This window comes from Lysinibacillus sp. KCTC 33748, from assembly GCF_002237755.1.
GTDB lineage: Bacteria > Bacillota > Bacilli > Bacillales_A > Planococcaceae > Lysinibacillus.
In genome coordinates this window covers 1-57,671 of the sequence record NZ_MWSJ01000006.1, presented here as the reverse complement: position 1 = coordinate 57,671, position 57,671 = coordinate 1, and the positions used below count along the sequence as shown (strand labels likewise).

The window sequence follows — 57,671 nt, the reverse complement described above, 5'->3', positions numbered from 1 at the left end:
GCTGTAAATAATCGAACGCTGTAATATCGTATCCTAATCCGTCACCTTGTGTTTGCGCAACATGCTCTACCTGTTCTCCGTATTGTTCTCCGAATACTTCTATTACTTTCTTTTTTACATATTCAAATACTTTTTGTTCTGCAATATCACCAATTTTTTTACGCTTTTTCAAGTCTTTTTGTAGCTGTTCTTGGCTTACTACTCGACCACGTTTCTTTGTACTACCCGCTCCCCTATTACTAACTCTAGACTCTCCCTGCTCGTAACTAGAAGTCGCAAACGTTTCCTCGTTAATTTCACCATCTTCTATTAGTTCTGCTTTTGCTCCAGCCTCTGGGCTATCTTCGTTCAGAAAGCTGTCAAACAAGCTAGCCCAAGCTTCAGGACATGGAAATAAGTAAGCCTGATTTCCTCGTCCATTTTCTTGAAAGGCAGCATATTTTTGCGGACGATCAGATTCCATATCTCCCCAAACATCTCTAATCATAATTGGATGTTCTAAAATTGTGAAATCTACATCCACTTTATACCCTTCGTCTGACCATAGATTTTTCTCCTGTAGTTCATGTGGTTGTTCTGCAATATAACAATCTGATGTTGCTATACCTACTGCTCGAATTGCTTGATCATAACAGCTGTAAATTTTATTACCAGTCTTAATTGTAGTCATTCGTTCGTACGCATGATTGCTATTTCCATTTTTATTTTTTTGCGGGGACCACATATATCCTCCGATAATTTCTTCCTCGTGTGTAGCATTTTGCATTACAATAAAATTACTCATAAATTCACCCTTAGCTTTAGGAAACGTTCCATTTCATTTTTAATATTATTTAAATATTGTATTTTTACTATAGTTTACGATTACTATATTGTCAAAAAAATCCATTACCAGATGAATAATATTAAATCTTTTTCAGTTTCAAGAGATTAAAGGCACTAAATTTCGCGAGAATTTAAAGCTTCTCTTAGTAGCCTTAAAGCAGACCTTTTTGAGAAAAAGTACTTTTATGTCGTTTTGAAATTCAATTTGATTAAAAATAAGTTGCAAATATAGATGTTTTATTATAATATTTCATTATTGTGCAAAAAATAATATGTTTTTCTTCTTATCAAGAGAGATGGAGGGACTGGCCCTATGAAATCTCGGCAGCGGAACTTTGTGATTAAGTTACTGTGCCAAATCCAGCAAGCAAAGGCTTGATAGATAAGAGGAGTGTTTTATAAATATAAGACCTCTTCTTGTTTTTCAAGAAGAGGTCTTTTTTTAGAGAAAAATGGACAAAGACGATCCATTTTTAATTTTTGGAGGTAGAACAATGAAGAAAGAAAATCCATGGGCGCTAATCCCATTTGTTGTTTTTTTGATTTTATTTATTGGTTCAGGGGTTATTACAGGTGATTTTTACGCCTTCCCAGTCATTGTAGCCATTGCCATTGCGGGCGCTGTGGCTCTGGCGATGAATCGAAAAGAATCATTTTCACATAAAGTTGATATTTTTTGTAAAGGCGCAGGAAATTTAAATGTCATGCTGATGGTTGTTATTTTTCTATTAGCTGGCGCCTTTTCAGAAGTAGCAAAAGGTATGGGAGCAGTGGACTCCACTGTTAACTTTGCTTTGTCGGTCATTCCGCAAAATCTCCTTGTCGTAGGCTTATTCATCATCGCCTGCTTTATCTCCCTATCAATGGGTACTTCAGTAGGAACGATTGTTGCACTGGCGCCAATTGGAGTTGGGATCAGTGAGCATACCGACTTTTCAATGGCTTTAGTAATGGCAGCTATTGTTGGAGGATCGATGTTTGGCGATAATTTATCCTTTATTTCAGATACAACCATTACTGCCGTTCGTTCACAAGGCGCACAAATGAAAGATAAATTTAAGGTGAATTTTTGGATTGTGTTGCCAGCAGCTATTGTAACGAGCATTATTTTAGGAATTATCACAATGGGTGGAACTGCGACACAAGTAGAGCATTTAAGCTATAGTTGGATAAAAATTGTTCCTTATGTATTAGTTATTATTTTTGCGCTAATTGGCATGAATGTTTTCCTTGTTCTTGCATTTGGGATTGTTCTGGCCGGGGCTGTCGGCTTAGCGGATGGCAGCTATCAGTTAATGGACCTTTTTCAAAAGATCGGCGAAGGAATGTCAGGCATGTATGAAATGGCATTTCTTGCGATCTTAATAGCTGGAATGGTGGAAATTATTAAGCTTAACGGAGGGATTGACTTCCTACTTCACCTTGCCACACGAAGAATTAAATCGAAAAAGGGTGCTGAATTCGGGATTGCCGGTCTTGTGGGGCTAACTAATTTATCTACAGCCAATAATACAATTGCTATTTTAATTGCTGGTCCGCTTGCAAAAAATATTGCTGACCAGTATGGGATTGAGCCGAGAAAGTCCGCAAGTATATTAGATATTTTCTCCTGTACAACCCAAGGTCTTCTGCCATACGGAGCCCAGTTCCTGGCAGCCGCAAGCGTTGCTGGAATATCGCCAGTGAGCATGTTGCAATACTCTTTCTATCCGATTTTGATAGGGATTTGCGGGATTATCGCTATCCTTATTGGATATCCGAAAGAAAAGAGAGCTTGAACTTTATTACATTAAAGTAACGGTTGTAGCTTTAAATAAATATTGATTTCATTGAATAACCCAATCGTTTTGAAAGATAGATAAATCAAAACGATTGGATTTTTGATTTGAGCTTCATTTTTTAAAAAAATATGGAGACGGCGGGAGGAAAGCCGCAAATTATAAAAAAAGCTGTTATATCAATGTTTAAGGGCTATTTTAATTGCTATAAAAATAGCTTTGACTACGGTTTTGACTACGGCTACTAAATTATGCTGTTGGGGCAATTTCTAAGATGCAGAACTAAATTGCATCTTTTTTTAAGGCTGTTTTCCCAAAGATTGTTGTTATTCTAAAAGCATTAGCACTTGTTTAATGTACTTCACTTTCTCTAGATCCTTTTCGATAGCAAATTGATCTTCTAGTACCTCCAACTCCGCAATGAACTCTGAAATGAAGTCCTTGAACAGGATATCGGTTATGTCTAATCATTTGTTCAATAAAATCAATTTGAGTTATTTCAATTTCCTTCTTTTCGATTACAACGGCTTTTTTGGGTGTCTCATTTCTAAACAACGCTCTCTAACACTCTCTAAATAATCTTTATGTTCCTCTGTAATCTTTGATAAAAATTCAGTAGTTGCTTTAATTGATTCTTCTCCTTCTAGCTGTGTTCCTAACTCGTTTGCCATCCGTTTTAAAACATAAGCCTCAAACTCAGCATAATCTTCAAAGCGTTCACAGTCTCCGGAAAACTCTTCACGATCACGTTTCTCATAAAGTTCGTCAATAAGTTTAATGGACTTTGCCACCAACTCTTCGCCTTCCAACAATTCAGATTCATCAACTATTCGCTTTGCAAAATACTCTTCAGAACTTTCAAATCCCACCGGAGGCTCTTTACGATTGTTTGTCATATAAATACACCCCTTTTAAGTTGTTTTAATTATATATTACTAAGCTCCATCAGACCTCATAAAATTCATTTATCAACCTTTTAACAACGTAATTCTTGCTAAAACAGCCTAAAAAAGAAAAAATAAACCCCCTAATAAGTCATTAGAAGTTTTATGAATATGCATCAAGTATAGGCTAAACTTCAAAATTCGCTACCATACTATAATCTATTTTAGACGGTATTTCTTCCATAAGCATTAAATCACGTAGCATCGTTAAACGAATAGAAACGTCCATATCGAAGTATTCATTTTCTTCAGCTTTTAATTCAGAATAGGGGACGTTTTCGACTACATATTGTTTGCCATCAATATTCCATACTACGTTTTTTGTTAAAAATGTGGTTTCCGGTTTCACAATGGCAACCTCCTTAACTAGCATCTTTAGCATTAGATCTTGTATAACATTTGCTTTTTACAAATTATTTATATTCATCATTAAGTAATCCTTGCATTACTATTATTAGATGCTCACCTAATATTATTTTCCCCTTTTTCCTCTCAATTCTAACAGTTCTTTTCTAAATGCCGCTTCTTCTTCAGGAGAAATTTTACTAGCTAGCTCTTTCATATACTTAATTGTTGCTTTAGCTAACGCTTCTCCCGATAATACTTCACCGATTGATTCACGAGTAGCATAATATTGTTCAATATCAACTTGGTTTTCTTCTTGATTCATAGTCCCCATCCCATCATCCTTTTTCTCTTTCATTTGATTCTTCCCCCCTTTATTGTACTTAAATTTCTTAAGCATTGGAGTTATTTCATTTACCATTGTCTATTCTCTAGACAACATTACTTAATAATTCTCTGTTCTTTAACTAACGGGGCAGGTTAGCTTAAGAAGAAAAGGATTAACTGGTGATTTACGAAAACAGCCTAAGATATAAATCGAGCAATATTACCTCCCAATGGAGATCACTGGGAAGTTATTTTTATTTTCGGCTGTTTTCTAAATGGTGTTCATTAATATTTAAATATTCTATAAGTAGCGAGAAAATACTTTTACACTTTTTGTTTTTTTAATCATTTTTTGTTAATATTGAGCGATGAGGAAAAAAGTAATTTAGGAGAGATGAATGTGATTAATGATGAAAATTTAAGGAAATTTAGTTTATTGGTTTTTAGTTTAATGTTGCTCCTGGTGTATGTTTTAAGCTCAGGTTTTGCATTAGATGGAATAGGCCGATATGAATTAAGGGATCTTAGGTTTTTTGCTACAATTCATATAATAATGTATTTTGCATCAATAATAGGATATATCTTTTTATTGTCTGGTTGGGTGATTTTATATTCTGTTCTCAATAATGTCTTAAAGAGTTTTTCGATTAATGAATCCAATTGGGATGGGGATGACATTGGATTTATGAAGAAAAATAAAAAGTTAGTAGGGAAGTTGAATTTGTCTCTATATTTCTTGATTATATTTTGGGCTCTAAATATACTCTATTTAATCTCAACAGCAATACGTATTTAGGTGAAAGTATGAGAAGGATTTTAATATTCAGTTTATTCTTATATTTAGTGCAAATCGAGGTTGCATTTGCAAACGAGTCTAATTTGCTAGTTACTGTAGATAAAGATGCAATTTTGGAAATGAGTTTAGAAGTGAAAAATGTTGATATAAAGAATAAAGATATCATCACCCTATTAATACCTACCGAATGTTCAAATGCAATGAATGTAGATGATAGTTTTATTGGGATGAGCGTTTCTGACGGTTTTACTTTAGCTAGTTTTTTTGCTGAGAAAAATGAAGTGAAGTTTGCTTGTAACCCCTCTGGCTTAGTAAATGAACCTTTTAATGCAGAAATTGTAAATGGATATCTTGTAGTGAGTAATGAAGATGCAACGATTGAGAAAAATTATGGATGGGTAAACAACGAGGGAATTATTTTAATTAAGGATTATTCAGAAGTTTATGCTAAATTTCCAAATGGTTATTCTGTTTATCGGTCCGGAAAACCCCAAAAAGTTAATGGTTCTGTGGTTAAGGTGGATTATATAGACAGTAGAAAGAGTTACGAAATAAAGTATATTGATAAAGAGCTGAATATAGATGTTCTTAACGTTATAACAAATCTTATTGCGATAGCTCTTACAATTGTATATGGTTTATTTCCAAATAATCTAAAAGCATCGGTTTTCATTTCTGTTGCTGTGTTGATAACCACTGGAATATCTTGGTTCTTTGTAAATGAAGTGTTAACAAGTGCTGTAATTAATACAGGCGCTGCCTTATTAGTGAGTATTTTTACCGGGGTGAAATGGTGGCAAGCATCGAAAAAGAAAGATGAGACAACAGTAGAAGGAGAAACAAAAGTAGAAGGCAAATTGAATAAAGAAACAGAAGAAAAAGTAAAGAACTAAGGAAAATGCCGTGAAGGTGAATTAATAGCTTAAGAAGTCTTTCCCTGGCAAGTGGAGTATCCCGACGGCAAAATTTGTTGGTAGCGATTTAAGTCACGTGGAATTCAGTGGCGTAAAAAAATAATTTACTTACTCAACTAACGGGTGCTTTACTTCAAGATGGGATTCCACAGAGATCCCATCTTTTTCTTCTTCAACTAACGAGGCAAGTTAGTACAACAAGGAACGATTGAAATTCAATAAATATGGAGTTTTGGGGGATAATGATACTAAACAAATTTAAGGAGAATTAGAAATGAAAAAAATGCTTTTTAGCCTTATCTTCGTTTTAGTAACTCTTCCTTCACAAACACACTCTGAAAATAAAATTGAAAAGTTGCAGCCTTGTTCTGCAATACTTGAACCAACAAAAAATTAACGGGAGCTTAATTAAAGTAGAGCATCACTGAAATCCTACACTCACATCTGCATATACTTTTATAAGCATACTGGAGGTTGCAAATAAATGAAAAATACTGATAGACTTTCTCAAGATCTAGAAGACTCAAAAGAAGATGAAGAAATAAATACTCTATACGCGCATAGAGCTGAACAATCCTCTGGTAAATGGATAACGCTAGAACCAGGACAAACAATTTTTGATTTGCACAAAATGAATAAGGAAAAAAGTAAAGCAACTTTCACTAGCTTTACTTTTTTTATAAATATCATCTTAAAATTTTGTGAAAATGACTCTGTAACTAATAAATTTAAATTTCGATCATTTTCATCGAAAATCATACCCTTTTCATCGAAAACCTTAGCAACTTTCGCTATTTTTATCCAAAGCCTTAATGTTTTTGCATCTATTAATGTTTTTATTAATACCTCAATAGATTTATAAAATGAAGTAACAATTGGTGAAAATCAATGTTTACTTACATCTCTTATCAAAAATTGCAATCCTCCATTTCACTTTTTAATGCTGTATTTCAGCTTTTCTCATCAGAACTGAAATTTTTATTACTCTTATAAGTGTGAATCATCAAGTGTACTCACTTTTCCCATTTAAAAACGGAGTGAATCATTAAGTGTACCCACTTTTCCCTCTTAAAAACGGAGTGAATCTTCAAGTGTACTCACTTTTCCCTCTTGAAAACGGAGTGAATCTTCAAGTGTACCCACTTTTCCCTCTTGAAAACGGAGTGAATCTTCAAGTGTACTCACTTTTCCCTCTTGAAAAACGGGGTGAATCTTCAAGTGTACTCACTTTTCCCTCTTGAAAACGGAGTGAATCTTCAAGTGTACCCACTTTTCCCTCTTAAAAAACGGAGTGAATCTTCAAGTGTACTCACTTTTCCCACTTAAAAAACGGAGTGAATCATTAAGTGTACCCACTTTTCCCTCTTGAAAACGGAGTGAATCTTCAAGTGTACCCACTTTTCCCTCTTAAAAACGGAGTGAATCTTCAAGTGTACTCACTTTTCCCTCTTGAAAACGGAGTGAATCTTCAAGTGTACCCACTTTTCCCACTTAAATAACGGAGTGAATCTTCAAGTGTACCCACTTTCCCCACTTAAAAACGGAGTGAATCTTCAAGTGTACTCACTTTTCCCTCTTAAAAAATGGAGTGAATCTTCAAGTGTACTCACTTTTCCCTCTTAAAAAACGGAGTGAATCTTCAAGTGTACTCACTTTTCCCTCTTGAAAACGAAGTGAATCTTCAAGTGTACCCACTTTTCCCTCTTGAAAACGGAGTGAATCTTCAAGTGTACTCACTTTTCCCACTTAAAAAACGGAGTGAATCTTCAAGTGTACCCACTTTTCCCTCTTGAAAACGGAGTGAATCTTCAAGTGTACTCACTTTTCCCACTTAAAAACAGAGTGAATCTTCAAGTGTACTCACTTTTCCCTCTTGAAAACAGCGTGAATTTTCAAGTGTACTTACTTTTCCCACTTGAAATGGAATGATTATACTGCGAAGGGCATTTCATTTATTGAGTTAACAACAAAAAACGGAGAAAAAGCATAAAAAAACTACACTTTTGCTCTATTTGTTATGTAACATAATGCAAAGTTATGCCACGTTTTACATTGTATACTTACTCGCACAAATTCAAATATGTAACCTGCTTCTTAAGCCGCACCTATTTTTTTAAACTTTTCCCTATTTTTCAAATGTCATAGAGATTATATTTTTTCAAACCTTTAATTTTCAATCTTTCATCTAAAAAAAGCGCAAGATTCACCGCGCTTTTACAAAAACTATTCAAAATTAGAGAGAATAGACAACCATATACTACATTATTCTTCTTGCTCTAGCTCTTGTATTTTTTGTTCATACCAAACCTTTAATGGAATATCAGTGTCATCTGACAGCCATTCAATGACTGGAAAGAGCACTTGATTATCAAAATACTTATGATGCTCTTGCCCTTCCATCTCTTTCATAAAATCTTCAATTTGATTGAATAACTTCTCTGTAGCATCCTTCAGTTCTTTTCCAGATAAAGCTTCTCCTTTTGAACTAAAACGTTTGCTGTAATACTTCTCTATATCAACTTCTACCCATTCTTCTCTCAATGCTCTACTCCTTTTCATTCAAAGTTATTATTAATATAACACTTAATCCAATTTATTTTTGTTAAAATAACAGGTATAGAAAGTACTTTATCTGAGCAAAAACAAATTATGGAGGAATGACAATAATGCAGCATATGATATACGGAAATACTGTTATTTCTTATTCAGTAAAGTACAGCAGTAAACGTAAAACAATGAGCATTCAGGTATCAGAAAAGGGAATAACTATTATTGCCCCTTCAAATACAGCGCCATCGCGCATAGAGGAAATACTCCAGAAAAAAGCGACTTGGATTATAAAACAATTAGCGGACTTTGAAGAAATCTATGATTATGAAGAGAAACTTCAATTTCAGGCTGGGGAGAAGTTGCCTTATCTAGGGCGTCATTATCGTTTAAAGATTAATAAAGATAACGTCCCAACAGCAGCACTCATTTTTAAACAAGGTAAGTTTATCGTAACGATACCTACTACTATTACTGTAGAACATCATAGAGAAATACTATATCCCCTTTATAAAGAATGGGTAATGAAGAAGGCAGAGAACATTGCTATGGAACGTGTGAAGCAGTTTGAAAGACAGTCAACCCTTAAAGCAAAATCCATTAAGATTAAAGATCAACAACAACGCTGGGGAAGCTGTACTGCTAGCGGCAACATAATTTTAAATTGGAAAATATTTTTAGCTCCTATGCCAATTGTGGATTATGTCATTGCTCACGAATTAGCTCACTTGAAACATCTAGATCATTCGCCAGCCTATTGGGAAACATTGCAGATGATTTACCCAGAATATGAGAACTCGAAGGAATGGTTGCGTTTGAATGGACGTAAATTAGAGGTCTAGAAAGAGTTTTTAATAAAGCTATGTTCAATAAAAAGAAGGGTCATCTATTTGTAAATGTCCCTTCTTTTTATATTAATTTCCGTATTGCTTCTCAGCCAACGCCATAAAATACCCTGTCAACATACCCGCTTCTTGCACAGACATTCCCTGCTCTACAAGCTGCATTAGAACCTTTGAATTTAATTGGCGTTTAAAGTCAGTTTTCTTCGTCCAGTCAGTAATTATTGCAACGTTTTGTCCGATAAATTGATGAATTCCCTTAGCGATATCTTTGAGTTCATATTCCGATCGTGATTCGCATATTTCAACAAGCTTGTTATAGTAAGGCTCCTCGTATACGGATAAACCACTTTCTGTTTTACCAGCAACTTTTTCAACGATCTTGCCACGCAACATCTCATATTCATCTAACAGCTCGAAAATCGTGATTTGCTCAGCTTTTAACCGCTCAATTAGTTCCTCTACTTTTTCTTTTAAAGACTTATAAAATACAGGGTCTTCATCCATACGTACCGAGATTTCACGTTTAATAGCGTGCTCCATTTCAGCAGCCTTCGATTCAGGCAATGTATGCTTCTCTAGTTCATTTTTAAAGTTTCCATCTAAAATAGCAATTGGATCTCTTACTTCGATACCACTTGTATGAATGTAGTCGTGAACGATCTGACGAACCTTCTCACCACAATCTGAAATGTCCATACCGTCAACAACGGCATAGCGAGAACGCGCCAATTGACGGATGACACTTACCCACTTTAAATCACCGATAAACCGTTCTGCTTTCGGGTCTGGCAAGACACGGTCCATACTTTGAGCAAACTTCTTATAAGCAATATCAAACTGAGCACGTATGTCTTCTTCTTTCAAACGAAGTACTGCACGCTCTTGTTCATCCCGCTTCAAGCCATCAAAGAAACGCATTACGCTGCGATGACGTTGTTCCAAGCGGGGCAATTCTGCGTCAATTGAAACAAGCGCCCCTTTCACATCGCTCTCACTAAATGCCTCTAACGCTTCGTCTAAGAAGCGGGAAACACCGAAATAATCAACAATCAATCCATATGTTTTATGCTCGTCATATCGACGATTCGTACGTGCAATCGCTTGTAATAAGTTATGCTCCTTCAATGGCTTGTCCAAATACATCACTTGCTCTATAGGAGCATCAAAGCCCGTTAATAACTTGTCACAAACAATGAGCATCGCAAGTTTATCTTCACTAAATGGCTTCTTAAAACGCTTAATAAGAGCCTTTTCTTCCTCTTTCGATGTCTTATACTTCTTAAGCAGTTCATCGGTATCATTCTGGCCCTCAGAGAATATGACCGCTATTTCAAATGCCCCATTTGAAAACTTATCAATCAAATCTTTATACATCGCTGCTGCGCGTCTAGAAATTGCTACTACTTGTGCTTTGTATCCATTGATTAAAATCTTTTCTTCGAAATGCTTCACGATATCGAGCGCTATGTCACGCATACGATCAGGAGCAGTTAGAATAAGCTCTTTATTTACATACTTATCTTTAATTCTCTCTTTTGCATCGTCATCGTATTCGTGGAAGCTACGTGTAAATAGTTCATCTAGTGTCTCGCCCTGCATATGAAGATTTGGTAGGCGTGATTCATAGAAGATGGGTACTGTTGCCCCATCTTTTACTGCGCGGTCAATCGTGTATTCATCAATATACGAACCGAACTTCCCTGTTGTCGATTTATCTTTTTTATTTATAGGAGTTCCTGTAAAACCTATAAAAGTTGCATTCGGCAATGCTTTACGCATATTCAGTGCTAATCCTTTATATTGAGAACGATGCGATTCATCTGTCATTACAATAATATTTTCCGCTTCTGAAATAATCGGAAACTTTTCATCTTCACGTGCTTGGAATTTATGAATAAGCGTCATAACTGTTGTACCTTGCCCTTTAGAAAGCTGGAACTTTAAATCCTTAACCGATTCTGCTTGGTTTGGATTTGGGAAACCACACGCTTGGAACGTTTCTGTAATTTGATTATCTAAATCTTCACGATCTGTCACGATGACAATCATCGGATTTTCAAGCTTTGGCATTCTGCGTAGTTTTTTTGCTAAGTATACCATCGTAAGAGACTTTCCCGATCCTTGTGTATGCCATACAACACCGCCGCGCATTGCCGGTTTCTTATTGGATATAATACGATCAATCGCTTTTTCCACAGCGCGGTATTGCTGATATCGTGCAAACTTCTTCACTTTGCCGTCATAAACGATATAGTTATTTAACAAGTTTAGTAATACTTCCTTGCGGAGAATACCGGCAATCAGAATGTCTTGTGGACGATCTGAACCAACTGCATCAAGATGCATTGGATATGGATCTGTCCATAGACCATAGTGCTGCGCTTTTGCAAATAAGGTCCCAACACGTGCACGATCTCGACTAGTTGCAACCATTAACTGATTATAAAAAAACAGCTTTTCATTAGTTTCTATATAACGCTCAAACTGCTTTACGCACTCTGGCAGTTGTTTCTCGGGCTGTAACTTCGGACTTTTACACTCCACAATGACAAGCGGCAGGCCATTTACAAAAATTAAAATGTCAGGACGAATTGAACCATTCGCATTCGTAATTGTCATTTGATTCACAACCAAGTACTCATTGTCTTCACTTGTTGGTTCATCAAAATTAAATAAACGAATAGTTTGCCCCTTCTTACCTAATCCTAGGTCTTGGTCCACCGTAATACCCTCACCGAACAACCAATCAAATACTTGCTTATTGGCTTCCCACAGATCAGCTGTTGTAATAGCGCTAAACTGATGAATAACCCTCTCCAAATTTGTGTCTGATATCCAAGGATTTAATCGTTTCAAAGCCGAACGGAAGCGGTTTTCTAATAAAACCTGGTTTTGACCTCTTTCTGTGTCTAATTGGGCCCCTGTGAAATGTGTATAACCGTATTCTTTTAAACTTTCAATAAAAGGGAGTTCTACTTTTGTATATTCATACTGTGACACTATTTTCATCTCTTTTCCCGGCATACTTCAATAAATAAGTATCAATAATAAACTCACTCATTGCACCTGCTAAATTTACTACTAATCGAGCGTGTCTAGGAGCAGGTTTATAATGTATAATTTTTTTACCGTGAGCATCACCATAATCATTTCTGATCCCCGCTAATCCCCCAACAATTGAGGTACATCCACTAAGAACCTTAACGAAATCATCTTCCGAATGCTGATCTGGCGATAAATTCAGCTCTTTTCGTGCACTTTTATATAATATATTTAAATCTCCATTGTCCTTATAAGCTACATTTAAAGAATCTAAGACATATTTCAAACAACTCTCTAATAATGTCCTAGCATTAGTAATTGCACCTTCCGGATCAATTTCTACTTTTGATTTTGCTTTTTCCCAAGTTATCTGAATATAATTAAACTCATTACCTATCGTTAGAAGAGACTCTACCTTTACTGAAACATTATTAAATTGTAGCTGCTCGATTTTGTCTACCATTTCTTTAAACTCACTACGCACGAATGCTCTTCTTTCAGCATATGTACTTATTTTAGCCTTAACAAAAGCCCAAAGTGATTCAGATGTACGGCAAGTTTTTATAAAAGTCGGTACTAAATCGTTTGTTAAAGGATTCCCAAAAAGTTTCTTTCTTTCAAGTGTATAATCAAAATCGGAATCCATTGGGTCATTTGTAATACTACCTATTATATTCATAATAAATCGTTCAATATCTATCAATAAATCTTCATAAACATTAGACATACATTCACCTCAGTAAACACTTATTACCATTATCATACAGAACATTTAAAATCTTTGGAAGTAAACCATTGAATAAAAAAAGGACCGCACGGGGCGATCCTTTAACTCAAATAAAATCTTATAATGTTTTCACCGTCATACCCTTTGAATCGTATTCCATTATTTCAACATCTTCCGGAATTAAATGCTTATATGTTCGTACATAATATTCACCTAGTGTTTCGTTTCTTTTAACACTGAAGTCCCTTAAGATAAAGAATATTTTCCTATAACCGTTAGGTGCCAAATAGAAATAATACATCGCTTCATTCCACACTGTCAGCTTTGCACTAGGTACATTATCACCTGAAGTCCAGCGATGTGATTTACACTCTACAATTACTTTATTATCAACGTTGGGAGAAGTACCTAAATCGAATCTATGATTCTTTTTAACTTCATTTATGCCAATTGGTAAACTAGCATCCTTAATAAGATGGATATTATTTTTCTTAAAATAGTTTAATGCTATGTCTTCAAACTCTCTTCCAATATGGGCGTTACTGACTGAACCTATTCTTTGAAAATTATTCATAGCTAAGCTTACTCTCCTGAAATTAATCTACCTTTACTCGAATCTTACCTGTTAAAAGTTGCTGCATTAAACCTTTCTTCAATTCTTCATACTTTGCTTTTTCCTGCTCATAATTATCGATTTCAGCATCGACTGTCGAAAGAATTTCTGCGATTTTTTTTTGTTCTTCTATTGAAGGTAGAGCAATTTTAAATTTCCTTATATCTTGTATACCTAGTGTTAGCCTCGTTGATCCATTCTTATGAAAATCAATTTGCTTTTCAACATAGCTTGATTTTAAAATATAATATAAGATGGATTTAAATTCACTTTTTATCAGCACTAACTTATCTGAGATAGCATAAGGCCTACTTTTTATAAAGGATGTTAATTTTTTTGGATTTCCTAAACTAGCTATTTTACCAAAAACTATATCACCATCTTCAATGGTAAATCTCTCTTGTTGTTTTTCCAAAGCGGCTCGCTCTACACTTCTAGCATTTTTAAAATCTAATGCTCCACCATCTGAGATATTACCTATGCCTAAATATGGAACACCATCTTCTAGGTCTATTTTCGGTGCCCGATGATCTGGTTGAGGGTCGATTACACTAGAAATTTCACCTAACTCAACAATCCCCCATTCTATAGGAATCTCACCAAGCTCACTTCCCTTAAGCTCACTATGACCAATCCCCTTCGTCAGCAATTGCTGCATTAAGCCCTTTTTCAGTTTCTTAGTCTTTTCAATCAACTGCTCTGTTTGCTCGATTTGTGTATCAACTGTTGAAAGTATTTCTGCAATTTTTTTCTGTTCTTTAATTGGAGGAAGCAAGAAAGTAACTTTCCCTAAATTAGGTTTAGATATTCCTAAAACTGTACTTCCTGTTGCTAATACTTTAATTTGTTTCTTAACCATCTCTGTCTTAAAACAATAAGCTTTATATATTAAATCTAATTTAGAATCTTTTTCCCTAATAAAAATTGTATGGAGTCCCGCTATAAACTTATCCTTTTCTCTCAATTTAACAACGACATTTTTCCCGATATCTGCGTAGTCTTCTGATGCATCAGCAAATACTACATCACCAGACTCTAAAGTTGCATTTTCTTTTATTTTTATTTCCTTAGAATTTATTAGTGGAACCCATTCACTATCTTTATTCAAATCAAAAATTGATTGGCTTTTCTTATGGATATCTCCATAATGAAGATAAAATACATCCCCTTCTCCGGTTTGGCTTCTAGATAAAGACATTCCACCTGAAATAATAAAAACTTCCTCTATCCTTTTTACTTCCCAATCAACCGGAATTTCATTAAGAACGGTCATTTTATATCCTTCACGTACTTCATTCAATACAATCACCCAACCCTAGCTCTTTTAAAAAAGCGTTCAATTTTTCTGAGTTGACAGTGCGACTTTGTTGAATTGTTTGGATATCAGATAGCACAGACTTAATATCAACCTGTTCTTCTTCCTCTGATTTATCAACATAGCGAGTGATATTTAAATTGTAGTCATTATCTTTAATTTCTTCTAATGACACCACACGTGCGTATTTTTCAACGTCTTCATATGCTTCAAATGTTGCTGTAATTTTCTCGATGTCTTGATCACGTAATGTGTTTTGGTTTTTACCTTCTTGGAAATCGGCTTCCGCAGCGATAATATTTACTTTGCCTTTACGTACTTCTGGTTTATTGCGGTTGAAGATTAAAATACTTGCTGGAATACCTGTACCATAGAATAAGTTGGACGGTAAGCCAATGACCGCTTCTAGCAAATCTTGTTCTAGTAACGCTTTACGGATTTTACCTTCTGCACCACCTCGGAAAAGAACTCCGTGTGGCATTACAACACCAGCTACACCGTTGCTATTAAGTGATGCAATCATATGTTGTACGAATCCATAATCACCGTACGACTTTGGTGGGATTCCGTATTGATAGCGTCCGAATGTATCTGCTTTTGCTTCTTCAACGCCCCACTCTTTTAACGAAAACGGTGGATTAGCGATTACGCGGTCAAATAGCATTAATTCCCCTTCATCTACTAATTTTGGATTACGCAGTGTATCGCCCTTTTCAATGCGGTGATCCGGTAAGTTATGAAGTAGCAAGTTCATCTTTGCAATCGCCCAAGTATCTAAATTTTTCTCTTGTCCGTAAAGTGATAAAGACTGTGGATTACCACCTTTCTCCTTTACATAATCCACCGATTGAATCAGCATACCTCCCGAACCACACGTCGGATCATATACTCGCATACCTTCTGTAGGCTTAATTAAATTAACGATTAATTCTACAACCTTTGATGGTGTGTAGAATTCTCCACCTTTTTGTCCTGCATCATCGGCGAACATTTTAATTAAATACTCATACGCGCGACCAAGCATATCAGGCTCTGATAAGCTTTCATTGCGTAAATCTAATTGTGAGAAATGTTGTAGAAGCTTTTGTAATGTTTCATCAGTAAGTACTTCTTTGTTATTAAAGTCAATTGGTGTTAATACATTAGTTAATGTCGCATTTTCATTTTCTAATGCTTCAAAGGCGATGTTGATTGCTGCACCAATATTTGTCGCAACTTTACGTACATTTTCCCAGCGCGCAGCTTCAGGTACAAAGAATTGATAATTAGTTGGAATCTCAGCAAGCTGTTGGCCGATTTCTTCACCGTACTGAGTTAGGATGCTTTCACGCTGCTCCTCAAAAACGTCACTCGTACGCTTTAGAAAAAGCAATCCGAATATGTAGTTTTTATATGAATTAGAGTTCACTGATCCACGCAGAATATCCGCTGATTTCCACAAATGTGACTCAAGTTGTTGTAATGTTAATTGTGACATTTATATTCTCCTAAAATTATATTGTTTTCTTTTATTATCTTTGTTTATGACTTAGAATTCAAAGGTTTAATTTTCAACCTTATTCTCAATTGTAGCAATTACTTTTTCTAGTGTAGCTACTCGATCATTTAAGCGCTCAACTACTACCTCTAAATTATCTTGACGATATTCAACGGTTACTAGTTCAGCAGCCTTTATTAACGTGAAGCCCTTGTCACTAATCAGCTCTTGAAATTCTTTTAACTTTTCTATATTTTCTTCACTGTATAGTCGCTGACCTTGTGAATTTCTTAATATCGGATAATTAAAGTCCTCCAGTAATTTCGCATATTTTCTAAGTGTTGTTTCGTTTAGATTAAGCTCTTGAGCTACTAAGCTAGTTACTTTTAATTTTTCTTTCATTGTTAACCTCCCCCCTAACTGCATAGCACTATACTCAGCACTCTAGAAAATACAATTAGAAATCTTAGTTTTCCCATAGCACTTATCAAAGAAAAACGAGCAGTCGGGTTTACCCATATACTCGTTTCGCATTCACAACTCTCCAGTTAAGTGAATTGTTACTTGTTTTTGCATCCCGCTTATTCAACTTCAGCTTGAAGATTAACCTCAACCTTTCCGGGTCATACCCGCGTCTTTCTCCAAACTTGTGAAAACATTACGTTGTACATACAACTCAATTATACAGACTTGCGCATTATACGATTCCTCATCCTTCAGAATGGCTTTCCTATTTTTACAGCGCTTGCTTATTTTAACTAGCCACCTGTAATCACTTAGTCTCCTATAGCTTTGTAGAAGAAGCGGTTGTTAAATCGTTTGGTTATATATATCCCATCTTTCATAATCTAGAACGAAATGATTAAGTATAAAAGGCACTTTCGGTATCAGTCATTTAATATGTATCCCAACCTAAATATAGATTTAAAGCGGACCTTATAACCTTTAAATTCTCTCTATCCATTCCATAAATTGTTTTAGCAAATGCATAGCCACCTGTATTGCCATTATAAAGTTGAAATCCGAATTCGATAAGAGCAATTTCAGTAGTTGCATAATCTCTCATATATTCTTCCCACCTAGAGAAATTAATGTTTCCTACTGGATCAATACATTCACAAAATACACTTCCTTTCCCTGTCGCTGAAACTAAATAAGCATATACACCATACTCGACGTTTTCCTCCAAATATCTAAATCCCATTCGATTAATGATTTTCTTTGCATCCTTTGAATGTTCCTCTGACTTGAAATACACGCCACTTTTCATAACCTCACTCATTCTATATGCTCCCTTGTTCTAATCTCTACAGAACCTAATTTTACTGTTCTATAATTTTACGCAGTCATTATCTTCTTTAGAAAGATAGATTTTCAAGAGGTTAGCAATCTTTTTTTAAATTTATTTATATGCCCCTAACTTTAATAGGATTTTTGCTGTGCAATACATATGGTAATGCGAAAAGTGCGGATTTTATAATGCAATAAATACCAAAAAGCAACTAAATTTAGCTGCTTATGCTGCTAAATAATGATTATAAACATACAATGTCTTCAAGCCTCGCCCACGCTTCGTTTCATATTGCAATTCTCCACTCTCCTTAAGTTTCTTTAATAAGCCTTCTAAAGTTCGAGTTTTAATTCCTGTTAGTTGTACTAATTCCGAAACATTACTATTAATAGACCCTCTTTCTTGGAAAAACAACCGTAGCTTATGTTCATTCCCTAGTCTATGCTTGCCGGTAGGTTGGTAAGTGGAGACACGGACAATATTACAGCGAAGACCTGTAACGATTTCAACATAATCTGAGTGAAAAGACTTATATCGCAAGGAATATGCGTGGCGAATACATTTTGTTAGTTCATTCTTTGTAAATTTATGATCAAAGCCATTTTGAACATTGTAATACCATTTAGAGTGCATATAATCCATACACTCTTGTTCAGATTTATGCAAGGTTTTAAAAACTAATGCTAGGGTAAATGCGGCATTATTTCTATAGCCCGTTACCTCACCGTTATAAAGAGCACTAATTGCTGGATGATCTAAAAGATTGCTCATACTAATCGAACTGCTCTCTCCCTCCATTTCACGACGTTTATCCCGTTCATTTAATAAATATCGAAAATCTTCAATTGAATGAATTCGATTATTATAAAAACGTATTTCTCGGTTAGTTTTCTTTGAATTTACAGGCAAAGAAAATAAGTGGTTAGCGGTAAAACAGGAAGTATCTACAATTCCCTCTAATTTCAATAACATTTCTTTCAAAATTTGCTCATACAAATGAACACTTAAAGGTTTACCAGACATACTTTCAATTAAAATAGCACCCGCGTAATTACCATCTGTTTTCGTATCCCAAATAATTGATAGCTCTACTCCTAATTTATCTTTCACAAAGTAAAAAACCTCTTCTTTGGTCATTACTATTTTTTTTGCTAATAAATCGAAATCAAATACGATTGCAGACATTAATGAAAGGTTTTCTTTTATATATGAACGGTTATCGTAAAAGAGTGCGGGTGTAAAACAGTCATTTTTTTTAACCTCCTTCAATAAATTGTCGATAGTTGATACATATTTCTTATTTGTTTGATCAATCACGCCTTGCTTATCTCTTGGAAATAGAAAAGCATAGAGCGATTTCTTTTTTTGTTTTTCAGATTTGTGATAATCAAAGTAATCTCTATATAGTAATTTCATAGCTTTTACTTGAGTAATACTTTTCCCTAATCTTTTGCGGTGAGGCTCTAAACTTTTAGAATTTTTATAATGCGCAATAAGATTTCTGTGATATAGTGTCTCCTTTACTTCCAACTTCTCAACACTAATCGCTTGATATGTATTGAGCTTAATTTCTATCGGAGATAAAAATACCCTTTCGGTTTCAGAGCTCATATCTCGAATATAAGCAGTCACTTCCAACCCTAATTCATTTTCGATTTGTTCTATATTTTTCATTGCTTTCCTCCAAAAAAATAATCGAAGTACTTATATTCTTTTTGAGAGAAATTTTTCAAGGGCTATGAGGAGACTAATGAATAAATGAGAGATTTTTTAACAAAAAAAAAGAAAATCACTTTAGTTAAACTAAGTGATTTTCTTAAAAGATTTTGTAATTCTATCAAATCCCGAACACGTCTCTTGCTTAATATAACGATACAAAATGGCTTTTCTTACCCCTGTTAACTGAATTCTTTTATATTACATTCCTACGTATTCTTATCAACAATGAGGTTAATCTAATTTTTAAAGATACTTATCTATTGTTGTATTATTCACTTCAAGATAATGTTCATTGATTGTTTGAAGTGATTTATGTCCGCTTTGCTTTGCAATAGTAGCAAGATCCGCACCAGCTTCGTGCATTGCACTTATCTGTGTTTTTCTTAACGTGTATGGTGCGAATCCTAACCATTTTTTTATAGATTCTCGATAGGCTACATCCGAAATTTTCACACTCGTATATTGCTGATAACGGTTCACCCTGCCGACTAAATAATCTTCACTCATTAAATTAAATGCAGCTATGTATTCTTTAATTACTAGCGCACATTGTAATGTTAACCTTTTTATTTTCCACACTTTTTGTTTTTGTATATAAACACTAACTTCCCGCTTCTCTAAATTTATATGCTTCAGTTGAACAGTAATCATTTCACTTGGCCGACTGGCAGTAACTAAATTAAATAAACAAATAGCTTTTGCACGCACATCTAATTTTTCAATCAGATGCATTATTTCTTCTTTAGGTTGTGCGGATTGCCCTCTCATTAGCTTTTGATCACGATATTCTTCATTGTCATACATTTGACGAATCAGTTGGATTCTCTTTAGTTGATCATTTGTCAATGTATGATTTAGCTCATTTAATAAGTAATATGTAATACCAGCGGCCCGCCGATTAAATGTGCTAAGCTTCAACAGATCTTTTGTCACTGTTCTATACAAATATTTCTCTAACGATTCAAATGAAGGCTCCCTATTCTCTTTCATACAATATTTCAAAAATCGATTATAATCACCTTTATACATTTCCTTTGTTTTCTTCTCTTGCTGCAAAATCGCAAAATCGACTTCACGATTCTCCATAATATTTTTTAATTCTAAAACTTTAGATACCGCTTCCATAAAAACACTCCTAAATTATAATTTTCTAGCTTATGAAAAGGAAGTTTTTCATAAGTTGAACTATCTTTTTATTAATTTTAAAATTTGATAATCCTTCAAAAAAACTCAATAACCTTTTTATAGGCTATCGAGTTTCAAAATTATTTTAGAGAGACTAAATCATATTCGAGGTTTTGGGGTAGCGTCAGAATCGGCCAGAAAAATGGGCAATCGTTAAAACCATTTTCAACTGAACCATTTTGATGAAGTAGCGTTAGAACTGGATAATTGATTCCTATTTTCTTAGCTATAGCATAATCACCATTGACCCCACTATCAGGAGCGCTATCAAATTTACCATCCCTACGAATAGCTTTTCGGTCACGATTGTATCTCACATAAAGATGAACTTTATCTTTCCCCTGTTTCTTCATCATTAACAAAACAAATAGGCACTGCTCAAATGTATTTATTTCCCGTCCATCTAAAGCTACAAGTGTTGAGTAACTTTTCTCAATCAGTTCAATAGCTTCTGCGGTATTAACTGTAATAAACGGATATTTTCCTTCTAATAACTCCGTAGTATAACAATGTTCTAAACTAGTAATATATTGATTTAGTTCTTCCATAACTCCCTTCACAACCTCCTCATCACTTGAAGTTGTAAAATGTGTCGGTAAAAGTCTTGAATATGGTTTCATTTTTATTTGAGTCCCTTCAATCTTTTGTTTAGCCCCGAATCTAATTCCTTTCGGCGGAGCGGGCAAAACATTTACAATTCTTTTTGCATACTCTGATTTTTGAGCCAATTGCTGCGCTGCTTCCATAATTTCAAGATTGTCACGGATTTTTTCTTCTAATTCACAAATTTGAATCCAATTTTCTACAGTAGATTCTAAAGCATATACCCTCGTAACATTTAAATCTTCTTTAGACCTTGCTCCGAATATTCGGAGTTGCTGTAACGCGCTGTCCATTGAAGGTACTTTTGTTGGTCGTCCGAATACAAAGGAAATAAGTTTATTGAATGTCACCCCACGATCTATTGCATACGCTCCTATGAAAATAGAAAATGGCACAGGATTTTTTATATTCCCCTCAGAATCAGTTGGGATTTGGCCGTGATAATCACTGTTCATAATATTTATTTTAGTTTGTTTAGCTAACCCTTCTATAAATGGTTCTAGTAAAGTTTCAAGGAGCGGTATGTCAACACTCTCACTACTTGTTGCTTGTAAATTCCCATAGCATTCTTCTATTAACAACATAATACTTGCATCTTGTTGTTTCATTTTGAGAAGAATGATTTCAATTAGTTTCATTAACAGTCTTTTTTGCCTGTTATGTCCGTCTTTCTGAGTATCAATATGCACTAGCATCGAATAATGAATAGGATTCTTACTATTAGATTGTTTGTTTCTAATTAGTCCGCCTAAAATAAAATTAATTAACGCTTTAGTCAACATTGGAAACTGGTGAATATAATTTCTATATTGATCTGTTTTTTGATCCAGCACCTTATCAAATTCCTCTTGCTGCACATAGTTTTCTCGAATAGACTTAGCTGTTTTTTCTTGAGAGATGAAAAGAAATTCTCCACCAAAATAGTTTTTATGTGCAGGTAAAAGAATGGTCGAACTCGGTCTAATCATCCAATTACGTGAAAGATAAAGCACATAGGGGGTTGCTGTTACAGATAAGTAATTAGCCCGCGGCAATAAATTTCGTAACTTTAAAATTTCACCACAAATTCTCCTATAACTATCTTCGGAATTCTTTCCCATTTTATATCCCACGCTAGCAAAGTCACTTTCGTCATCTATAATTAACGACTTTTGTGTACGAATTTTAGGATGATCGATAATCATCTTTTGAAGCTTCTCAAAATCCTTTTCGTGTTTTTTCAATATAAAAATACTAGTCCGCTCAATTTCATAGTCTGTAAGATTCTTAAAATCATCCTTGATATTTAACACATCGATGGAATTTTCATCATCTTCAAAAAATTCAAAACACGCTTTTCTGTCTGCCACGCTAAACTTAGTGAGCTCTTTGTAATAATAAAGATTTTTTTATATCCTTCATCTATCATTTTTGCAACTAAAGCTAAGTAAGCTCCTGTCTTCCCACTTTGTACATATCCTTGTAGCAAAACTGATCTCTTGCCTGAATTGATTACCTTCAAAAATATTTCATTAATAATTGGATCTAATTCTTTTAAATATGGATACTTTTCCAAAGCCCCTCTATATAACTCCAAATTTACCTCCAAATACTTCTTTATTTCGAAAATTCTATATATTATATCAGAACATATGTTTCGTCTTTGCAAGTTTATTTTTATTACTCACTCTTTCAAGTAGGCTGATTTCAAAAAGATTATTGCTATTCAACTAACGGACCAGTTTAGTGATTTGATGATAAAATATACTACTTATCTTTATTTAGAGAGGTATATGGGGAAATGAATATTAAGAAATTTGAGGAAGCTGATATTGAAGACATTATTTCTTTGTTCTACGAAACAGTTCATTCAGTTAATTAAAAGATTATTCACAAACAGAATTAGATGCTTGGGCACCAAAGGAAGAAAAAAAATCAAAGATAGATGCTTGGAAGATTTTATTAGGTCAGAACATATCTTTTGTCGCAAAATTAATGATAAAGTAGTAGGCTTTAGTGATATGACGCATAGCGGGCACCTAAATAGACTGTATATTCATAAAGATTATCAAGGTCAAGGTCAAGGTATAGCTACGGCTTTAGTTGATAAGCTAGAAGACGAAGCGGAAAAATTAAACCTATTTAAAATCGATACAGATGCAAGTATTACAGCTAAGCAATTTTTTGAACATAGAGATTACAATACTATTTGTTCAAAAACTGTTAAACGAGAGAGTGTTAAATTAACTAATTTCAAAATGATAAAAAAATAGAATCTTAATTTTGTGTGCTTCTTTAACTGGGCATTGATCAAAAATCATTGAGTTACATAAGCAGCTCTTTTTTCTTTCTTGAACTAACGATACAGTTAGTTCAAGATACGGATTGTTACGTAGGTTTAGTTATGTAGATGGAATATGTAGATGACACAAGAAAAGGAGGTAAGTTTTAAGTGAAAGAATTTAGAGACTTGATTTCAACAAGAAAACCTGGAGATACAGATTTTGATATAAAATCAGGCTTCTTCATACTACTGTAACTTATTGTTCCTAATTCTTACCGTTTCTTTGTATTAGCAAAAATAAAACGCTCGCAACCTGTTGTCATTTTGCCGTAGTGAACAGTATGGACTTTCACTTTTGTTCCCCAAACCTAGGCTTCTTCATATTACTGTAACTTATTGTTCCCAATTCTTACCATTTCTTTGTATTAGCAAAAATAAAACGTTCGCAACCTGTTGTCATTTTGCCGTAGCAAAGCCTAACTTGTTGTCATTTTGCCGTAGTAGTGAAGCACAACTTGTTGTCATTTTGCCGTAGTAAAGCACAACTTGTTGTCATTTTACCGTAGTAGTAAAGCACAACTTGTTGTCATTTTGCCGTAGTAGTAAAGCACAACTTGTTGTCATTTTGCCGTAGTAGTAAAGCACAACTTGTTGTCATTTTGCCGTAGTAAAAAGCTTGGACGTTCAAGCACAAGAAAACGTTTCAAAAATCGAGCTGTGCGACGGGGAGTACAGTTTTAACAGTTATAAAATAGTTGTGCAAAAAAGAGAACCCCCTCAGAGCCTCGAAAATGGCTTCTGACAGGTTCTTTGTTGATATAGAGCATAAAACTTGGTATAATTAGGTATTCTTATATTGAACTATTCTCCCGTATGTGGGTTCGATTCCTGCTCGTAGCAGTAGGTCTAATGGTTGCATATGTATTTGGATTTTTTGGTCTTGTGATACAAGATTGGAATGGGGAGATGTCTATGGAAACTAATTTATTGACGAAGCTAAAAGAATTACCGACAATGCTTTCTCTTGCCTCTGTAGTTTTTTCGAATGCACTAATTAGCTTAGCTGCCGGACTGGTACTCTTCGAGAGACAGTTGAATATAAGAATAGGAAATTAACCCTTCGAGATGCTAAAAAAGCTTCTCAGAGGGTTTTTTAGCATCTGTAACATAAGAACCCATCGAAGCCTCGCAAACGGCTTCTGATCAGGTTCTTTGTAGTTTGGATACCGTTTAATTACCTTTCAGTGCTTCTACATAACTACTGTATGTATTCCCGAAATTTTCCGCATTCCCTTTATATTCTTTTAGTTAGCGTAATACATTTTCTCTATTTTGCTCAAAGACGCGAGTTTTCGATAAAACTTAAACAAAAATGTATCCAAATCCAGAAGCCGTAGCAGCTCCCCCTATAGAAGTCTATTTAGAGGGGGGATTCAATTCATATATTCAGCGACCAATCGTAGATCACTATCCCGACAGCTAGGGTATTTGAGCAATGCTATTTTCGAAAAAACTATTGCTATTCAACTAACGGTGCAGGATAGTGGAAGAGTATCAGTGATAATAAAATTTCGAATATAAATCAATAGGTTATATATGTAAATATCAAGAAAGGAAGATTGAAAATTAAAAATAAAACAATAAAAATTATGGCAGAGACTATTGCAGGAGATAATGAAAAATCCATTTATCGTTCGGGCCCTAAGCTTGTTGATTTTTTTAATGACCTTGGATTTGATGATACATATGGACCTGGATTTCCCACAAGATGGGTGTTTGCTGAAGCAAAAATAAAAGAAATTATTAATCAAGACAGGCTTCTAGAGTTTATTAATTACAGTTTAAGTGCTGAGCATTACCTTGAAGTTCAATCGCAATTTGACGTTGATGAAATTATCGAGTATTGGAATTCGTATCTTGAACTAGACGACATCAAGATTATTCGTAACGGCAATAAGTTTTCTTTAGATGGTCTAATATCATCGAAGGTTATTGTAAAAGAAAAACAATTAGAAATCCTATCTACTGAGTTTTTGAAAGAACAAATAGATAAATGTGAAAAGAAGTTATTTGAAAAAGATTTTGATGGTGCCATTACAAATGCACGAGCTTTAGTTGAAGAAGTGTTACTAGAAATTGAAGAACGTTTAACTGGTCAACGTGAAAAAAATGGTGGAGAGATGTCTGCTCTATACAATCGAATTAAGAAATTAATTAATTTTGATCCAGGACAAGATGGTTTGAATGAATCCCTAAAACAAATTCTCCAAGGATTAAATAGCATTGTTTTAGGAATTGGTAAACTCAGAACCAAAGCAAGTGATTCACACGCAAGAGAATATAAACCTACTGAACACCACGCTCGATTGGCTGTAAATTCTGCAATGACATTTACCTCTTTTATTATTGAATCATATTCTTATCAACAAAACAAAAAAATTAAAGGCTGATTAAGATTATTTGGCCATAAAAAAAAGCGAGCATAACCATTAGGAAATGCTCGCTGCTCTTTTATTGATGTATGATAAATTACATAATTTGAAAAAAAAAAGCCCAAAGGCTTATATCTTCGAGAATAGCTGAACGTCGTACCCGACCACCCACAGGGTCTCTGAAAGAGCGTATCGGTACCAGCGGATTAGTTAACTAATCCTCCCTCCACCATCTCTTCTGTTTAGAATATAACATAGGATTGTAGCAGAATCAAACAAATTCTTCTTCTTTTGCGCTATTGATTATATCGTTAATTGCAGTTCTATAAATATATCTTAGTCTTTTTATGTTTGTCTTTTTCCGATTTATCAGGGTGACCGTCTTCTATGTTTTTGAAGTAATCCTTCTCTATTTGCCAGAGCTCCATAGTAAGTTCACAACCTGTTGTCATTTTCCCGCAGGAAGAACTGTACCTGAATCTTCAAATTCCGCAAATTATCACCAGAAATCATAACTACTCGAGAAATTTTATATCACTAAGGGGTTTACTGATAGAGGATTATTGGAAGATCAGAAAACAAAGGCTATAAAGTAAGACGTAACTTTCATTACGGTCCTAATTGCCTTTTTCTCTGCAGCAGCCATCTCATAATATACGAAGAAGATTTTTATCCAATTATCCTCTCTTTTAAACTCATATCTTCTAATTAAAATAACTTTTTTGTGTTTCAAATAAAAAACACTCCTTGAATCTTGGTTTTTTAGTAAAAGAGGAAATATAATCTCTTCAAATAATTAAAACAGCACGAATAGGAGTATCAAAATGATAAAAATAAAATGTACTTTCAAAAAAAATGGGGAAATCAATTATTGGTTTCGTTATTATGCAGGACTTATAGATTTAAAACATACAACTTTTAGAGGTTTTAAGACAGAAGACGAAGCAATGGAGGCTATAATTTTTTTAAATAAACATAAAAGAAATGGCACACTAACAAAGGATGTTTTGAAATCAGTATCCAATAGGGGAATTAACAGTCAGTCATTTGAACATTTCGCTAATCTTTGGTTACAAGAATATAGAAATACAGTTGAATCAAGTACATTTCGAAAAACTAAGGGTCTCGTTAAAAATCATTTACTCCCTTATTTCGGGAACAAGGCCATTAAATCGATTGATGTGGATACCTGTCAAATATTCTTCAATCAGTTGCTTTCTGAATTTCCTAGTCTCGATGAGACAAAATCATATGCTAAAAATATCTTTGAATTTGCCGTTGGTAGAAATGCGCTTAGTAAAAATCCAATGAAATTCGTACTCAAGCCAAAATACAAAAAGGAAATAGTCCAAGGAGAGGAGGACTGTTTTAAGGGTAATTTTTATACAATAAACGAACTTCATAAGTTTTTAAAATGCGCAAGAGATATAAAAGTAGCAAACTCTGAAATGAAGTTTACATTTTTTTATCTGCTTAGCTTTACGGGAATGCGGAAAGGTGAGGCCTATGCATTACAATGGAGTGATATAAATTTTGAAGAAAATAAAATTTATATTACTAAAGCACTTTCTTATTCCTCAGAGGAGAAATTATATGTTAAAAAACCCAAAAATAGAAAGTCTCGTTATATTATTATCGATGATGAGACCGCCGAAATTTTAAAGGAATGGCACCAGGAACAAAAGGCTATTCTAGTCAAACGCGGACAAAAGCAGTTTAACCGAACTCAATTAGTATTTATGAATAAATTTAATAAACATATTAATCCGTCTAGATCTAATGATTGGATTAAGAAAATCCAATCTACATTTGGGTTAAAACTAATTACGACTCACGGTCTTCGTCATTCTCATTGTTCTCATTGCTTTGAATCAGGGATGAAGATTCGTGATGTTATGAATAGACTTGGACATATCAATGTTCATACTACTATGAATGTCTACGATTGGGTTACAACTGAATCTAAGGAAGAAGCAGTTAAAAAATTCGCTGAATACAAAAACAAACATCTCGCTGCATAGCTCTAAACAGCCTTCGAAAATAACCCGAAGGCTGTTTTTTCTTTTCTTATTGAAATACTAATTGAGTATCTAATATAATTACTCACATCTCCCATATGCCCCAACAGCATTAACGGAGGAAAATATGACTGAGATTAAAAGTTATAAATTAAAAAATGGCACTATACGCTATCAGTTTCAAATCTACCTTGGTACTGATTCATTAACGGGAAATGAAAAAAGAACAACAAAGCGCGGTTTTAAAACTGCAAAGGAAGCTGAAATTGAGCTAAAACGTTTGCAATATCAAATTGCTAACGGGGAGATTGACTTTGCTCCAAAGAAGATAGAGGACAAATTTTTTGAAGAAATCTATGAAGATTGGTTAATGCAATACCAAAATACTGTCCAATTAAGTACCTTAGGAAAAACTAAAAGTATTTTTAAAAATCACATCTTACCTACATTTAGATCTTTGAAGATCCGCTTTATAACAGTAGATTTTTGTCAAAAATTCGCTAATACTCTACCTAAAAAACTTAAAAAATTTAAGGACGTATTAAATTACACTTCATTAGTTCTGGAATATGCAAAAAAACGTGATTACATTGAAAAAAATCCAATGGAATATATTGATCGACCAAAACCATTGAAGAAAATAAATGAAAATGTAGAGGAAGAATTTTTAGAAGGCAATTATTACTCAGCAGAAGAGTTGACTAATTTCTTAGAAGCGCTAAAAAAAGAGCCTATTATGAAATTTACATTCTTTAATACGTTAGCACATACAGGAATGCGAAAAGGTGAGGCATTTGCTTTGAAATGGAAAGATATCGATTTTGAAAACAGCTGTATTCGTATAAATAAAGCTCTTTCTTATTGCCCTACAAACGGTTTGTATATAAAAGAAACCAAGAATGGGAAACCCAGGGCGGTTCTTATTGATAAAGATACCCTTTCTTTTTTAGAACAGTGGAAAAAGGAGCAACGAATTTTATTAAAAGAACAAAATTTAAAAGCTCTTAATGATACAAATCAGTTAGTTTTCAGCAATACGCTTAATGCATACGTATACCCTTCCAAAACAAATCAATGGATTAAAAGTATACAGCGCCGACATAATCTTAGACAAATTACGACTCACGGTTTACGTCACACTCACTGTACACTACTTTTAGAAGCGGGTGTTACACCTAGAGAAGTAATGGAACGGCTTGGACATATGGATTTAGAAATAACTTTAAAAATCTATGCGCACGTTACAGCAGAAGCAAAATCACGAGCTGCAGAAAAGTATATACAATATCTACAGAAATAAGCTAAGGATTTGACTACGTTTTTGACTACGGTTTTGACTACGGTTTTGACTACGGATTAATCGACCTAAATGCACCTGATAAACTTTGGGCAAAATAAAAAACCCTTGATATCAAGGGTTTTGAGCATCATATGTATTCATATGATAACTATGTATGGAGACGGCGGGAGTCGAACCCGCGTCCAGAAACTCCAATACTTCAGCTTCTACGCGTGTAGTTTGCCTATTTACGATTCACGTAGCATTATGCCGACAAACAGGCGTCCCGTACGCTAACCTGGAAATCTCTTGTCGGTGACTCAGGTGGCACCATCGACCGTATCCCACTAAAGTTGGGCCCTACGTTCTCTACATGGGCGATAGAGAGGCAGAGCGCTTAAGAGCTTACGCTGCGAAAGCTAAGTTTTGTTGTTTGCCAGTTATTATATAACTTCCGTTGATGACGGAGCCGAGACCTCCGACGCGCGACCAAAGCTTGAACCATCCCTGTCGAATCCGTAACGTCCCCTTGAATATGAATCGAAGCACGTAGCTTCGTTCAAGCAAAGGAGCTAGAATTTCTTCTAGTACGGTGGGAGCTAAAAGTACGCTTCCATGTAATCTGGCATTCAGTAATACTTATTATAAAGCAAATCTATCTATAGTTCAAGTGTCCCGCATAGTAGAAATAATTGGCTAGACCACAATGATTTTCTTATTTCATCACCTTAAATTTTAAGTCTCTTAATCGTAAAATGAGCTTTCCTAATTTAGATTCTGTAAGATAGCCGTAATAGACTTCTACCTCTTGTCCGCCAAAGCCGAGCTTGAATTCGTTAATTTCGTCCTTGTTCGTTACTGCGCCGAAATCATAGTGTGCGTATCCTTTGCTGCGGAACATCATGATATTTTCCCATAGTAAATAGCGGTTGGCGAAGCGGATTTGTTGCTTTAGATCTGGTCTATCCTTGATCCAGACCGCCGTACCTGTATATAAATTAAAAACGATATCTTCGTCGGCAATGTACAGTCGATAGCATAGTGCTTCACCTTTGTCGTTTTGAAGCTTTGTATAGACGAGTGCGCCTTTTTCGCGCAGTAACTTTAACGTGTGTAGATGAAATTTTCGAACGCGAGCAGTGTTTTTTATTTTGGCGAAGGCGTTGTAAAATTGCTGGAATTCTCCTAGCTCTTGATCGGATGGATTTTCTTTTATGATGGCTTCGTAAGGCTCTTTTTTTGCGCGGCGAAGCATATAGCGATTCATTTTGGAGAGATTCGCTAATAGGATTTCTTCATCTTGCTGTAGCATGATTTGCATTGTCTTTTGGGTTTGGAGTGATTGTGCTGGTCGCTTTGTTTGGTGGTAGCAAACTAGCTTTTTTCTTTCGCTGACATTGTTACGTTCCTCGGCAAAATAAATGTGCTCTATGTTCATAAACATAAATTTTCGTCCTATTGTAAGAATGCGGATTCCCTCCTATTATATGCGGTAGTTCTTTATTATATTTTTTACTCAATATCTTTTAGAACCTTTCTTAGAATTCTATCTGCCCAAATACAAAAAGCTCACTATGTAAATATAGTGAGCTCTCTAACAATCTATGACTATTGATTTTTAGATTTGAAGGCGCGTTCCATATCGCGTTTCGCTTCTTTTTTGCGCATGTCATTACGTTTGTCGTAATCTTTTTTACCTTTGCCGACACCGATTAATAGTTTGGCATAGCCGTCTTTAATGTACATTTTTAACGGAACAATTGTGTAGCCGTCACGTTTTACAGCACCGACTAGCTCGCCGATTTGCTTTTTATGAAGCAGTAATTTGCGGGCGCGTAGTGGGTCGTGGTTAAAGCGGTTGCCTTGTTCGAATGAACTGACATGCATATTGTTGATCCATGCTTCACCGCTGCGAATTTGTACATAAGATTCTTTTAGTTGAACCCTTCCTGCACGGATGGATTTAATTTCTGTGCCTGTAAGCACCATACCCGCTTCGATTGTCTCTTCAATGAAGTAATCGTGCCCAGCTTTTTTGTTTTGTGCTAATACTTTCCCAGTACCTTTTGCCATAATATTCACCTCTACTTAAAGGTTGAGCAGGATCGCCTGCTTTTATTGATAAAGTGAAAGCACCCCGCTTCAAATTGCTTTAAAGCACTAATGGTGCCTTCACCTATACTTTTACTTTATTTACGTTTTGTTTTTTTCTTTTTGTTTTTCTTGGCGACGCCCTCGTAGAACTTTTGCTTTTGCTTCACGCCTTTTTTAGGGCCTGGGCTTGAGTTTGAGCCATCTTTGCGGCGTCCTCGTGGATCACGGTCGTTTTCACGTCGCTCTCCTTGTCCGCCTCGGCCTTCTTCGTTACGACCACTGCGGCTACCACGTCCGCCTCTTTCTTCTTCGTTGCGACCACCGCGGCTGCCACGTCCGCCTCTTTCTTCTTCGTTGCGACCACTGCGGCTGCCACGTCCGCCTCTTTCTTCTTCGCGACCACCTCTGCGGCTATTACGACCACCTTTGTTGTCGCTATAGTTTTTACGTGCGTGAATGACAGTAGGTGCTGCTTTTCGTGTTCGTCCAAACGACGTTACCATTCCGACGATTTCAAAGTCAACAGATGACTCCTCAATAATAACATTTGCTACACGGACTGTAACTTCATCACCAATACGGAATTGACGATTTGTACGCTCACCGATCATAATCATTTGACGGTCGTCAAAACGATAGTAGTCATCTGTCATATTGCTAATATGGACAAGTCCTTCAATCGTGTTAGGAAGCTCCACGAAAATCCCGAAGTTTGTAATCGACGAAACGATTCCTTCAAACTCTTCACCAATTTTATCGGACATGTATTGTGCTTTTTTCAGTGCGTCTGTATCACGTTCTGCATCAACAGCACGGCGCTCACGTTCTGACGTATGGTCCGCAATTTCATCCATCGCCATACTCCACTGTGCCACTGTTTCTTTTGATGTATCTTTATTAATTAAATACGTTCGAATTAAACGATGGACAATTAAGTCCGGATAACGTCGAATCGGTGACGTAAAGTGTGTATAAAAATCAGTTGATAAACCAAAGTGGCCTAAACTTTCAGGATAATATTTTGCCTGTTGCATCGAGCGTAGTAGCATCGTTGAAATAACAGGCTCCTCTGGCATACCTTCGATAGCTTTTAATACATCTTGTAAAGCTTTCGGATGAATTGTGTTTCCTGTACCTTTGATTAAAATACCGAAGTTCGTAACAAATTCAAAGAAGCGTTGTAGCTTTTCTGGCTTTGGATCTTCGTGAATACGGTAAAGGAACGGTATATTCATCCAATGGAAATGCTCCGCTACCGTTTCATTAGCTGCTAGCATGAAATCTTCAATTAATTTCTCTGCGACAGTACGTTCACGTAATTCAATATCTACTGGCCAGCCATCTTCGTCCACGATCACTTTTGATTCTTTAAAGTCAAAATCAATGGCACCACGCGTTTGACGTTTATTACGTAAAATGTTAGACAGCTCTGCCATATGTTTAAACATTGGCACTAGTGGCTCATAGCGGGCAATTAGCTCTGCGTCTTGCTCCTCTAAAATTTTATAAACGTCCTTATACGTCATACGCTCAGTTGTTTTAATGACACTTTGGAATATTTCATGTGATACTACATTACCATTTCCATCAATAATCATTTCACAAGATAGTACTAGACGGTCAACTTGTGGATTTAATGAACAGATTCCATTCGATAATCGGTGTGGAATCATTGGGATAACGCGGTCTGTTAAATATACACTTGTCGCACGATCATAAGCTTCAACATCTATTACAGAGCCTTGTGTTACATAATAACTAACATCTGCAATATGTACGCCAAGTTTATAAGTACCATCTACATTTTTCGTTACGGTTACAGCATCATCCAAGTCCTTCGCATCCGCTCCATCGATTGTCACAATCGTTTCGTGGCGTAAATCACGGCGACCTTCTAAATCGGCCTCTGTAATTTCATCTGGCACGCGTTGCGCAGCAGCAACTACTTCTTCTGGGAATTCAGGTGGAATGTCGTGCTTATATAAAATAGATAGAATATCCACACCTGGGTCATTTTTGTGGCCTAAAATTTTCGTAATATAGCCTGTTGCTGATTTTAAATCCTCTGGCCAAGTAGCTACCTCAACGACAACCTTGTGTCCGTCGACAGCCCCTAATGTATCGCCTTTAGCAATGAAAATGTCCATCGGTAGTTTTTTATCATCTAACACAACAAAGCCGAAGCCTCGATTTGCTTGGAACGTTCCAACAAAGCTCGTTTGCCCACGTTCCACTACCTTTGTTATAGTTCCTTCACGGCGATCACCGAATGATTCCTTTAACACACGGATTAACACCGTATCGCCATTAATCGCACCATTTATTTCATGTGGTGGAATGAAAACATCGTCCATTCCCTCAATATCAGGTGCCACAAAGCCGAAGCCTTTCGCATGTCCGATAAATTTACCTCGAAGTAAATTCATACGCTCTGGCAGGCCATAACGATTGGAGCGAGAACGTACAACTAAGCCCTGCCCCTCCATACGTACTAACGTTTTTACTAATTCTTTAAATTCGTCAGCATCCTCAAAGCCGAATAAATCCTCGATTTCGCCAACTGTTAATGGCTTATATTCTTCTCCACCGAAAAAATCGAGTAAACGACTTTGTAGGGTATCTTTTTGGTCTTTCATAATTTCCCTCCTTCATGAGAAAATCCTTATATGTTTTATTGTGCCCAATTTAAGCTTTCTAAAAAGCAATAAATATCTTCATGTAACTGATCTTTTTCTTGATCTAACGTAATAACATGTTTTGAGTTTTCATACCACTTGATCTGTTTTTCAAGTGACTCAGTTTGATTATATATAATGTTGGCAGATTCTGTCTCAATTACCTCATCATTTGTCGCTTGCACGACAAAAATTGGTGCATAAATCATGTCAATTTCCTGACGTGTCCGAGCAATAAACTCTCGCAACTCTTGTAAAGATGGCATGCCCTTTTCAGCAATTAACGCAACCTCAGCTTCGATTTGCGCCTCATCTTTACCTTGGAACTTTTTGTAGTCCCTCGCATATTTCAGGACACCTTCAAACATGACATCCGTTGTACGCATCGTCATCGGAGCACACATAGTCACTAACCCTTTCACTGGGTTATTCAGCGCAACGTTCAAAGCCATGACACCACCCAATGACAAGCCAGCAACCGCAATTTCCTGATAGCCCGCTTCCTGTAACTGTTTGTACGCGGCTACGACATCCTGCCACCAATCAGCAGGACCTGTTGTAATAAGTTCCTCAGGTTCCACACCGTGACCTTTATAATGAGGTGCTAATGTAGTATACCCTTTTTTCTCTAAAAATCTACCAAGCATGCGCACATCCGCCGAGCTTCCCGTAAACCCATGCAATAATAAAACTGCTCGAGGTCCTGCTTGAAAGAAAAAAGGCTGTGATAACGATTTTTTCATGTCGAGCTCTCCTTCATCCAAATACATACTTATTCTTATTATAGCCATACTGAAGCTTCCTCAAAAGTTTTGGGGTCTGTTTCTTCAAGTTGCTATATGGGAATCCTCGGCAAACGTGCGGTGGATTTCGTGATTCGCGAGGATTTGCCCTGCTTCCGCGGGTATTCACCTTGATTCCGCGGATATTTACCCTGCTTCCGCTGGTATTTGCCCTACTTCCGCGGGTATTCGCTCTGCTTCCGCGGGTATTCACCTTGCTTTCGCGGGTATTCGCCTTGCTTTCGCGGGTATTCGCCTTGCTTTCGCGGGTATTCGCCTTACTTCCGCGGGTATTTACCCTGCTTTCGCGGGTATTGCTTTGCTTCGCGGGTATTCGCCTTGCTTCCGCGGGTATTTCCCTACTCCGCGCGAGTATTCACTTTACAGTCCTAACAATGTATCGACGTTCAAAAAATTTGAACTATAAAAGAAAACGCCCAACCAGTAAGGTTAGGCGAAATATCTTCAACTATTAGATTTTTGTAATAGCAATTGCTAAAACAAAGAATAATATTGCTAACACAATTGTTGTACGGTGAAGGATTAGATCCATACCGCGTGCTTTTTGCTTTCCGAATAGTTGTTCAGCTCCACCCGAGATGGCACCTGACAAGCCTGCACTTTTACTAGATTGAAGTAATACTACAACGATCAACGCTATTGAAACGATAACTAATGAAACTAATACTACTGTATGCATACACTGCACCTCCCGAACTTCGAACATCACAACATATCACATTATAACAAAAAAAGGTTCTCTTGACAAACTGAGATTAATAATTGCCATTTTTCGCCCTATATCGGCTAGTTTTACCAAAATATAGCACACCACACTCTCACCATCTTACCCTATAATAGTTAAAATAGAAGTCATCTCTAAAATCTAGGAATATATCCATTATTTAAGGTCGTTAATGTGAAACTGGGTAACTCCTTGGAGGTCAGCAGTATAAAAGCATCACGTCCTGTGATAATGCTTTTGTGACCAACCTCGTGTCGCTGCCGCTACGTTAACACTACACTTTTTCACAGAAAACATTTGTTGCCCCAAGCGGTTCATCCGACGCCCCCAGTCGGAACGGAAATCAATCCACGTTTTAGTCATGACCCAAAAATATAATTATAATGGGAGGAATTATGAAAAAGAGTATATTGCTGATTTTTTTACTTATTCTATTAAGCACGCTTAGCGCTTGTTCAGCTGCTATCAAGGTCGCCGAAGTACTATTACAAGATGAACTTGAATCAGAAGAAGAAGAAAGCTCTATGGACCCAAAGGAGCTTGCTAATAAAGCCCCATCAGCCGAGTATTCTGCTGAAGACCTTTTTTCTACAACATTATTCAAGGAAGATCCTGCTATGCTGCAGTTTTCAAAAAAAATTGAAAAACATATTTCATCGTTCGACCCAAACTTTACAGTTATGTATAGAGGAAAATTAGATTGGGATACATTTGAAGAACAAATTAATGATCTTTATAACATACTTAATTTTGTTAATCCTTATACAACAGGCTATATTCAAGATTACAACTGGGAAGCATGGGAAGTAGATAATGGTTACGAGGTAGAGTTTGACTTTACATATATAACAGATGCTAAGAAAGAAAAGAAAGTTGATGCTTATGTTCAGGACTTTGCTAAGAAGTTTATTACAGATGACATGGATGATTTTCATCGAGCTAAAGCCGTTAATGACTTTGTCGTACAACTAGCCACTTATACTGAAAAAGGTGATTCACAAGGGCAAGCGGTTTATGAATTAATTAGTAAAGAAACTGGTGTTTGCCAAGCTTATACACTATTAGCCTATCGTTTATTTTTAGCTACAGGTCTTGATGCTAAATATGTATATGGTTATAGCGATAATCAGCTTCACGCATGGAATTTAGTCAGTGTTAATGGTGATTGGTATCATATTGATACAACTTGGAATGATATCACTCCTAGTGAACCTTATGCTATTTCCTACGCATATTTTTTAGTGAATGACGAGAAACTAAGTGAAGACCATATATGGGCAAATGAAAACTATTTTGCTGCTACAAGCAACACGTACGATTTCATGCATGATATGTGGTACACAGATACTATTGGAAATGTTATTTATTATAATAGCTTGGACGATGACATGGTATACGCCTATGACTTAGCAACAAAGCAAAATAGGCAAGTTACAGAAACAGCCTGCTACTACTTGGCGGCTTTTGAAGATGCTATTTATTGCAGTGATTATGATAATGCCGGCTTTTTAACGAAAATATTTATAAACGATGGTTCAGAAGAAGTGTTATTAGAGGAAGAGGTTTTAAACTTGTTCGTTGATGATAAAGGGGTATTATTTTACGAAACCATTGACGGTGAAAAACATTCACAAACTTTATAGCAAATTCTAGAATCTGCAAGCTTCCATCAATGGATAGTAAGCAGATTCTATTTTCCCCTTTAGTGCTCATCATTATATATTTAACAATCCCCCCACAATTCATAACAATAATTTCATCCTAGCTTTACAAACTTCCTTTACACTTACTTGTGAATTGACCAAAAGGAGGAAAATCATGAAAGTCTCAAAAAAATGGAGTTCATTATTTTTAGCAAGCGCTATTGCTTTATCGTCGATTAGTATCGCTCAGCCGCAAGTACAAGCAGCCGAAGTGAAGAAACCAACAAATGTGATTATGCTCGTGATGGATGGTAGTAGTAATAATGCAGTTACCCTTTCTCGTTGGTACAAAGGGCAAAGCTTGGCTATGGATGAAATTTTATCAGGGGCAGTACGTACATACTCTGCCGATTCAGCTATTACTGACTCAGCCCCTGCCGCTACTGCGTTAGCAACTGGTCATAAATCAAATGATAAATTTGTAGGTGTGCTACCAGCCGTTATTAATTCGCCAGGGCTAGAGCCAATTGCTAAAGAAGATGCTTATAGACCTGTAGCTAATGTGTTAGAAGGCGCTAAGCAACAAGGCAAGGCAACTGGATTGATTTCTACTTCAGAAATTCAGCATGCTACACCAGCTGGCTTTTCTGCACATGTGAAAAATAGAAGCCAATACGATGACATTGCTGAGCAGCAAGTTTATCAAAACATAGATGTCGTGTTAGGTGGTGGCTTAGAGTCTCTGGCACCGGGCACTACTAAAAATGCTCGTAAAGATGGCGAGCATTTAGTGGATGTCTTAAAAGAAAAAAATTATGACATTGTTAAGACTCGTGATGAGCTTTTCAAAAGTAAATCGTCAAAAATTTGGGGAAGTTTTGCTCCAAGTGATCTTGCCTACGATTTAGATCGTGCTACAACAAGAGCATCTGAGCCTACACTCGCTGAGATGACAAATAAAGCGATTAATACGCTTAAAAAGGATGAAGATGGTTTCTTCTTATTTGTAGAAGGCAGTAAGGTGGATTGGGCGGCACACGCAAATGACACGGTCGGTATCATTAGTGATATTTTATCGTTTGATGCTGCAGTCAAAGAAGCCGTTGATTTTGCAAAAAAAGATGGCAATACAATGGTCATTGCTGTTACAGACCACGGCAATAGTGGGATTACAATGGGTAATGTTAACACGACAAGCACTTATTCCTACACACCTGTATCTGCTTATATCGATCCTCTGAAGAAGGCTAAAATGACAATCGAAGGTGCATTGAGCCAATTAAAAGAAGACAAATCGAATATTGTAGAAGTTGCTGCACTTTATGGCTTAGATAATCTATCTGAGAATGAGCTTGCAACTTTAAAATCGACTAAAGATTTAGGCAAAGAAATGGTGAAAATGCTTGCGAATCGCGCCAATATTGGTTATACAACTGGTGGGCACACGGGTGAGGATGTATTCTTATACTCATTCGGACCATCTAAAATTACAGGCCTTGTCGAAAATACGGATTTAGCACATACGATGGCAAAGTTTATGGGCTTCGATTTAAATAAGCTTTCAGATGATTTATATATACCTGCAACAAAAGCGTTCACAGAAAAAGGCTACACTTCTAAAATTGACTTAAGTGATAAAGAAAACCCTAAGTTTATTGCACAAAAAAAGAATGTAACCATCACAATCCCAGTTAATAAGAACACAGTACTATACGAACAAGACAAAACCGCAAAAACACATACGTTTGACACAATCAATGTCTACAACGGCACAGACTTTTACGTTTCCAAAAAAGTATTAAAGCTTCTCAAATAAAGTGAAACTTTAATCAGTGGTGGGTTCTTATCCACCACTGATTATTAGTCTTCACCAATCGGGCTTTTACGGGCAGTTTCTATATATATTTTGAGGTGAAACCCTTTGTATCTTACTTCGTTTTGATACAGATAAATTACTGCCCGTTAAAGCGGGATAAAGTGAAACTTAATCAGTGACGGGCTCTTTATCCATCGCTGATTATTAGTCTTCACCAATCGGGCTTTTACGGGCAGTTTCTCTCTCTATTTTGAGGCGAGACCCTTTGTATCTTGCTTCGTTTTGATACAGAAAAAATTACTGCCCGTTAAAGCGGGATAAAGTGAAACTTAATCAGTGATGGGCTCTTTATCCATCGCTGATTTTTAGTCTTTACCAATCGGGCTTTTATGGGCAGTTTCTCTCTATACTTTAAGGCGAAACCCTTTGTATCTTGCTTCGTTTTGATACAGAAAAAATTACTGCCCGTTAAAGCGGGATAAAGTGAAACTTAATCAGTGATGGGCTCTTTATCCATCGCTGATTTTTAGTCTTCACCAATCGGGCTTTTACGAGCCGTTTCTCTCTCTATTTTGAGGCGAGACCCTTTGTATCTTGCTTCGTTTTGATACAGAAAAAATTACTGCCCGTTAAAGCGGGATAAAGTGAAACTTTAATCAGTGGTGGGTTCTTATCCACCACTGATTATTAGTTTTCACCAATCGGGCTTCTACAGGCAGTTTCTCTCTATATATTTTGAGGCGATACGCTTTGACCTTGCTTCGCTTTGATACAGATAAAATTACTGCCCGATAAAACGGGCCAACAACAAAGTGCTATCAAAGTTGAGGTGCTCAACTAATGATGGCGCTTTTGTTGTTGCTCAAATATGCCTTTACAACAGTCTTCGTGAGATTCTTGATCCTTCATATGTTTGGCTTGTGGCTTCATTTTTCGTGGTAACTCTTCATATTTTATACCAACATTTTTCATCAAATTTACTTTGATTTTACTTTCATTGATTATGCTTAATGTAACGAATTAAACAACTTCCATTTTCGTTTTGATTGTCGCCAACCGACATTCATCTCCGGCTTATTCATTAGTTGGGAGTCTTCTGTCGGAAAATGATGAAAATATTTCCGAATGTTCTGTCACGAAATTTAAGGATTTCTTAAGTACAAATGAAGCGGAAAATCAGCGATAATGAATAAGGATCACGTTTAGAAAAATTCAAGTTGCGGTGAATCAAAAATCACTTTCTTCCATAATAATAGTCATGATTTCCGAAACCTTAATTTTACCTTAAATTAATCTTATGATTTCATGAATAAACAGGAATTTAGCAACAATTTTCTCTACAATCCGTCAAATCAGTGTTAAAAATTGAATTAAGGTAAAAATAATTTAGAAATAACTTGAAAAAATATCAATTTATTTAGTATATTTACAAAGTTACAATCTTTTTTCATTTTTAATTGGAGGTGGACTAATGCAATCCATTAAAAATAATGAGCTTTTTCGTTTTATAGGCTTTACGTTATTTTATTTCATGATTTTAGTGCTCTTGTTTCTTATTCATGGCTTCCATGATATGAACGCAGGACCATTTATATATACGGAATTTTAAGAAAAGGAGATATAAACTATGTTAAGCATTTTAGAGGCTATTCAAAAAGTGGCACAACAGCATCCACATCGCACTGCCTATCAAACCGACAGTGATTCCTTAACGTTTGGTGAGCTTTGGCATTTGTCTGATTGTGTAGCACAATATTTAATGGCTCTTGATTTAAAAAGACAACAACCTATCGTCGTCTATGGGCATATGTCACCTTTACAAATCGTTGCCTTTTTAGGTGCGGTAAAGGCGGGTCATCCGTACGTGCCTGTTGACTCTTCCACACCGTCTGAAAGGTTACAGATTATTATAGAAGCTTCTGAGGCTTGCTTGCTACTAAAAACTGAAACGTTAAGTTTGAACTTACATGTCCCTGTAGTAGAAGTAAGCGATTTAGTAGCTCAACCTACTAGCATTTCGACTGAGCCTTCAACATGGGTTAAGGATCAAGAAATTTATTATATTATTTACACATCTGGTTCTACTGGTAAACCAAAAGGTGTTCAAATTACAGCTGATAATTTAGCGCATTTTGTCGCTTGGATGCATGAACATTTCCCTTTACAGGAATCTGGAGTGTTTCTAAATCAAGCGCCTTATTCCTTCGATTTATCTGTAATGGATTTATATCCTGCACTAGTAAGCGGGCAAACCCTTTACGCGATTAAACAAGAGCAAATTGCTAATCCAAAAGCGTTATTTGAGTCATTAGCTTCATCTAATGTTCGCGTTTGGACTTCCACACCTTCCTTCGCGAAGATCTGTTTAATGAACAAGGAGTGGAATCAAGCGTTAATGCCTTCTTTAGATACATTTTTATTCTGCGGAGAAGTGTTACCGGTATCCGTAGCTACGGAATTAATGCAGCGCTTCCCTCAAGCTTCTATTTTTAATTTATACGGTCCTACAGAAACAACTGTTGCCGTTTCTTATGTGGAAGTAACGAAGGAGCTTCTGGAGCAGTTTGACCAATTACCAATCGCCCCTATATCTGAGCCTAATCTATCCTTGTTAGAAGATAGCGAGATTATTATTTCTGGACCGACTGTAAGTGCAGGTTATCTTGGTGCGCCTGATTTAACACTTCAAGCGTTTCCTACAATAGGGGATCAACGTATTTATAAAACTGGAGACGTTGGTTATGAAAAAGATGGCTATCTGTTCTTCTCTGGTCGAAAAGATTTCCAGGTGAAGCTACACGGTTATCGTTTAGAAATTGAGGAAATTGAAAAACAAATGGGCAATCTTCCACCTGTATCTAGCTGTGTTATTATACCTGTTTCAAAAAATGGTGAGATTGTATCATTGAGTGCGTATATTGTGCTTCGCGAACCATTGACGGACTCTGCTTTCAAAATGACGAAGCAGCTTAAAGCATTGTTATCGGAGTATTTACCATCCTATATGATTCCGAAAACATTCAAATACATTGACACTTTACCTTTAAATACAAACGGTAAAGTTGATCGTAAAGGATTGGCGGTTATGGAAACAGTATGACGCCTTACGGAAATATAGTTTTTTTCATCATCATTGGTATTTTGTTGCTGCCAACAATTATTTTAGGACTGCGCGGGAAATCAGCTAAAGGCTATAATATCGTTATTTCGATCGTCGTTTTAGCTCTTATTTTTGGTAGCTCCCTTAACGGTTCCATTTCTCTTATACTGTTTACAGTATTTCAGTTATTATTAATTATCGGTTACCAAAAATATCGCTCCCAGAAGAATAACACTTCTGTATTCGTCATTGCTGTACTACTGTCCATTTTGCCACTTGTGCTTGTGAAGGTTCTGCCAATGCTTGGCCTTCAGAATTTATTTGGATTTTTAGGGGTATCCTATATTACTTTTAAATCAGTACAGATGATTTTAGAAACGCGAGATGGCTTAATTAAGGATAAAATCTCACCAGTTGAGCTTGCCTATTTCTTACTGTTCTTCCCAACAGTATCATCAGGACCTATTGATCGTTGGAGACGCTTTTATAAAGATATGCACACAGCGCCGTCTGGGCAAGACTATCAAAAGTTGCTGTTAAGCGGGATCAATTATATATTTGTAGGCTTTTTATATAAGTTTATTTTGGCTTATTTAATCTACAATTACACACTTATTTATTTACCAAGTCAAACGTATAACTATTTGACACCTTTCCAAGGGCAAATAGCGTATATGTATATGTATAGTTTTTATTTATTTTTCGATTTTGCGGGTTATAGTGCGTTTGCCGTTGGTGTCAGTCGCATTATGGGTGTTCAAACGCCTATTAACTTTAACCGTCCATTCTCGAGTCGCAATATTAAAGACTTTTGGAACCGTTGGCATATGAGTCTTTCCTTCTGGTTCAGGGATTATGTTTATATGCGTTTCGTGCTTTGGATGACAAAGAAAAAATGGATTAAAAACAAATATACAGTTTCTTATATCGGCTTCTTTTTACTGTTCTTTTTAATGGGGATTTGGCACGGATTAGAATTGCACTATGTTGTCTATGGACTCTACCATGCCCTGTTAATTATCAGCTTCGATAAATTTGAACGTTGGAATAAAAAGCGTAAGCTTTGGCCGAAAAATAAATGGACGCATGCAATTGGCGTATTTATTACTTTTAATGCCGTTTGCTTTGGTTTCTATATTTTCTCAGGAACATTATTTTAATTAACGGCTCTATTCATGTTTTTATGAATAACGCAGCCTAAACACTAAAGGAGATTTATACAATGGATAAACAACAAGTTTTAGAAATGCTAGTAGAGTTATGTGAGGATGAAATCGTTTTAGAAAATCCAGATATCGATTTATTTGAAGAAGGTCTTCTTGATTCATTCGGTACAATTAATTTATTAGTGGAAATTGAAAACCGCTTTAATATTTCTGTACCAATTACTGATTTCAACCGTGAGGAATGGAACACGCCAAATCGTATTGTAGCGGAATTAGCTGAAAGACAATGATTAAGAAAGGCTTTCTATCATTATTAATTGCTTTTGCTCTTTTTGCTGGCGTTATATTCTTCCCTAATTCCTGGATAGAAGCTTGGATTTCAGATGAAGATGTAGAGCAGGCAAAGACGAGTATGTCTCCGTTAGTATTCCAAGGAATGTATTTCCAAGAGCGGATGTTGCAGGAGCCTAGTACTATGCCTTTATATGGCTCTTCTGAATTAAATCGTTTTGACCCTTTCCACCCTTATAATTATGCTCGAGCTACAAATGCTCCGTATACGACATTTATGGTCGGGCGTGGTGGAATGCAGTCTATTACACACTTTTTAAATTTTGCTGCACAGGAAAAGAATTTAAAGGATAAGAAAATTGTCTTCATCATTTCTCCTCAATGGTTTACGAAAAAGGGAATGAATGAATTACATTTTTCTCCTAACTATTCGATGTTGCATGCTTATGATTTAGCATACAATAAAGACATTGACGAGGATCTTCGAAAACGAGGAATGGAACGCCTTCTTGCCTTCGATACAGTCAATCGCGATGATTTGCTAAAAACAATTTACGAATATAAAATATCTGGCGGTAAAGAAAAACCTATCATTGGACGACTTGCCATGATGGCAGGCCATGTCCAAAAGGCGCTTTTAGAGAAAAAAGATTTGTATTACTCTTTATTCCCTCGAGAGCCGCATAAATTAAAAAATAATGACAAGCTAGTTGTTGACCAAACATTTGAGCAACAACTTGAAAACGCCGAGAAATACGGCGAGAAACGTGTATCCAACGATTTAATGATTGAAAATAAGTTTTATAAACGACTTGTAAACGCGAATATTAAAAAGTTTCAAGGTATGCGCAAAAACGAAGATTATACAACCTCACCTGAATATGAGGATTTACAGCTAGTCATCGATGTTTTAAAGGACGCTGGTGCAAAGCCACTATTTGTTTCTATTCCAGTAAATGGTCATTGGTATGACTACACGGAATATCCTGAGGAGCGTCGACAAAAGTATTACGAAAAAATGGAGCAGATCTTGACTGATAATGATGTTCCATTTGTTGATTACTCAGACCATGACTATGATCCTTATTTCATTATGGATACGATTCATATCGCATGGAAGGGCTGGGTATATCTAGACCAAGAGCTAGATAAATACTGGGCAGAGCAATAAATCGTAGAGACAGTCTACAGTGTTAATCACTATAGGCTGTCTCTTTTTTTGTGGATTAAGCAATACGTACCCTCTTCTAACAAATCTTCTGTATTTCCCTTGACTCTCCCCTTAGCTGGACAGATATACTCATAAAAGCAACAGGATAAAAAAGTATTGGAGATGATTCGATGTTTAAAATTAGCGAGTTTTCAAAACTTAGCCAAGTATCTGTAAAGACATTACGTTACTACGACCAATTAAATTTGCTGAAGCCTGCTTATACTGACAAATTTTCAGGATATCGGTATTACTCAGCTGACCAAATGTTTCAAATCCATCGTATATTAGCGTTCAAAGAATTGGGGTTCTCCTTGGAGCAAATTCGTCAAATGCAGGGAGAGAATATCTCTCTTGATCAAATTAGAGGGATGTTCAGAGTGAAGCAAAATGAGATTCAATCCATTTTAGATGTTGAAAACGCTAGAATGGCTCGAATTAAGGAAAGTCTGTGTACTATCGAGAATGAGGAAAAAAATGTAGTTTCACTTGATGTCGTTCTAAAAGAAGTTCAGCCACAACTCGTATTGTCTTATCGTAAAAAAGCATCATTTAGAGAAATCCCTGAGATGTTCCAACTGTTGGATGATTATTTAGGGTCCTTTGGGCATTCTTCTTTGTCCCAATTGGTTCTTTGGCATGGCTGTGAAGAGTGTGAGGATGCTATTGATATAGAGGTAGCTCGTCCGTTAACGCTCGATATACCAAGTCATCCTCTCTTTACAGTAAAAAGATTGCCAGAAGCTCCGATGATGGCCACGCTTGTTCATCATTGCTCCACAACTAGCCGATGCACCGCAAGTACGGAACTAGCATTATGGATTGAACGAAATGGCTATCGCTTAAAGGACAATGAGCCTCGCCGTGAAATCTGCATTCCTCATGAAAAATTAGACGATCCTGAATCTTACGTTGCAGAGGTTCAGATTGCTGTTGAAAGAGCTTAGTTTTGAAAAGGTAAGGAAGGAGGTATCGCTTTGACTAAGCAGCAGAAATTTTTGACTTTAAATTTATTTTTATTGACCTTTGTCCTTGGAACGAGTGAATTTGTCATTGTCGGGCTATTATCCGAAGTGTCAACCGACTTAAAAATCTCCATCTCTACAGCTGGCGCTCTTGTATCGACTTTTGCCATATCTTTTGCAATCGGTACGCCGATTTTAACAGCAATATCCAGCCGATTCTCAAAGTATCCACTCATGCTCACATTAATCGTACTATTTATTGCAGGTAATATTTTATCCGCTTTATCGGCAACGTATGGGCTACTTATTATTTCGAGAATACTTACTGCTGTTGTGACAGGGGTTTTAATTGCACTTGCAATGGCTGTTGCTAGCGAGGTAATGCCAACTGAAAAGAGAGGACCTGTTATTTCAATCATCTTTACAGGTTTTACTATAGCTAGTGTAATTGGAGTGCCGATTGGTACCTTTATTGGACAATTAGGTGGCTGGCGGATAACCTTTTGGTTTACCGCTCTATTAGGGATTATTTCGTTAATTGCTAGCTCAACTACAGTACCTAAAGGGCTAACAGGAGCAAAAAGCTCTTTAAAGAAACAAATTGGCTTATTAATTAATTTGCGTATTATCATAGCGTTTTTTATTCCAGCTTTGAGTATTGGAGCTACATATACCGTATACACTTATTTAACCCCTTTGTTGCTTGACGTACTAGTTGTCCCGGGAAGATATATTAGTCTAGTATTCTTGCTTTATGGGGTAGTATCAATCTTTAGTACGATAATAGGTGGAAAATTGGTGACACGTAATGGAATCGGCAAGCTTCGATATATATTTCTTATACAAGCAATGATTCTTGGGCTATTTTATTTTTCTTCAAATTCCATTGTTTTAGGACTGTTGAACATATCTTTTATAGCCCTTATTGTTTATACAATGAACTCTACCATGCAATTGTATTTTATTGATTTGGCGGATAAGCACTATCCAGCTGCGAGAGATTTAGCTTCATCTCTAACTCCTGTCTCTGTAAACGTTGGTATTGCACTTGGATCAGCTCTTGGGGGTTTTGTCACAACGAATATGAAGCTTATTGATGTATCTTGGTTAGGAGGAATTGTCGCAATCTTTGCCTCATTGCTAACATTTATCAGCTATCATTTAGACCAAAAAACTTCTTTTCAAACGAAGGGCAATGTTTAACAAAAGTAAGCCCTCCTTTAGAACGATGAAGGAAGGTTTACTTTTGTATGATTTCAGCCCATCTCTCAATTCCTTTTCAATATGCCTAAGTATTCACTCCACGGCCCGACATCTGTTGTATATCGATTGGCCATTACTCGAACAATTTGAGCTATATGTGTTAAATCATGAACAACCCAAGTAGAAAGTAATTCTCTTACTTTTACTACGCCAAAATCAGGATGGTACCCTTTCCATTCTAGATGCAAAGGCTTAAGTTGAGTCTGAAGCTTGTTTATATTTAAAGCTCTAATCCCTTTAAAGTCCAATAATGCTTGTTTAATAGAATCTTTATTTTCTTTGTGTAAGTGAGCATATCGATCAAATGAAGGAAATGCCTTCCCTTCACCTTCCTTAAGGATAAATTCTAACCGTGGCATCCAGTTATTTTTCTCTCCCTCAATCAGATGGTCTATCACTTCATAAGCATTCCATGTTCCTTCCGCTCCATTGCATTGCAGCCATCCATCTGATAATCCAGTCAAAAAATGCTCCAAAGTTTGCGGTGTACGCTCCAGTATTTCAATAGCTTCCTTCATATTAAAATTCATGCTCCCGCTCCCTCCCAATGAAATAAATACTATCAAGGTTTAGGTTTTGATCCTCCCAACCAAATAATACAACATAAATAAGGATACGGAAGGTTGAATTAAACTACCCCCCTAATAGTGACACTTTAAAAAAAGTGAACCTATTAGGGGGTCAGTTCTAAACGAAAGAAACTAAGTTCTTTTATTCAAATATCATAACCCAATATTTTTCCTTTTCCCCTTCTTCGTTTACCTTCTTCCAACCATTCTTCTCATAAAATTTCAACGCCATATGATTTTCGGATACACATTTTAATCTTAATGGTTTATTCATTTTTTTTATGGAGGCATTCAGTAAGTGACCCCCTATTCCTTTTCCAAAGTAATTTGGATTAATAAATAAATTATGAATAAAGTTATCTGGCAAGTATAATGAAGCAAATCCAAGTAGATGATTATCCTCTTCCGCTACAATTATATGCTCTCCTATAGTATCTTTATCAAAATCGTCTAAAGTCATTTCTTCTAATGCGGCCCAATGGAAATTTTTACGACGCGATTCCAAATAAATTCTTCTTAATTCCGGGTAATCTAATTCATTCGCTTCTCTAATATTCACATGCTCACCTTTGCTTTCATAATATCTTCGAGTGACTATTGAACGAAAAAAGTCTAAGGTCTTCAGAATCATTGGAAAGTTGAACCAATCCTTCAAACTGTAAGCCAATTTTTTCGAGTAACTTGCCTGAAGCATGATTATCTTGAGTTGTGATAGCTACAACACGATTTAGTCCTAGTGTATCTAGACCATATGCTAATGTCGCTGATGCTGCTTCATAGGCGTACCCTTTTCCCCAATACTTAGGAAGAAAAGCGAAACCAATATCCACATCTTCTAGCGACTCTCTTTTAACAAAACCACAAATTCCTAACGGGCTTTGATCTTCTTTTCTTTCAACTAAATAAAAACAAAAGCCAGATTGCTCATACGTACGAATTGCTCCATTCACTATATATTCACGCGCATCCTCTACTGTTCTTACACCGCGATCACCAATGAACTCTAGCCATGAAGGATCATTCACGAGCTCAAGGATAAAATCTGCATCCTCTGTTGTTTGTAGACGAAGGGTAAGCCGTTCTGTTTCAATAACTTTCATAATTTCACTCTCCTCTTAGTATAGTATTCTACATTTTCTAAGCTTTTCCCCTATATGTAATGTATGTTTTACTAACGAATTAAATATATAATAATAGACTAACTATTGCACTTGCATAGCCTTTCCTCTGTTCTATTGGGGATCCGATCACTTTTCCAAAAGCCGCCATCTGTAAACCGCCCAAGCAATAAAAAATCGCCTCAAAAGTATTTTCATACCTTTGAGGCGATACCAGTAAAGCTACTAAGGAATAGCTTATTTTAAGTTATAGAATGAATTTAAACCAAGATACTCAGCTGTTGAACCAAGTTGATCTTCGATGCGAAGAAGTTGGTTGTATTTAGCTACGCGGTCTGTACGTGATGGAGCACCTGTTTTAATTTGACCAGCGTTTGTAGCAACTGCGATATCAGCAATTGTTGCATCCTCAGATTCACCAGAACGGTGTGAGATAACTGCTGTGTAACCAGCGCGTTTTGCCATTTCGATCGCTTCAAATGTTTCTGTTAACGTACCGATTTGGTTAACTTTGATAAGGATTGCATTACCAACACCTTGCTCAATACCAGCCGCTAATTTTTTCGTATTTGTTACGAATAGATCGTCACCTACTAATTGTACGCGAGCGCCAATGCGGTCTGTTAATAATTTGTGTCCTGCCCAGTCGTTTTCGTCTAAGCCATCTTCAATTGAGATGATTGGGTATTTAGCAGTTAACTCTTCGTACCAGTCAACCATTTCTTCAGAAGTTTTGACAACACCTTCACCCTCTAAGTGATATTTGCCATCTTCTTTATTGAATAATTCAGATGAAGCAACGTCCATTGCAAGTTTCACTTCTTCACCTGCTTTATAGCCAGCTTTTTCGATTGCTTCTAAAATTACAGTAATTGCTTCTTCGTTAGAACCAAGGTTTGGTGCAAAACCACCTTCATCACCTACAGCTGTATTATAGCCTTTCGCTTTAAGTACTGCTTTTAAGCTGTGGAAGATTTCAGCACCCATACGTAATGCATGACGGAATGATTCTGCTCCTACAGGCATTACCATGAATTCTTGAATGTCTACGTTGTTATCAGCGTGAGCGCCACCATTGATGATGTTCATCATTGGTACTGGTAGTTGTTTTGCGTTAAACCCACCAAGATATTGATAAAGAGGTACATCTAAATAATCTGCCGCAGCATGTGCAACTGCCATTGATACACCTAGAATAGCGTTGGCACCTAACTTACCTTTGTTTTCTGTGCCATCTAGCTCGATTAAAGCTTTGTCGATGACTACTTGATCAAGAACTGAGTAGTTACCTTCTAGCTCTTGAGCAATAATTGTGTTTACATTTTCAACTGCTTTTAATACACCTTTGCCTAGGTAACGTGAATTGTCACCGTCGCGTAATTCTACTGCCTCATATTCACCTGTAGATGCACCTGATGGTACGATAGAGCGTCCAAAAGCGCCTGATTCTGTAAATACTTCAACTTCTACTGTTGGGTTCCCACGTGAGTCTAAAACTTCGCGCGCATAAATCTGTGTAATAAATGGCATAATTAATTCTCCTCTTTTTCAATTAATGATTGACCTGTCATTTCAGAAGGTTGTGACACCTCTAATAATTCTAACATGGTTGGCGCCAAATCGGCTAAAATGCCACCATTTCTTAACATTGAATTTGGTTTTGTCACAATTACTGGAACAGGATTTGTTGTATGAGCTGTCATTGGAGCCCCTTCTAAAGTAAGTACTTCATCAGAGTTACCATGGTCAGCTGTAATAATAGCTGCGCCACCTTTTGCAAGGAGTGCATCTACTACTTTCCCAAGACATTCATCGACTGTTTCAATGGCCTTGATTGTTGGCTCTAACATTCCGCTATGCCCAACCATGTCAGGGTTAGCGAAATTAAGAATAATGCCATCAAATTTATCGGCCTCAATCTCTGCAAGCAATGCTTCTGTTACCTCATAGGCACTCATTTCAGGTTTTAAATCGTATGTTGCAACCTTTGGAGATGCAATTAAAATACGTTCTTCCCCGTCAAATTTATCCTCACGACCACCACTCATAAAGAATGTAACATGCGGATACTTTTCTGTTTCTGCAATACGAAGCTGTGTTTTACCATTAGAAGCTAACACTTCACCAATCGTATTTTTCAAGTTGTCGCTTTCATACGCAACTTGTGCATTTACTTCATCACTATAATGTGTGAAAGATACAAATTTTAAATTCTTTGGATGTTTAGCTGATATTGCAAAGCCATCAAATTCATCATTTGTAAACACTTTAGATAGTTGAATTGCACGGTCAGGGCGGAAATTGAAGAAAATAACTGCGTCATTATCGTCAATCGTTGCCACTTCTTCACCATGCTCTTGAACGCTAAATGGAATAACAAACTCATCTGTTACATCACGTTCATATGATTCAGCTACACCACTTGTTGCACTATCGGCTGTTTGACCAACACCATCAACTAGTACATTGTACGTAAGGGCTACACGATCCCATCGTTTATCACGATCCATCGCATAATAACGACCATGAATGGAAGCGAATTGACCTACGCCAATTTCCTCCATTTGTTTTTCAGTTTCTTTAATATAGTCTAAAGCTGTTGTCGGTCCAACATCACGACCATCTAAGAAACCATGTACAAAGACTTTGTCTAAGCCTTGTTGCTTTGCAAGCTTTAATAGTGCAAACATATGCTCATAGTGACTATGTACGCCACCATCTGATAGTAAGCCCATAATATGAAGCTTAGATTGATGTGCTTTCACATGTGCCATTGCATCCAAAAATGCTTGATTCGTAAAGAAATCTCCATCACGAATTGATTTGTTTAAGCGTGTTAAGCTTTGATAGACAATACGTCCAGCTCCGATATTCAGGTGTCCAACTTCAGAGTTCCCCATTTGACCATCGGGTAACCCCACCGCTTCACCTGCTGCCGTTAATGTTGAGTGCGAGAACTCATTCCAAAAACGATCGAAATTAGGTTTGTTTGCCTGCGCTACTGCATTTCCGAACGTTTCATCACGGAATGCAAAGCCGTCTAAAATAATTAATGCTACTGGCTTTTTAGGCATTTGCTGCCGCCTCCAATAATTTTAAATATGAATCTGGTTGTAGGCTTGCACCACCAACTAAAGCGCCATCGATATGCTCTTTTGATAATAATTCCTGAATGTTTTCAGGCTTTACGCTACCGCCATATTGAATACGTACAGCAGCGGCCGTTTCAGCATTATATAATTCCTTAATTACTGCACGAATTGCACCGCATACTTGGTTAGCATCTTCTGCTGTAGCTGTTTTACCTGTACCAATTGCCCAAATAGGCTCGTAGGCAATTACCATATGCTCTACTTCTTGTGCCCCAAATCCAGCAAGTGCAGCTGTAATTTGATGAGCAACCTTTTGCTCAGTAGTTCCCGCTTCACGTTCCTCAAGCGTTTCTCCACAGCAAATAATTGGTACGATATTATGTGCAAGTGCTGCAGCAACCTTTTTATTGATGGCTTCATCTGTTTCGTTATAATATTCACGTCGTTCAGAATGTCCTAAAATAACATAGTCTACTTCCACACTTGCTAACTGAGCTGGACTAACTTCTCCAGTAAAGGCACCTTCGTTTTCATAGTGCATCGTTTGTGCACCAATAGCTAACTCAGATTCACTCGCAATTTGCACAAGCGTAGGTAGGTAAAGTGCTGGTGCACAAACAACAGCGTCTACTTTATCGTTTGAAGGAATTTTGTCCTGTACCGCATCGACAAACTGAATAGCCTCTTCAAATGTTTTATACATTTTCCAGTTACCTGCAATAATTGGTTTACGCATTGTTTTTGCCTCCTATATGTTTTATTCCGTTTTACTTATCGTTTAATGCCACAATTCCCGGAAGTTCTTTCCCTTCCATCAATTCAAGTGATGCACCACCACCTGTAGAAATATGGTCCATTTTATCGGCAACTTCAAATTTTTCCACTGCTGCTGCAGAATCCCCGCCACCGATTACTGTATAACCAGTTGTTGTTGCCATAGCTTCCGCTACAGTTTTTGTACCATTCGCAAATTTATCCATTTCAAAGACACCCATTGGTCCATTCCAAATGATTAATTTAGAATCTTTAATAACTTCTGCATATTTAGCAGCCGTTTTCGGACCAATATCTAAGCCCATCCAATCTGCTGGAATAGCGTCTACACCAACAATTTTTGTTTCAGCATCTTTTGAAAATTCGTTTGCGACAACTGCATCGATTGGCATATGTAATTGCACGCCTTTTGCCTTTGCCTTTTCAATAAAGGATTTTGCTAAGTCGATTTTATCTTCCTCTAATAAAGATTTACCGATATCATAGCCTTGCGCTTTAATGAATGTGAATGATAAACCGCCACCGATAATTAAGTGATCTACTTTTTCTAATAAGCTTTCAATTACACCGATTTTGTCTTTTACTTTGGCACCACCGATAATGGCTGTAAATGGATGCTCTGGCTTAGATAATGCTTTACCTAGCACATCTAATTCCTTTTGCATAAGGAAACCAGATACTGCCGGTACATGTTTAGCAATTCCTTCAGTTGACGCGTGTGCACGGTGAGCTGCGCCAAACGCATCATTAACGTAAACGTCCGCTAATTTTGCAAATTGCTCTGCTAATGCAGCATCATTTTTCTCTTCACCAGCGTGGAAGCGCACATTTTCAAGTAGCATAATGTCACCATTTTGCATATTTGCAACAGCTTCTTCTACTTTATCACCAATTGACTCATCTAATTTAGTAACAGGCTTACCCATTAATTCCGCTAAACGTACACCTACTGCAGTTAAGCGCATATCCTCTTTTACTTCACCCTTTGGACGTCCTAAATGAGAGGCTAAAATGACTTTGGCACCTTGCTCCACTAAATATTCAATTGTAGGGATTGCTGCTCGGATACGTGTTTCGTCAGTAATCGCACCATCTGCCATCGGTACATTAAAATCTACACGTACAAATACGCGCTTCCCTTTTACATCAATATCTTTCATCGTCTTCTTATTTAACATGAAGAAACCCCCTTCAAAGTTTAAGTCGTGAAGTTCCTGGATTCACCCATCTTGGCTCCTCACATCATTCACGTAACTGTTTTATTGTTCCATCAACACATAAAGTTATAACAAGCCTTTTCAGCTAGTATCATCCAAACCTTTAATGAAATACTCTTTATCACACCTATCACCAAAAGTTAGACATGACATTTGTTAAAATATGTACTCAAGGAGTCGCCCAGTCGGAACGGACATCAACCCACATTATGGAGAGTACCCTTTACTTGCCTTTATAGTAGCAAAAGTCACGTTCTATGTCTTGCAATTGCATAACCTGCACGTCGATTTTATATTACGTATAAAAAAGGAGTAAGGGTAAATTTCCCTTACTCCATTACCCTTGTATATTATATCTGTTAGATATTATAAAGGCTATACTTTTTGTGCGCAAAAAGCAGTATTATGTCACACTTTTTACTTTAGTTATCGAATTATGACACTTATTTATTGTTAAATCCTTTTTCTGCGATATATAAAGCTAAGTCCATTAAACGAGTAGAGTAACCAATTTCGTTATCATACCATGCTAGAACCTTTACCATACTATTTTCTAATACCATTGTAGAAAGACCATCTACAGTTGAAGAGTTATGGTTACCATTGTAGTCAATTGACACTAATGGTAGCTCGTTGTATCCTAAAATACCTTTAAGCTCTTTTTCTGAAGCTTCTTTTAATGTAGCATTAATGGATTCTTTTGTTACTTCTGATTTTAGCTCCACTACTAAGTCAACACATGACACGTTTGGTGTTGGTACACGCATAGAGAAGCCGTCTAATTTACCTTTTAATTGAGGTAATACTTTTGAAACTGCTACTGCTGCCCCTGTTGTTGTTGGAATCATTGACACTGCACCAGCACGTGCGCGACGTGGATCAGAGTGCGGGAAGTCAAGGATACGTTGATCGTTTGTATATGAGTGAATTGTCGTCATCATACCACGTTCAATACCAAATTTTTCATCAAGTATTTTTGCAACTGGCGCTAGACAGTTTGTTGTACAAGAAGCGTTTGAAATAACATCATCTGTTTCAGGGTTATAATCTTCATGGTTAACACCCATTACAAACGTTGGCATATCGCCCTTCGCTGGAGCTGAAAGGATAGCTTTTTTTGCACCTGCTTGAACGTGTTTTCCTACTTCTTCCATCGAGCGGAATCTACCTGTACATTCAAGTACTACATCAACACCTAGTTCACCCCAAGGTAAATTAGCAGGATCTTTTTCTGCATACACGTTAATTTTCTTTCCATTTACTACGAAAGAATCGCCTTCTGCATAAACATCAGCATCGTAGATACCGTGTACTGAATCATAAGTTAATAAGTGTGCAAGTTGACCTGCATCTGTTAGATCATTTACTGCAACCACTTCGATTTCATCGTGTTTCATAGCTTCACGAAATACTAATCGTCCAATACGTCCAAATCCGTTAATCGCTAATTTTAATGCCATTGTCAATTCCTCCAATATTGTTTAAATAATTTATTTTTGCCTCGGACATTTATAATATCCGCAATTGGCTTTATTCTCATTCAAAGGTTTTTAACACCCGCTTAAATACGAGTTCCTTAGTCATTTATAAAGAAGGTAAACCTTCAGCAATCGCTTTTGCGGCTACCTCATCCGTTATAAAAATGGTTTGCTTTGGTGCAACCTTAAAGTACGATAGCATTGCCTTCACTTTTTGTTTACCAGCAGCAACTGCTATAACTTGCTTACTTCTTTGAACTTGCTCAAACTGAATACCGATTGTTCGAATTCGATGTACAATTTCGCCTTCTGCATTGAAATAATAGCCAAATGCTTCACTAACTGCACCCTTTTCTTCGAGTATCCGTAAATCTTCAGCCGATGAATTGCGACGAACAGCCATTTCCTCTGCCGAGCCAATACCATGGATAACACAATCTGCATGATCATAATAATTCATCATTTCAGTTACCATTGGCTCTGTTAACATTGCTTGATAGGCCTGCTCACTTAAATGTTCCGGTAAAAACAACGTGCGATACTGTGCATTCATCTGCATGGCAAATGTTGAGACAAGTGTATTGGCTTGCATTTGCATTTCATGTCCAATACCACCACGAGCAGCAACAAATTTGATGTTGTGTGTATCAGCTGGATGTAAAAATTGCGCAAGTGATGCAACCGACTTTCCACCTGTAACAGCTACTGTTTGACCATCAAAGCTAGTTGCCATAAATTGTTGTGCTGCCTCTTTTCCAAGCAATGTTAATATCGTATCGTCTTCATTGTAATCACCTGGAACAACAATTACATGCTGTAAGCCAAAATGGTTTTCCAGTAATTTAGCTAGCTGTGTCAGACCAGACCATTCATAAACTAGTGCTCGTAGCTTATCAATAACTGCTTCACCTTCGTCTGTACATACCATACCCGACTTTTGAGAATCTAATAACCCTTGCTCACGTAAAATATCCGTTTCTTTACGAATTTCTCGTTCGGTCATTTTAAGTGAATCTGCAAGTGTTCGACGCCCAATTGGCTGCATAAGCTGAACTGTTTGCAAAATACGATATCTCGATTGTAGAAGCGGATACATTTCTGGAAGTAGCCTTTGCTGTGCCTCAGGTACAGATAACATATTAACCTACTCCCTTTTTAATAGTCGTGGGTTACTTTTTGTCCCACTATATAAAATTATGTCCCACTTACAACTTTATTATAATACGCTTTAAAATAAAGAGCAAGTAAATGCTATGTATTGGCATTGAAAATTTTTTTAAGCATAGTGGCCTAATTACGCCTGTGTTGGCCTTCATTGGAATGTGGGGTTCTTTAATGGCTTCGGCATATCGAAGGGGTGATTTCAGTTCTAGGCTACTCGCTTTGCTTTCGCGCAGATAAAACATTTGCTGCCGCTACGTTGGCACTACGCTTTCGCACAAAAAACATTCGCTCCGTGAAGGGTCTCGCCTGTCTCGCTTTCCCACGGGAGCTGAATAGCCTTCCACTCCAATCAGCAATAGTGTAGAATTTTTATAAATTTATCCCGCGTAACAGTGCGGTAAGATCGTGAAATCAAACTAGATCTCTAACCATTTTGTTTTTCTACATAATAAAAACCCGTAACCAAATTTTCATGGTTACGAGTTTTTTGTTAGCTTATTTTGTGAAAGATAAAATTGCGTTTTTCTTAAATCCGCCTAAAGCTTTTGTTGCTTCATTTTTATTTGTGTATTCAAAAATACGAACGTCCTTTTTCTCAAATACTGTAATAACCCACATTGTAAAATCTCCCTTCAAATATACGTTTTTGTATTATAACAACCACTAAAAATGTGATTCTTTTGATAAACTGTTTTATAACAACTTCTTACTGATTCCTATTCTACTCCTTTTTATAAAAAAATAAAGCCTAATGTGAAGGTCTTCACAAACTGTTCAAATTCTAAACGTTTTCATTGAACAATTTGTGAATTGTGGATATTACCGCTAAAAATTTGGGTAAAGTAGAAATTCATCTACTCCTTACGTGTTACGACCCCACTTTCATCGCCTGAAGACTATATAATTGGCAGGAACCATAATAATATTGTTTGGATTAATATTTACTAAAATCTGCAAATAAAAAAAGCCGAGGAATAAATCCTCGACTTTTTAAGGTGCCTAGCGACGTCCTACTCTCACAGGGGGAAGCCCCCAACTACCATCGGCGCTAAAGAGCTTAACTTCCGTGTTCGGTATGGGAACGGGTGTGACCTCTTTGCCATCATCACTAGACATATGAAAGAAATTGTTCTTTCAAAACTGGATAAACGGTGCATTGAATGTTTCAAACATTTTGGTTAAGTCCTCGATCGATTAGTATTCGTCAGCTCCATGTGTCACCAC

50 protein-coding genes, 1 rRNA gene, 1 other RNA gene, 1 pseudogene and 1 riboswitch (1 of these 54 running past the window's edge) are annotated in these 57,671 nt (G+C 36.5%); of the genes and pseudogenes, 20 read left to right on the top strand and 33 right to left on the bottom strand.

Annotation, left to right across the window (positions count from 1 at the left end):
* Window positions 1–784: the 5' portion of a protein NO VEIN domain-containing protein gene (locus B1B04_RS10510; RefSeq protein ID WP_079561423.1), read on the bottom strand. 293 nt of this gene lie to the left of the window's left edge; the window shows 784 of its 1,077 coding nt (coding positions 1–784); it begins with the start codon at window positions 782–784; its stop codon lies beyond the left edge, outside the window.
* Window positions 785–1,106: 322 nt separating this feature from the next.
* A riboswitch (SAM riboswitch) is annotated at window positions 1,107–1,214 on the top strand.
* Window positions 1,215–1,319: 105 nt separating this feature from the next.
* Between B1B04_RS10510 and B1B04_RS10505 the strand changes: the two genes are divergently transcribed.
* Window positions 1,320–2,603 (top strand): Na+/H+ antiporter NhaC family protein, encoded by a 1,284-nt coding sequence (locus tag B1B04_RS10505; RefSeq protein ID WP_079561422.1) that lies wholly within the window; start codon window positions 1,320–1,322, stop codon window positions 2,601–2,603.
* Between the two features lie 518 nt (window positions 2,604–3,121).
* Here the strand turns inward: B1B04_RS10505 and B1B04_RS10500 are convergent.
* The 3 genes from B1B04_RS10500 to B1B04_RS10490 form a co-directional block, all read right to left on the bottom strand.
* Complete coding sequence (locus B1B04_RS10500) at window positions 3,122–3,499, bottom strand: hypothetical protein (RefSeq protein WP_079561421.1); 378 nt, start codon at window positions 3,497–3,499, stop codon at window positions 3,122–3,124.
* 175 nt (window positions 3,500–3,674) lie between these two features.
* Window positions 3,675–3,896 carry a hypothetical protein gene (locus B1B04_RS10495; RefSeq protein WP_079561420.1) on the bottom strand — a complete coding sequence of 74 codons (222 nt, stop codon included), beginning with the start codon at window positions 3,894–3,896 and terminating at the stop codon, window positions 3,675–3,677.
* A gap of 123 nt (window positions 3,897–4,019) precedes the next feature.
* Window positions 4,020–4,313, bottom strand: a complete 294-nt coding sequence (locus tag B1B04_RS10490; RefSeq protein ID WP_205756637.1) for a hypothetical protein — start codon at window positions 4,311–4,313, stop codon at window positions 4,020–4,022.
* Window positions 4,314–4,619: 306 nt separating this feature from the next.
* Between B1B04_RS10490 and B1B04_RS10485 the strand changes: the two genes are divergently transcribed.
* From B1B04_RS10485 to B1B04_RS10475, 4 genes are all read left to right on the top strand, one after another.
* Entirely contained in the window at window positions 4,620–5,015 is a 396-nt protein-coding gene (locus B1B04_RS10485; protein WP_079561418.1) for a hypothetical protein, read from the top strand.
* Window positions 5,016–5,023: 8 nt separating this feature from the next.
* Window positions 5,024–5,908: a hypothetical protein gene (locus B1B04_RS10480; protein WP_079561417.1), complete on the top strand. Its 885-nt coding sequence runs from the start codon at window positions 5,024–5,026 to the stop codon at window positions 5,906–5,908.
* 295 nt (window positions 5,909–6,203) lie between these two features.
* On the top strand, window positions 6,204–6,326 hold the full coding sequence (locus tag B1B04_RS26430; protein ID WP_276207752.1) for a hypothetical protein: 123 nt from the start codon (window positions 6,204–6,206) through the stop codon (window positions 6,324–6,326).
* Between the two features lie 87 nt (window positions 6,327–6,413).
* Window positions 6,414–6,791 (top strand): hypothetical protein, encoded by a 378-nt coding sequence (locus tag B1B04_RS10475; protein ID WP_079561416.1) that lies wholly within the window; start codon window positions 6,414–6,416, stop codon window positions 6,789–6,791.
* A gap of 1,400 nt (window positions 6,792–8,191) precedes the next feature.
* Here B1B04_RS10475 and B1B04_RS10470 read toward each other — a convergent pair.
* Complete coding sequence (locus B1B04_RS10470) at window positions 8,192–8,470, bottom strand: hypothetical protein (protein WP_079561415.1); 279 nt, start codon at window positions 8,468–8,470, stop codon at window positions 8,192–8,194.
* 125 nt (window positions 8,471–8,595) lie between these two features.
* Between B1B04_RS10470 and B1B04_RS10465 the strand changes: the two genes are divergently transcribed.
* Window positions 8,596–9,318 carry a M48 family metallopeptidase gene (locus B1B04_RS10465; RefSeq protein ID WP_170938959.1) on the top strand — a complete coding sequence of 241 codons (723 nt, stop codon included), beginning with the start codon at window positions 8,596–8,598 and terminating at the stop codon, window positions 9,316–9,318.
* A 72-nt stretch (window positions 9,319–9,390) separates the two neighbouring features.
* Here the strand turns inward: B1B04_RS10465 and B1B04_RS10460 are convergent, their stop codons facing one another.
* The 11 genes from B1B04_RS10460 to B1B04_RS10410 all read right to left on the bottom strand — a co-directional run bounded on the left by B1B04_RS10460 (window position 9,391) and on the right by B1B04_RS10410 (window position 22,869).
* Window positions 9,391–12,330, bottom strand: coding sequence for a type I restriction endonuclease subunit R (locus B1B04_RS10460; RefSeq protein ID WP_481817179.1), 2,940 nt, complete (start codon window positions 12,328–12,330; stop codon window positions 9,391–9,393).
* Window positions 12,308–13,090, bottom strand: coding sequence for an abortive infection family protein (locus tag B1B04_RS10455; RefSeq protein WP_079561412.1), 783 nt, complete (start codon window positions 13,088–13,090; stop codon window positions 12,308–12,310). Before B1B04_RS10455 ends, B1B04_RS10460 begins: the two co-directional genes overlap by 23 nt.
* Window positions 13,091–13,208: 118 nt before the next feature.
* The gene (locus tag B1B04_RS10450; RefSeq protein WP_079561411.1) at window positions 13,209–13,664 is read right to left on the bottom strand and encodes a hypothetical protein; all 456 of its coding nucleotides are present in this window, start codon (window positions 13,662–13,664) and stop codon (window positions 13,209–13,211) included.
* A 22-nt stretch (window positions 13,665–13,686) separates the two neighbouring features.
* Window positions 13,687–15,003, bottom strand: coding sequence for a restriction endonuclease subunit S (locus B1B04_RS10445; protein ID WP_139376967.1), 1,317 nt, complete (start codon window positions 15,001–15,003; stop codon window positions 13,687–13,689).
* Entirely contained in the window at window positions 14,996–16,495 is a 1,500-nt protein-coding gene (locus B1B04_RS10440; RefSeq protein WP_079561409.1) for a type I restriction-modification system subunit M, read from the bottom strand. Before B1B04_RS10440 ends, B1B04_RS10445 begins: the two co-directional genes overlap by 8 nt.
* A 66-nt stretch (window positions 16,496–16,561) precedes the next feature.
* Window positions 16,562–16,897 (bottom strand): MerR family transcriptional regulator, encoded by a 336-nt coding sequence (locus B1B04_RS10435; protein WP_170938958.1) that lies wholly within the window; start codon window positions 16,895–16,897, stop codon window positions 16,562–16,564.
* A 493-nt stretch (window positions 16,898–17,390) separates the two neighbouring features.
* Window positions 17,391–17,777, bottom strand: coding sequence for a hypothetical protein (locus B1B04_RS10430; RefSeq protein WP_079561407.1), 387 nt, complete (start codon window positions 17,775–17,777; stop codon window positions 17,391–17,393).
* 234 nt (window positions 17,778–18,011) lie between these two features.
* Window positions 18,012–19,460 (bottom strand): hypothetical protein, encoded by a 1,449-nt coding sequence (locus B1B04_RS10425; protein WP_079561406.1) that lies wholly within the window; start codon window positions 19,458–19,460, stop codon window positions 18,012–18,014.
* A 288-nt stretch (window positions 19,461–19,748) separates the two neighbouring features.
* Entirely contained in the window at window positions 19,749–20,630 is an 882-nt protein-coding gene (locus B1B04_RS10420) for a site-specific integrase (protein ID WP_079561405.1), read from the bottom strand.
* 140 nt (window positions 20,631–20,770) lie between these two features.
* The gene (locus B1B04_RS10415; protein WP_139376966.1) at window positions 20,771–22,642 is read right to left on the bottom strand and encodes a Z1 domain-containing protein; all 1,872 of its coding nucleotides are present in this window, start codon (window positions 22,640–22,642) and stop codon (window positions 20,771–20,773) included.
* Entirely contained in the window at window positions 22,579–22,869 is a 291-nt protein-coding gene (locus B1B04_RS10410) for a DEAD/DEAH box helicase family protein (RefSeq protein ID WP_079561403.1), read from the bottom strand. The genes B1B04_RS10415 and B1B04_RS10410 overlap by 64 nt, the downstream gene beginning before the upstream one ends.
* Window positions 22,870–23,073: 204 nt before the next feature.
* On the opposite strand from B1B04_RS10410, the pseudogene B1B04_RS10405 reads away from it, so the two are divergent.
* The 5 genes and pseudogenes from B1B04_RS10405 (at window position 23,074) to B1B04_RS10385 (ending at window position 29,306) form a co-directional block, all read left to right on the top strand.
* Window positions 23,074–23,545 (top strand): annotated as a pseudogene (locus tag B1B04_RS10405) (GNAT family N-acetyltransferase).
* Window positions 23,546–24,465: 920 nt separating this feature from the next.
* Window positions 24,466–24,672, top strand: coding sequence for a hypothetical protein (locus tag B1B04_RS10400; protein WP_079561402.1), 207 nt, complete (start codon window positions 24,466–24,468; stop codon window positions 24,670–24,672).
* A gap of 503 nt (window positions 24,673–25,175) precedes the next feature.
* Window positions 25,176–26,006, top strand: a complete 831-nt coding sequence (locus B1B04_RS10395; RefSeq protein WP_079561401.1) for an abortive infection family protein — start codon at window positions 25,176–25,178, stop codon at window positions 26,004–26,006.
* An 806-nt stretch (window positions 26,007–26,812) separates the two neighbouring features.
* Complete coding sequence (locus B1B04_RS10390) at window positions 26,813–28,009, top strand: tyrosine-type recombinase/integrase (protein WP_079561400.1); 1,197 nt, start codon at window positions 26,813–26,815, stop codon at window positions 28,007–28,009.
* Between the two features lie 124 nt (window positions 28,010–28,133).
* A complete protein-coding gene (locus tag B1B04_RS10385; RefSeq protein WP_079561399.1) occupies window positions 28,134–29,306 on the top strand; it encodes a site-specific integrase in 1,173 nt (390 codons plus the stop codon).
* Between the two features lie 152 nt (window positions 29,307–29,458).
* Here the strand turns inward: B1B04_RS10385 and ssrA are convergent.
* From ssrA to secG, 6 genes are all read right to left on the bottom strand, one after another.
* Window positions 29,459–29,814, bottom strand: a transfer-messenger RNA (tmRNA) gene (gene ssrA, locus B1B04_RS10380).
* A 186-nt stretch (window positions 29,815–30,000) separates the two neighbouring features.
* A complete protein-coding gene (locus tag B1B04_RS10375) occupies window positions 30,001–30,729 on the bottom strand; it encodes a hypothetical protein (RefSeq protein ID WP_079561398.1) in 729 nt (242 codons plus the stop codon).
* A gap of 164 nt (window positions 30,730–30,893) precedes the next feature.
* Window positions 30,894–31,358, bottom strand: coding sequence for an SsrA-binding protein SmpB (gene smpB, locus B1B04_RS10370; RefSeq protein WP_079561397.1), 465 nt, complete (start codon window positions 31,356–31,358; stop codon window positions 30,894–30,896).
* Window positions 31,359–31,474: 116 nt separating this feature from the next.
* Window positions 31,475–34,015 (bottom strand): ribonuclease R, encoded by a 2,541-nt coding sequence (rnr, locus tag B1B04_RS10365; protein WP_079561396.1) that lies wholly within the window; start codon window positions 34,013–34,015, stop codon window positions 31,475–31,477.
* 35 nt (window positions 34,016–34,050) lie between these two features.
* On the bottom strand, window positions 34,051–34,797 hold the full coding sequence (locus tag B1B04_RS10360; RefSeq protein ID WP_079561555.1) for an alpha/beta hydrolase: 747 nt from the start codon (window positions 34,795–34,797) through the stop codon (window positions 34,051–34,053).
* A 511-nt stretch (window positions 34,798–35,308) separates the two neighbouring features.
* Complete coding sequence (secG, locus tag B1B04_RS10355; RefSeq protein WP_079561395.1) at window positions 35,309–35,536, bottom strand: preprotein translocase subunit SecG; 228 nt, start codon at window positions 35,534–35,536, stop codon at window positions 35,309–35,311.
* 440 nt (window positions 35,537–35,976) lie between these two features.
* Between secG and B1B04_RS10350 the strand changes: the two genes are divergently transcribed.
* From B1B04_RS10350 to B1B04_RS10310, 9 genes are all read left to right on the top strand, one after another.
* Window positions 35,977–37,224: a transglutaminase domain-containing protein gene (locus tag B1B04_RS10350; protein ID WP_094075093.1), complete on the top strand. Its 1,248-nt coding sequence runs from the start codon at window positions 35,977–35,979 to the stop codon at window positions 37,222–37,224.
* Between the two features lie 175 nt (window positions 37,225–37,399).
* The gene (locus B1B04_RS10345) at window positions 37,400–39,040 is read left to right on the top strand and encodes an alkaline phosphatase (protein WP_079561394.1); all 1,641 of its coding nucleotides are present in this window, start codon (window positions 37,400–37,402) and stop codon (window positions 39,038–39,040) included.
* Window positions 39,041–40,511: 1,471 nt separating this feature from the next.
* Window positions 40,512–40,649 (top strand): teichoic acid D-Ala incorporation-associated protein DltX, encoded by a 138-nt coding sequence (locus tag B1B04_RS10340; RefSeq protein ID WP_079561393.1) that lies wholly within the window; start codon window positions 40,512–40,514, stop codon window positions 40,647–40,649.
* Between the two features lie 18 nt (window positions 40,650–40,667).
* Complete coding sequence (gene dltA, locus B1B04_RS10335; protein ID WP_079561392.1) at window positions 40,668–42,140, top strand: D-alanine--poly(phosphoribitol) ligase subunit DltA; 1,473 nt, start codon at window positions 40,668–40,670, stop codon at window positions 42,138–42,140.
* The gene (gene dltB, locus B1B04_RS10330) at window positions 42,137–43,300 is read left to right on the top strand and encodes a D-alanyl-lipoteichoic acid biosynthesis protein DltB (RefSeq protein WP_079561391.1); all 1,164 of its coding nucleotides are present in this window, start codon (window positions 42,137–42,139) and stop codon (window positions 43,298–43,300) included. The genes dltA and dltB overlap by 4 nt, the downstream gene beginning before the upstream one ends.
* Window positions 43,301–43,362: 62 nt before the next feature.
* Window positions 43,363–43,596 (top strand): D-alanine--poly(phosphoribitol) ligase subunit 2, encoded by a 234-nt coding sequence (gene dltC, locus B1B04_RS10325; protein WP_079561390.1) that lies wholly within the window; start codon window positions 43,363–43,365, stop codon window positions 43,594–43,596.
* Window positions 43,593–44,768: a D-alanyl-lipoteichoic acid biosynthesis protein DltD gene (gene dltD / locus B1B04_RS10320; protein ID WP_079561389.1), complete on the top strand. Its 1,176-nt coding sequence runs from the start codon at window positions 43,593–43,595 to the stop codon at window positions 44,766–44,768. The genes dltC and dltD overlap by 4 nt, the downstream gene beginning before the upstream one ends.
* Before the next feature lie 170 nt (window positions 44,769–44,938).
* Entirely contained in the window at window positions 44,939–45,754 is an 816-nt protein-coding gene (locus tag B1B04_RS10315; RefSeq protein WP_079561388.1) for a MerR family transcriptional regulator, read from the top strand.
* 30 nt (window positions 45,755–45,784) lie between these two features.
* Window positions 45,785–46,975, top strand: coding sequence for an MFS transporter (locus B1B04_RS10310; protein ID WP_079561387.1), 1,191 nt, complete (start codon window positions 45,785–45,787; stop codon window positions 46,973–46,975).
* A gap of 65 nt (window positions 46,976–47,040) precedes the next feature.
* Here the strand turns inward: B1B04_RS10310 and B1B04_RS10305 are convergent, their stop codons facing one another.
* From B1B04_RS10305 to rrf, 11 genes are all read right to left on the bottom strand, one after another.
* The gene (locus B1B04_RS10305) at window positions 47,041–47,565 is read right to left on the bottom strand and encodes a DinB family protein (RefSeq protein WP_079561386.1); all 525 of its coding nucleotides are present in this window, start codon (window positions 47,563–47,565) and stop codon (window positions 47,041–47,043) included.
* A 181-nt stretch (window positions 47,566–47,746) separates the two neighbouring features.
* Window positions 47,747–48,163 carry a GNAT family N-acetyltransferase gene (locus B1B04_RS10300; protein ID WP_079561385.1) on the bottom strand — a complete coding sequence of 139 codons (417 nt, stop codon included), beginning with the start codon at window positions 48,161–48,163 and terminating at the stop codon, window positions 47,747–47,749.
* A gap of 16 nt (window positions 48,164–48,179) precedes the next feature.
* A complete protein-coding gene (locus tag B1B04_RS10295) occupies window positions 48,180–48,704 on the bottom strand; it encodes a GNAT family N-acetyltransferase (RefSeq protein WP_079561384.1) in 525 nt (174 codons plus the stop codon).
* Between the two features lie 255 nt (window positions 48,705–48,959).
* A complete protein-coding gene (gene eno / locus B1B04_RS10290; protein WP_079561383.1) occupies window positions 48,960–50,252 on the bottom strand; it encodes a phosphopyruvate hydratase in 1,293 nt (430 codons plus the stop codon).
* 2 nt (window positions 50,253–50,254) lie between these two features.
* A complete protein-coding gene (gpmI, locus tag B1B04_RS10285; protein ID WP_079561382.1) occupies window positions 50,255–51,796 on the bottom strand; it encodes a 2,3-bisphosphoglycerate-independent phosphoglycerate mutase in 1,542 nt (513 codons plus the stop codon).
* Entirely contained in the window at window positions 51,789–52,550 is a 762-nt protein-coding gene (gene tpiA, locus B1B04_RS10280; RefSeq protein WP_079561381.1) for a triose-phosphate isomerase, read from the bottom strand. Before tpiA ends, gpmI begins: the two co-directional genes overlap by 8 nt.
* A 31-nt stretch (window positions 52,551–52,581) precedes the next feature.
* Window positions 52,582–53,766, bottom strand: coding sequence for a phosphoglycerate kinase (locus tag B1B04_RS10275; RefSeq protein ID WP_079561380.1), 1,185 nt, complete (start codon window positions 53,764–53,766; stop codon window positions 52,582–52,584).
* A 482-nt stretch (window positions 53,767–54,248) separates the two neighbouring features.
* On the bottom strand, window positions 54,249–55,265 hold the full coding sequence (gap, locus tag B1B04_RS10270) for a type I glyceraldehyde-3-phosphate dehydrogenase (RefSeq protein WP_079561379.1): 1,017 nt from the start codon (window positions 55,263–55,265) through the stop codon (window positions 54,249–54,251).
* A 124-nt stretch (window positions 55,266–55,389) separates the two neighbouring features.
* On the bottom strand, window positions 55,390–56,421 hold the full coding sequence (locus tag B1B04_RS10265) for a sugar-binding transcriptional regulator (protein WP_079561378.1): 1,032 nt from the start codon (window positions 56,419–56,421) through the stop codon (window positions 55,390–55,392).
* A 521-nt stretch (window positions 56,422–56,942) separates the two neighbouring features.
* The gene (locus B1B04_RS26425) at window positions 56,943–57,065 is read right to left on the bottom strand and encodes a hypothetical protein (RefSeq protein WP_263297453.1); all 123 of its coding nucleotides are present in this window, start codon (window positions 57,063–57,065) and stop codon (window positions 56,943–56,945) included.
* 379 nt (window positions 57,066–57,444) lie between these two features.
* A 5S ribosomal RNA gene (gene rrf / locus B1B04_RS10260) occupies window positions 57,445–57,560 on the bottom strand.
* Window positions 57,561–57,671: the final 111 nt, after the last annotated feature.

Bases quoted from the DNA above. Each gene is read 5' to 3' on its own strand.
- B1B04_RS10505 (WP_079561422.1), top strand. From the start codon at position 1,320: ATGAAGAAAGAAAATCCATGGGCGCTAATCCCATTTGTTGTTTTTTTG.
- B1B04_RS10500 (WP_079561421.1), bottom strand. From the start codon at position 3,499: ATGACAAACAATCGTAAAGAGCCTCCGGTGGGATTTGAAAGTTCTGAA.
- B1B04_RS10490 (WP_205756637.1), bottom strand. From the start codon at position 4,313: ATGGTAAATGAAATAACTCCAATGCTTAAGAAATTTAAGTACAATAAA.
- B1B04_RS10480 (WP_079561417.1), top strand. From the start codon at position 5,024: ATGAGAAGGATTTTAATATTCAGTTTATTCTTATATTTAGTGCAAATC.
- B1B04_RS26430 (WP_276207752.1), top strand. From the start codon at position 6,204: ATGAAAAAAATGCTTTTTAGCCTTATCTTCGTTTTAGTAACTCTTCCT.
- B1B04_RS10475 (WP_079561416.1), top strand. From the start codon at position 6,414: ATGAAAAATACTGATAGACTTTCTCAAGATCTAGAAGACTCAAAAGAA.
- B1B04_RS10465 (WP_170938959.1), top strand. From the start codon at position 8,596: ATGCAGCATATGATATACGGAAATACTGTTATTTCTTATTCAGTAAAG.
- B1B04_RS10460 (WP_481817179.1), bottom strand. From the start codon at position 12,330: ATGAAAATAGTGTCACAGTATGAATATACAAAAGTAGAACTCCCTTTT.
- B1B04_RS10455 (WP_079561412.1), bottom strand. From the start codon at position 13,090: ATGTCTAATGTTTATGAAGATTTATTGATAGATATTGAACGATTTATT.
- B1B04_RS10450 (WP_079561411.1), bottom strand. From the start codon at position 13,664: ATGAATAATTTTCAAAGAATAGGTTCAGTCAGTAACGCCCATATTGGA.
- B1B04_RS10440 (WP_079561409.1), bottom strand. From the start codon at position 16,495: ATGTCACAATTAACATTACAACAACTTGAGTCACATTTGTGGAAATCA.
- B1B04_RS10435 (WP_170938958.1), bottom strand. From the start codon at position 16,897: ATGAAAGAAAAATTAAAAGTAACTAGCTTAGTAGCTCAAGAGCTTAAT.
- B1B04_RS10430 (WP_079561407.1), bottom strand. From the start codon at position 17,777: ATGAGTGAGGTTATGAAAAGTGGCGTGTATTTCAAGTCAGAGGAACAT.
- B1B04_RS10425 (WP_079561406.1), bottom strand. From the start codon at position 19,460: ATGAAAAATATAGAACAAATCGAAAATGAATTAGGGTTGGAAGTGACT.
- B1B04_RS10420 (WP_079561405.1), bottom strand. From the start codon at position 20,630: ATGGAAGCGGTATCTAAAGTTTTAGAATTAAAAAATATTATGGAGAAT.
- B1B04_RS10400 (WP_079561402.1), top strand. From the start codon at position 24,466: ATGGTTGCATATGTATTTGGATTTTTTGGTCTTGTGATACAAGATTGG.
- B1B04_RS10390 (WP_079561400.1), top strand. From the start codon at position 26,813: ATGATAAAAATAAAATGTACTTTCAAAAAAAATGGGGAAATCAATTAT.
- B1B04_RS10385 (WP_079561399.1), top strand. From the start codon at position 28,134: ATGACTGAGATTAAAAGTTATAAATTAAAAAATGGCACTATACGCTAT.
- B1B04_RS10375 (WP_079561398.1), bottom strand. From the start codon at position 30,729: ATGTTTATGAACATAGAGCACATTTATTTTGCCGAGGAACGTAACAAT.
- smpB (WP_079561397.1), bottom strand. From the start codon at position 31,358: ATGGCAAAAGGTACTGGGAAAGTATTAGCACAAAACAAAAAAGCTGGG.
- rnr (WP_079561396.1), bottom strand. From the start codon at position 34,015: ATGAAAGACCAAAAAGATACCCTACAAAGTCGTTTACTCGATTTTTTC.
- B1B04_RS10360 (WP_079561555.1), bottom strand. From the start codon at position 34,797: ATGAAAAAATCGTTATCACAGCCTTTTTTCTTTCAAGCAGGACCTCGA.
- secG (WP_079561395.1), bottom strand. From the start codon at position 35,536: ATGCATACAGTAGTATTAGTTTCATTAGTTATCGTTTCAATAGCGTTG.
- B1B04_RS10350 (WP_094075093.1), top strand. From the start codon at position 35,977: ATGAAAAAGAGTATATTGCTGATTTTTTTACTTATTCTATTAAGCACG.
- B1B04_RS10345 (WP_079561394.1), top strand. From the start codon at position 37,400: ATGAAAGTCTCAAAAAAATGGAGTTCATTATTTTTAGCAAGCGCTATT.
- B1B04_RS10340 (WP_079561393.1), top strand. From the start codon at position 40,512: ATGCAATCCATTAAAAATAATGAGCTTTTTCGTTTTATAGGCTTTACG.
- dltA (WP_079561392.1), top strand. From the start codon at position 40,668: ATGTTAAGCATTTTAGAGGCTATTCAAAAAGTGGCACAACAGCATCCA.
- dltB (WP_079561391.1), top strand. From the start codon at position 42,137: ATGACGCCTTACGGAAATATAGTTTTTTTCATCATCATTGGTATTTTG.
- dltC (WP_079561390.1), top strand. From the start codon at position 43,363: ATGGATAAACAACAAGTTTTAGAAATGCTAGTAGAGTTATGTGAGGAT.
- dltD (WP_079561389.1), top strand. From the start codon at position 43,593: ATGATTAAGAAAGGCTTTCTATCATTATTAATTGCTTTTGCTCTTTTT.
- B1B04_RS10315 (WP_079561388.1), top strand. From the start codon at position 44,939: ATGTTTAAAATTAGCGAGTTTTCAAAACTTAGCCAAGTATCTGTAAAG.
- B1B04_RS10305 (WP_079561386.1), bottom strand. From the start codon at position 47,565: ATGAATTTTAATATGAAGGAAGCTATTGAAATACTGGAGCGTACACCG.
- B1B04_RS10295 (WP_079561384.1), bottom strand. From the start codon at position 48,704: ATGAAAGTTATTGAAACAGAACGGCTTACCCTTCGTCTACAAACAACA.
- eno (WP_079561383.1), bottom strand. From the start codon at position 50,252: ATGCCATTTATTACACAGATTTATGCGCGCGAAGTTTTAGACTCACGT.
- gpmI (WP_079561382.1), bottom strand. From the start codon at position 51,796: ATGCCTAAAAAGCCAGTAGCATTAATTATTTTAGACGGCTTTGCATTC.
- tpiA (WP_079561381.1), bottom strand. From the start codon at position 52,550: ATGCGTAAACCAATTATTGCAGGTAACTGGAAAATGTATAAAACATTT.
- B1B04_RS10275 (WP_079561380.1), bottom strand. From the start codon at position 53,766: ATGTTAAATAAGAAGACGATGAAAGATATTGATGTAAAAGGGAAGCGC.
- gap (WP_079561379.1), bottom strand. From the start codon at position 55,265: ATGGCATTAAAATTAGCGATTAACGGATTTGGACGTATTGGACGATTA.
- B1B04_RS10265 (WP_079561378.1), bottom strand. From the start codon at position 56,421: ATGTTATCTGTACCTGAGGCACAGCAAAGGCTACTTCCAGAAATGTAT.
- B1B04_RS26425 (WP_263297453.1), bottom strand. From the start codon at position 57,065: ATGTGGGTTATTACAGTATTTGAGAAAAAGGACGTTCGTATTTTTGAA.